Raw genomic sequence first — 54672 nt, forward strand, 5'->3', positions numbered from 1 at the left:
CAGCAAACGAGCAAAGCCTGATAAAAAAGGCGCTCGCGCCGAATTTGGAAGTCCCATTTCTGCACTCGCAACCGTTAGTTTTTCAACAGAATCGGCGGAAACCGGACCTTAGCTGCGCTTTGCGCGGAGGTCTCCTAAGCAGGACTTACTGCCGTTCACTGCGGTGGCGAACAATGTCTGTTTTGATGAGCCGGAGGACTTCGATGAGAATTTTTCATAAGTAATCAAAGTTGCAGGCTGGTGTGGCGTTGGCCAATTTTTTGCGCCTATTATATACGAAGTGGTTCTCGACTTTAGGAGTAAATTCGTGACGGGAGACAGTTTGGTTCCGACTTTCAAATCGTACCGTGATTATTATCATTTCTAACGCAAGATCTTGAAGTCACGTCGTTATATTAGATCTCCGGAGACGGTAGCTTTTTTGCAAACTGTCGCGGCAACCTGTTCTACACGAGAGAGTATCCTCGATACTGGGCGCTGGATTGAGACGCGCTCAAGTAGCAAATGGCCTGAGACCTATTTATCAGACTATCGACGATGGCGAAGACATCTACATCGATAACGTCGAGTGCGCGGCCAGCAAAGCACGCATGCTGCCTTTGCGCGATCAAGCCTCTGACGGCGCGCGAACTCCCGTGGCATACCCTATCTATATATGGCAACAAACGACGCCACGGCAGTATCGGAAGTCAGGCCCGCGATCGGCGCTTCTGTGACCATTGCCACTATGAAATGTTTGCGCGAATTGAAACTGATTGATTGCAGCGTTCTCCTCGAAAAGCAGTTCAAAATATTTGAACCGCGTTTGGAGCAATTGTGCGAACCAAGAGTGGCGACATGGGTCCAAAGGGTATGCCTTTGATGCGATTTTCAATCTCCCACGACCTTCATTTCATGTCCGTTTGATCAGCGCTGCGTTTGGAATGTTTCTCGGTAACCTGCCGTTAGCTAAGCAATGCACCAAGGTCCGGTTTGGGCCGTTCGCGCCGAAGTCTACTATGCGGGAATTTGTGGTCATTGGCTCCAAATGAGACTTCATTTTCACTGGAGCCAATTTTAGAGCTTTTTAAACAGCCGCTTTCAGATTTTCACGGCGCAATAAATAGAATGAGGCCGCGACTATCAGTAGTGAGCCAAGCCACATTGATCCCGGCGGAACAAACCCGAAAACGGCGATACCGAGACCAACGTTAAGTGGGAGCTTTAGGTGATCGAACGGTTGTAAGTAAGCCGCATCAGATGAGCTGTAAGCCTTTGCCAGCGCATATTGCGCCAGAGCGGTCATCACCCCTGCGGCAATCAAGAGGCCCCAAACGCCGCTCAAATCAGGCGTCAGACCATCGTCTAAAGCAAGAGCTGCATTGATCGGTGTCAGAAGCAGCAGCAGATATACCGTCAAGGATCCCGAGGTATCTGTTTTGGTCAGGTGCTTGGTCATCAGGGATGATATCGCCCACATTGCAGCCGCAGCAATGGCCCATAACGCGTAGGCGGTGAATGTTTCTGACCACGGTGCGAGAATGATCATACCGCCCACAAAGCCGACAAAGACAGCGCACCAACGTTCAAAGCTTGCAGTTTCGCGCAAAAAGATTCTGGCACCAAAAGTCACGAAGAAGGGCGACAGCATAATGAGTGCAATGGCTTGCCAGATCGGGACATGTGCGAGGCTCATAGTCCAAAACTGAACCCCTGCGGCGGCGACGATGACGCGGGCAATATGCATAAATGGACTTAACGTTCTCAACGCTTTGAGACCGTTCGCCATGAGCCATGGCACCGAGAACACGAGCGCGATAGCGTATTGCCAAAATGCGACCTGCGGTGGTGACAGCCCTTCGATCATTGTGCCGTATTGAACAAGTGTGTTCACAACGGCGAATAAAACGCCGGCGATTAACATAAGTGACGCACCAGTAAGTGCTGGCGAAAATGTAGTGTTGAAACGAGTCATGGCGTGGTCCTTTCGTTTACGCTCATAACTCAAGGCAAACAGGACCAAGGCACACGGGCAATGCCCTTGCGCCTCATTTCCCGCTCTCTTTCATCCGGACTATGACCGTCGGCTTTGGAATTGCACCAAATCAGCTGACCCCCGTCAAAGACGGGGCGCTCGCGGGCTTGCAGAAAGATTTGCTTACCGCCGGTGGGGAATTTCGCCCCGCCCTGAGAACGTTGCAGCCACTATTGGCCACATTCAAATTTTTAATGCGCTTATCACTCGGGGACAATGTTTATGTTTGGACTTGGGGACGCATTGGGCACGAAACAGGCCTTTTCTGCCGAGTGAGCTGCTCCCCATTTGTCGTACAGGATCTGGCGTAAATTAAGCTACTCTTTGCACCTGCTGATCGGGTTTGGTCGTTTCAATCTTGTGGATCGCATCATTTAGCGCATCAACGCAAAAGCCAGCCTCCACTCGACCATTGTCCTCGGATCAATGGCGGCCAAGGTCTCGTTTTTCGAGATGCGCCACGCCAGAGGCTTGCGCGTGTGCCTGTCCATGATGGCCACCAGATAAAGGAAGCCACGCCGCATCGGCAGATATGTAATGTCGGCGCACCCACTGCCCGGCAGCACATGTTTACATGTGCGAGAGGAGGACCTGATTGGGCCGATTTACCCGCAATCCACGCAGTAGATAGGGGTAAATCTTGTGACCCTTCGCGGCCTTGATCGTGCTGGGTTTCTGGTCCCCTCTCGTGCATTGCTACGCAATACCCTGCGGGCAGTGGATCGGCATGAGGCCCATCAATCGCATAAGGCGCCGGATGCGCTTTTCGTTCACCAAATGCTGGTCATTGCGCAGGTACCATGTCATCTGACGCACGCCGTAAAACAGGGTCTCAAGGAACTGCTTATCAATGACACGCATCAGATCGAGGCTCATCTCGCTCTCACCTTTGGGCTCATAGTAAAACGACGACAGCGAGATCGACAATAACGCGCATTGCTCGCCAACAGACAGGCCCGAGATATTTGGCTCAACCATTTAGTGCCTCACTTTCCTGTCCACGGCTTGAGCTTTCGTGACAAAAAACATTGGCGACAGCCAACTCTCCGATCTTGGCGTGCAAATCTTTGACCTGTTCCTCGTCAATCTCTGGCGCTTTGCGGTTGCCGCGCTCAAACACACCAGACGCACCCTCTAGTAAAGCCCGCTTCCATTGATGGATCAGTTGGGTGAACCCCAAATCGGGTCGCCAGCCAAGACACCATCCCCTCACCCTTTAGGGCTTCCAGAGCAACTTTGGCTTTAAATTCAGGGGATGTTGTTTCCGTTTCGGCATATCTGATCTCCTTCGTGTTGAAGGTCAGCAGACTACAATTAACAGCTTACGCCAGTGTCCAGTTTTAGGGCGGTAGTTCACATCTTAGCTGAGCCGCAACCCTATCCTAAAAAGCAGGACCACTTCATCCGTTAGAGGTCGGGGAGTAATGCGGCTTTCCCAACTTCTTCTTTCATAATCTTGGCCAACTCACTGAGATATTTTCTTGTGAATCGATTGGAGGGGCCGGAAATTGAAATGCCGGCTTCGACCACACCAAACGGATCGACGATTGGCACCGCCACGCAATTCATTCCCTCGGCCAGTTCTTCAAAATCAAACGCCACCCCAGTGCGCTTCACAACGGTTAACTCTGCACGCATTTTATCTTTGTCGGTGCAAGTTTTGGGCGTGTTTTTTTTCAACTCATTTTCGAAATAGCTGTCGAACACGGTGTCGGGTTGAAACGCCATGATCGCCTTGCCAACGGATGTTGAATGCAGCGCGCCTCGGTTACCAATACTGAAATCGACCGCGACAAGCTGCGTGCCTTTAGCTTTTTGAAGCAGCATCGTCTCAGGACCCATAAGTTCGGAATAGTGACAGGTCTCGCCTGTGCGCTGCGCAATCACATTGAGCAGACGTTCGATTACAAATCGGTCCGTGCCCGCGTTCAAAACCGGTTTTGCCAAGGCGAGCATCCCGCGGCTAATGCGATATGTTTTGGTCTCGGCGTCCATTTCGACATAGCCCGCGTGTTCCATCGTGCGTAGCAACCGATAGGTCGTGACCCGTTCAATGTTTGCCATTTTGGAAATGTCTGGCGCGGTGGCCGGTGACGGCAGGTTTGCGACAGTTTCAAGCACTTGAAAGGCTTTGAGAACCGTTGAGCTTTTGTTTGAGTCGCGCGTCATGAGGCTCCAAACCGTTTGAACAATATGTGTACAAGACTGATACACAGGTTGTATCTGCTTGTCTACGTTAACGTGAAATGAAGGAAAATAGAATTTGTACGCATATAGTACGAAATTTAATTGTTAATATACAAGCATTTAAATAGATTCACTATTCATAGTGTTCATTATTTGTTGACTTAGTTTAAATGTCGAACGAACAAGGGTCGTACAATAATTGAACGACGCAATGGGGACGACAGGGTGAATATGCTAATTTCGGGTGAATGGGTTTCGTCGACTGACGGTGCTGAAATGACAATTCACAATCCATACGACGGGTCTGTTTTGGGTCATGTCCCTGCCGCGACTGTTGCGGATGTGGACCGCGCCGTCGGTGCGGCCGTCGATGCCAAATCTGCGATGGCGCGGATGCCAGCGCATGAGCGTGCGCGCATTCTAGAAGACGTGTCCCGCCGCATCACCGAAAATCGCGAGACGTTGGTCCAGTTGTTGAACGCTGAGAATGGCAAGACATTCAAAGAGATCAACGGATGGGAAATCGACGCCGCAGCACGCATCATCAAAGGCTACGCCGAAGAAGCCAAGCGCCTGCACGGCGACACCATTCCGTTGAACAGCATGAAGGGCTTGGAAAATTCACTCGCTTATACTGTCTATCAACCGCTGGGCGTTGTGGCCGCAATTGTGCCGTTCAATTATCCTGTCGAGCTGTGGTCACACAAACTGGCGGGCGGTTTGGCGGCTGGCAATTGCGTGATCACCAAAGCGCCCGAAGAATGCCCTCTGACGATGCTGGAAATCTCGCGATATTATGAAGAGGCTGGCCTGCCAAAGGGCGCGCATCAAATTCTGACAGGTCACGGCGAAGTCGTCGGCGCGCGTTTGGCTAAAATCGAAGGCGTTGATATGATCTCACTGACAGGCAGCACCCGCGTGGGCAAACTTGTGTCTGCTGCGGCCTCGCAAACCTTGAAAAAGGTCCACTTGGAACTGGGCGGCAGCGACGCGACGATTATTTGTGGTGATGTCGATCCCTTAATCGCAGCACAGGCGATTGTGACGGGGCGGTTTACGTCTGGAAATGGTCAGATTTGTTGCGCGGTCAAGCGTGTGTTCATCGACAAAACCATTCACCAAGCCGTCGTAGATCACGTGCTCACGCTGACACGCGGCCTTGTTGTTGGCGATCATACGGATCCTGCCACAGACGTTGGCCCACTGATTTCAACCCGTGCTGCCGACACCGTTGAACGCCAAATTCAGACCGCTGTATCTGAGGGTGCCACGTTGCTGATGGGGGGTGTGCGGACAAATCAACAGATCACCCCAGCCGTATTTGTCGATGTGGCCGAGGACAATATTTTGTTGCGCGAAGAGGTGTTTGGGCCGGTGCTGCCCTTGGTGCCTTTCGAGACGATCGACGAGGCGGTGACCTTGGCGAACAAAAGTGAATTTGGACTACAAGCCGCCATATTCACAAATGATTTTCGTGCCATAATGAATGCGACCATGAAGCTTGAGGTCGGAACGGTTGTGGTCAATCACCAGTCCGCCATGCGGGTGGAATGCTTGCCATTTGGCGGTCGCAAAAACAGCGGCAATGGCGTGCGCGAAGGGTTTATGGAAACTCTGAAAGACATGAGCGAAGTGAAAACTGTGATCTTTAAAGACGCCTTTGACGTCTTTGATTGCTAGCTGGGGCCTGGTGTGAAGCACATTCGTCTACATAAGATCGCCAAGGCTTTTGGCGCGACTCTGGCTCTCAAAGAGGTAAGCTTTGAGGCGCATCGCGGGCAGGTCGTGGCCATCTGTGGGGAAAATGGCGCGGGCAAATCGACCTTGATGTCGCTTTTGTCTGGTTCTCAACAGCCGACACTTGGCAAGATCGAGATCGATGATCAAAAGACGTTCATTTTGTCGCCGCATAAGGCCTTTGATCTGGGCATTCGCACGGTTTATCAAGAGCTCAGTCTGTTGCCAGAACTGTCAGTCGCGGAAAATCTGTATCTTGGCGAATGGCCGACGAAACGCGTGGCTGGCCTGATTGATTGCATCGATTGGGATAGGCTGTTTGCCGATGCTGAGGCCGATTTAGAGGCCTTGGGGATTAGTGATATCAATGTGCGCAATGCCGTTGGGTCCTATCCCGTGGCCTTGCAGCAGATGATTGAAATCGCCAAGGCCAGCCGTGTGTCGCCTGAGGTTTTGATCCTTGATGAACCCACGGGCGTGTTGACCCAAACCGAAAGCGATGTGTTGTTTCGGCTGATCGAGACGCTCAAAAGCCGCGGCACGATTGTGTTCTATATTTCGCATCGTCTTGAAGAAGTTCTGGACATTGCCGACACGTTTGTTGTGCTCAAAGATGGCGTTTCTGTCGATACGTTTTCACGCGAAGACGCAACCAAAGACCGCCTGATCCGCTCTATGGTTGGGCGTCCGTTGGAAGACATTTTTCCCAAACGCGGCACGGCTGGCACGGAAATCTTGCTCAGCGTTACGGGGCTGAGGGCGGCGCCGAAAGTGGCCGATGTGTCGTTCGAATTGAAACGCGGCGAGATCTTGGGATTTTGCGGTCTTGTCGGGTCTGGGCGTTCCGAAGTGATGCGCGCGATCTTTGGCGCGGACCCTATGGATCATGGCACGATTGTGATCGATGGCGCCGCGTTTGACGCGCCAAGCCCCGCGCGCGCTATGGCCGCAGGCATTGGGTTCGTGACGGAAGAACGCAAAGTCGATGGTCTGGTTTTGGACGCGGATGTCATTGACAATGCGGGCCTTGCCTCGATGGACCAAATCGGGTGGGGGCCGTTTCTAAACCGCCCTGCGCAACGTGATATGGTGTTTCAAAAGGTGCAAGAACTCGACCTGCGCCCTCTCAACCTTGCCTATATTTTGCGCCGCATGAGCGGTGGCAATCAACAAAAAGTGGTTCTGGCCAAATGGTTGCTGATGAAGGGATTGAAAGTTTTGATCCTCGACGAGCCAACACGCGGCGTTGATATCGCGACCAAGGTCGAAATTTACAAACTCATTGCAGACTTGGCCCAGCAAGGGATCGGGATTCTATTGATCAGTTCAGAAATGCCCGAGGTTCTTGGTCTTGCGCACCGCATTAACGTAATGCGCGACGGCAAGATCGTGGCCGAACTTGATCCGGCAACAACCTCCGAGCACGATATTTTCGTGGCCGCGGCAGATGTGGAAAGACCCAAAAATGACCTCTAAGAACACCAGCCCAACGACGCAAAACTGGACCTTCAAACACATGTCCAAATCGGCCAAGACCAATCTCATTTTTTGTGTGGTTCTGGTGCTGCTGATCGTGATGACGGGGCTGACCTCGGATGTGTTTTTGACCGAACGCAATATGGTCAACGTGTCGCGCCAAATGGTGACCACCGGCTTTTTGAGCATCGGGATGTATGTTGTCATTCGCTCTGGCGGCATCGATTTGTCGGTCGGGCCAACGCTGGCGTTTGCCGGTCTTTTGGCCTCTGGCTTGCAAGGTCAGGTGCATATCAGCGTCGCCATATTAGCCGCTTTGACAGTTGGCGTAATCATCGGTTTGATCAACGGCATTTTGGTTGCCTATATGCGCCTGCAACCTTTCATCGTCACCTTGGCTATGATGGGCGTGGTGCGCGGGGCTTTGTATATTTACAGTGAATCGCCAACCTATGCGTCTGATAAATTCTTTTTGAAAACGCTTGGAGCGGGCAAAGTGTTTGGTGTTCTGCCTGTGCCGTTTTTGATTTTCTTGGCCTGTATTCCCATTGTGTGGGTGTTCATGAATCACACCCGTGCAGGTCGCTCGATCATGGCGATTGGCATCAGCCCCGAAACTGTGCGTTTGGCAGGTGTGAACGTCAAAGCCAAAACCACGCTGGCCTATGTGATCTGCGGTTTTTTTGCGGCCCTTGCAGGTGTTCTGCTGGCGGCGCGTCTTGGAATTTCACAACCCAGCGTCGGGGCAGCATACGAGCTTGATGCGATTGCGGCCGTGGTGATCGGCGGCGGCATCTTGGGCGGCGGTGGCGGCTCGGTCGGGGGGATGTTTGGCGGGGTTATCGCGCTGGCGGTGATCGACAACATCCTGAATCTTTTCAATGTCCAGTCTTACTATCAGCAGATCGTAAAGGGCTTGATCATTCTAGTCGCCGTCTTGGTGCGCCGGAAACCATCTTAACAATCCACGACACACTTTTGGGAGGAAACAAAGTGATGAACTTCAAGCAAACCACAGGTCTTTTGACGGCGCTGGTCGCCATGTCAGCAGGGGCGGCGTCAGCAGAGGATAAAACCCTGACCATCGGCATGGCAAACTTGTTATACGGCGCGCCGTATTTCGCAGGAATGGACACAGCCGTACACCGCGAGGCGGACGCCTATAGCAACGTCGATGTGATCTCAACAGATGCTGGATTTGACGCAGCCAAAATGGCGTCAGACATCGAGGATCTTATCGCCAAAGGTATCGACGGTCTAATCGTGAGCGCTGGCCCCACCGAGACCATTCCATCCGCCCTGATCGCAATCGAAGAAGCGGGCATCCCAGTGGTTTTCGTCGATCGTTTGTGGCAAAACACCGACCTGTCCACGCCGTGGAATTGGGTTGGCGCGGAAAATGATGTGATGGGCAACGCGATTGGCGAACATGTCGAAGAACACTTGGGCGGTACGGGCCATGTCTTGGTGATCAAGGGCGGGCCTGCGGACAATTCCATCGGGCTTGCGCGGTCCAACGGCTTTATCGATGCGGTCAGCTCAAGTGCCGATATCGAAGTGACCATTGCACCTGGCTTCGGCAATTGGGGACTTGATGGTGGTTACACACTCATGTCCGACATGCTGGCGTTGCACGACGATCTGAATGCGGTTTTCTGTGAAAATGACGCGATGTGCCTTGGCGCACAAAAGGCGGCCGCCGATGCGGGACGTTCTGCGGATATGGTCTTTGCTGCCTCTGATGCCAGCAAAGAAACTTTGTGGGAAATGCAGCAAGAGGGCACCAACTTTATCGCCACGGCTGTAAACGACAGCGACGAGATTGGTCGCGTGGGCTTCAATCACTTGATGGGTCTGTTGGCTGGAGCGAAATTGCCCAATATCACACCGCTTTATTCTGGTTTGGTTCTCAAAGAAGAAGCGGCGAAACGCTACGATCCAAAGAAAGTCTTCTAAATCCGCTTAGGGTTTGAACGTTCGAAAAGCGGCGCAGGTTTTGCGTCGCTTTTTGCATTTTGTGGCAGCCCTAAAAGAAGGCCTTTCATGGGGCGTCTGAGTCTATTGATCCACGGTAGACGTTTTGCAAAATGCAACCGTTGGAATACTTGCCCCCCCCCCCACAATCGTATGATATCAGAGGGTGTTGTTTTCGCTGGTCATCGCTGTTTTGACGCAAAGATTTCAGCCATTTCAAACGATCTACAACACCGGAATTTTCCCCAATATGGGTTTTACGCACATCGATGCCGATCCGATAACCGTCGTACCAATAGGTTTTATGATTTCGAACAACCCGTGTTGGTGTGCCGCGCAGACTGGAAATAGAAGCGTTCAACAGCGATCTTTGAAGATCGTGGTAAGCTGCGTGTGCCGTTGTCGAATGTCGAATGTCGAATGTCGAATGTCGATTTATCATCGCGATATCCATATTCGTCAAAAAGCAAATGTGTTGAACACGATTTCACATAACAGCGATTTTGAAGGAACATCTAACCTGTACCGCGCAGGCGCATCGTTTGGCCCAAAACGGGCACAGCAACATGAGGATGGGATGATCGTGCCAGCTCATTCTCGATCTGCGCATCACTGATCGTGTTAAAATCGAACATGCCGAAGTGATGCGGCACCAGAATAGGGACGGTACGGGCCAGCGAGGCCGCCTCTGAAAAGGTGAAGTTTCCAGGAATGCCATCATGCAAGCGCTGCGCATCGCGGCCATTCACCGGCAGCAGTGCAATATCTGGCGCAAAAGTTTCGACGCGGCCTTGCAGGCCCTCAAAGGGGATACTGTCGCCCGAATGGTACAGGCTAAACGTGGGGCATTTGATCCCGTATCCCAAATAAAAATGCGCACCTTCAGCATTGCGTTTGAGGTCTTCATGCGCGGCTGGAAAGGTCACGATAGTGAGCTCAGCCAGCGGCGATAACTCTTGATTTGAATCCACCAAGATCAAATTAGCGCGAGGGTTTATTCGCTCCCGCGCGGCATCTTCGCAAGCAGCAGGAACCATGAAGGCAAGATCAGGGAACCGATCATACAGTGGCCCAAGTGTGTCAGGATCCATATGATCAGTATGGGCATGCGTGATCAGAACCAGATCGGGTTTTGGCAGATCCTCAACTGAAATAGGCGCAGGCGCCATCCTGATATGCGGATGCTTTTTGCCCGCATATTTGCGCGCCAGACTGTCAGACAAATATGGATCAATCAAAATCGAATATCTGCCTGTTTCAATCCAAAAGCCTGCCTGACCCAACCAGTATAGGCCTGCTTCGCCCTTTGTCGGAAACCCGTCAACGCAGTCAATGTTCATAGAACAACAAGGCCTCAAGTAGATTTTGAACCGCGCGATCTGTTGATCGCTCAACGGATTCTTTGGTGAAACCACCGATGTGGCTTGTCAAAATCACACGTGGATGTGCCAATAGTTTTGACGGCGCAGGAGGCTCCTCATCAAAAACATCAGTCGCATAGGTGCCAACCTGCCCTGTCTCCAGCGCCGCAAGCAGGGCAACCTTATCGACGAGACCCGCGCGGGCCGTGTTTACAACAACGCCACCGGCAGCAAGGCGGGCAAAATGCGCAGCTTGAATCAAAGGTTGTCCATTTTCAGGCATAGGCGCGTGAAGACTGACGACATCTGCTCCATCGAAAACTACATCCAGATCAACGCGTGTAAAATTGGGATGGTCCAAGGTGTCGCCCGGTGCAAATGGATCATACCCTTTGACATGCGCCCCAAGCCCAAGACAAAACTCAGCGAAGCCCTTTCCGATGGCCCCGAGGCCAAGAACCCCAACCTGCGCGCCTTGCATCTCGCGACCGATTTGGCGGGTCCAATCTCCTGATTTCATGCCTAGATGCGTTGGTACAACCTGTCGCAATCCGGCCAAGGCCATTGTCAAAGCCAGCTCCGCAACACCGCGCGCATTCGTCGCCTGCGCGCGGCACACTGTGATATTCTTGGCTTCAAGCACTGACATAGGCAGATTGTCGACACCTGTCCCGTTTCTCGAAATAACCCGAAGATCAGTGGCCGCGTCGATGGCAGCCTGCGACACCGGCTCGACCCCCGCAATCCATCCGATGCAGCCTGGAAGGAACCGAATCAAATCAGCCTCAGAGGGTGTTTGACCTGGTCTCGGCGCGACAATTTCAAAGCCTGCTTGCGTAAGAGGTGCCAAACTCGGATGGCAGCCCTGAGACAAAGAGCGTGGCGTCACCAAAATACGGGTCATGTCGTGCGTCCTGTGACATCTGCCGCGATGCGTGACAGCGCCTCAAACTTGGGTCCCGAGATTGGGATGTCAACGTCGAATACCTCAGCAATCACTTGGGTCCAACCATGAATGAAATACGTCCAGCCATCCTCAATCTGAAGCGATTTTGTATCGTGTTGCGCATTGGCTTGATCTAAAAAGACCAAGTCTCCTCGGTAGTTTAATTCCCAAACAACTGCATTTTTTGGAAATTGAGCATCAAAGGTCAAAGGCGATCCGGGCGCATCTTTTCCCAGACCCGTCGCGTTGATCACAAGAGACCGCGGTTTGAGCAAGCCCAGCACCGCGTCATTGTCCTCAGGGGTGGGCGCGAGCACATAATCGCAGGGGATATCTGTGTCGAGCTGTTCGTGAATCTGTCGGATATGATCCAAACGGCTTTGCGATCTGTTAGACACGACAATCCGAGACGGACGATTTTGTCCGCGACTTTGCTGCATCAGATGCCATGTGAGCGCGATGGTCGACCCGCCCGCCCCCATTGAAAAGACCTCAGCCCCTGTGGTGGCGAAGTGATTGGGCGGTAAAAAACCGTCAATCGACAAACCAGAAGACACTGGATCTTTAGCATGGCAGATCAATTTGCCATCACGTTTTGACAGACAGCTTGTCTCAGCCATGAGTGCCGCATGGGGATCAATTTCATCAAATAGATCGCGCGCAGCTGCAAACAAATCAAGTTTATGCGTCGTGACCAATGCCCCGCAAGACAAAGGGTCCGTTTTGATAAAATTGACCACATCGCGATAGTTTTGAGACGTGTCATGGGGCGGCATGTCAATGCCCTGCATATGCACATCCCCAAGCCCCAAATGGTCAGCCCATTTGGGAAAAACCGTCATGATCGACGACTGCCCTGTGGTGACGCCGATGAAATAAAAGGTTGGTTTAGTTGCCGGTTTAAGGATCATTTCTGACCTCGAATTTCTGCAACGCGGGCAACGGCCTGCGCGGCGTTGTCGCGAATCCGATCCCAATTTCCGGCAGCAATATCGGCACGTGTTGCTATCCAAGTACCGCCAACGGCGCGCACGTCAGGCAACGCGAGCCAATCCGCCAAGTTATCCAACGTGACACCGCCCGTTGGATTGTACCCCATCCCCGTGTGCGAATAAGGTGCGGCAATGTTTTTCAACATATTTGGCCCCCCCGCAGGCATGGCAGGGAAAAATTTGACCATTTTGCAGCCTGCGCGCAGCGCTATCTGCAGATCACTTGGGGTCATAATGCCCGGAGCAAAGGGCAGCCCGCGCGAAGTGGCATATTGCACAACCTGCCCGTCCACGCCCGGCGCAAGACCAAACCGAGCGCCTGCCTCCAGTGCTGCGTCGACGTGTTCTTCGATGAGCACTGTTCCTGCGCCAACTTGTACATCAGGGCGGTGACGCGCCATGGCCATGATCGCGGCAGCGGCGGCGGGTGTCCGAAAAGTGATCTCGGCCACAGGCAAGCCACCTGCGACAAGCGCATCGGCAAGTGGCAGCGCGTCTTTTGCGTCATCAATCGCAATCACTGGGACAACGCCGTAAGTAGAAAGTGTATCAAAAATGGACATTTGGAAGTCTCCGTGTTCAGTCACAGGTTGCGTAAACGGCTGCGATTTCGTCTTTGGATCGCGCGCGATAAGAAGCGTTTGGAATCGTTTTCCAGCCGGTACCATCCGCCACCACGCGGCAAGCCATGCCGTCAGAGCGGGCGATGATATCGTAGTTTTGGCCTGAATCGCTTGGATAGCAAAAACTCATAACCAACGGCGTCGCGCCAGTGTTCACCGATCTATGAATCCAAAGCGGTGGCACATAGACCATCAAGCGCGGCTGGATTTCGAGAGTGCGTATCTCGCCTTCGGGACTTTCCAACAGCATCACGCCTGTTCCAGATTCGCCGTAATATGTTTCAGGTCTATTGCCGCGCGCATGGATATGGCCGCGCGTCATAAAGAATTCGTCGCCGATGCGGCCCGGTTGCATCCAAGTGGTGCCAAAGATCAAATCTCCGGCGGCTTGCGAAGGGCGTTTTTCATCAACTTGATAAACGACATCCTGCCCATGGGACTTTTCGCGAGCCTCAAAAAGAGCGCTATCCGCATATAATCCCACCAGATCACTAAGCTTCTTTTCATAGCGCCCCGATGCACCAGACATCGCGCCAGACAGCGGGTCTATTGCATGCGCGGTTGGTTCTTCTAGCATCCGAGCCTCCGTTATTTTGTAGTATTAATACATTTACTGATACTCATTATTGCACAAACTACGCAACACCTTTTTTTACACACGGCGGCACCATTGGTTCAGTAAAATGGATATAAATTATAAAAAACAGATGATTAATAAGTTATTATTTGAGTATATCTTGAATATTTATGATCTGGAGTAATAAAACCAACCCTCAATTAAGTAGTTTAACTACATTTTTACTGTTGACTAAAACATCATTTAACCGCACCCTGCGAGTCATATGAGATTTGGGGAGGTCATCAATGACAAGAGATACGCTAAGCAAGCACGCCTTTATGTGGCCGGCATTTCTTATTGTCCTGATCGTGACGCTGTTTCCGTTAATCTACGCGCTGACCGTATCATTCCAAACAGTACGAATCGTGCCACCGATGCCGCCGGAATACGTCGGCCTGCGCAACTATGCTGAAATTCTGGAATCTGGTCGATTTTGGAACGCAATCGGCGTCACAGCGACGATCGTGTTTATCTCTGTGATGTTCCAGTATGTCATTGGCTATGCTCTTGCGTTGACATTGCATCACAACGTGCCGGGCGCGTCTTTATATAGGGTCGCGTTTTTGCTGCCGATGTTCATGGCACCGGTCTGCGTGGCTTTGATTGCTCGGATGTTATTTCATCCTGTGCTGGGGCCCGTGAACGAGTTTTTCACCCTATTTGGGCTGGCCAACATTCCGTTTTTGACTAACCCGACCCTCGCCATTTCCGTTCTTATTGTAATCGAGATCTGGCAATGGACGCCCTTTGTGGTGCTGTTGATGCTGGCAGGCCTTCAGGGGTTGCCGAACGAGGTATTCGAAGCGGCGCGTGTTGATAACATTTCAACATGGCGGCGATTTCGCGACATCACCTTTCCGATGCTGCTGCCCCTCTCAATCGCGGTGATTTTTATCCGCCTAATCGAAGGCTTTAAAGTCATCGATACGATTTTTGTCCTCACGGGCGGGGGACCGGGAACATCGACGGAAACCTTGACGCTTTTTGCCTACAACGAGGGGTTTAAAAAGTTCAACATCGGTATGGCTTCTGCTTTGAGCTTTCTCTTTCTGATCGTGGTGATCCTTTTTGGCACAGTTTATCTGGCTGCGGCCCAACGTCTGACGCGGAGATACCAATAATGGAAAACCAACTTCATAAACGCATCGGCCTTGGGGTCGCATTAACATGGCTATTTATCTGCTTGTTTCCACTGTGGTGGGTGCTGGTCACAGCGTTCAAGCCGCCCCTCGCCGTCAGCCAAGGCGCGACTTATATTCCTTTCCTGGATTTTAAGCCGACATTGCAGGCCTTTCGCGACGCCTTTAGCGGCATACGTGGGGACTTTATGTCGCCAATCTTTAGCTCGCTCGCTGTTTCAACCGTATCCACAGCCTTGTCGGTTTTGCTGGGATCTATGGCGGCCTATGCGCTTGTACGCTTTGAGTTTCGGATCAAACTATTGGCCGGTATCGTCTTCGCAATCATCGCAATCGGCGGCTTTATTTTCACCAAAGAAGCCCTTGGTTGGTCAGTGCCCGCAGCACTTGGGTCGATGATGATCATCGCATTGGTAACTTCCGTGTGGCTCAACGGAAAAAAACTGCCCGGCCCGATCATGAAAAACGACGATGTCACCTTTTGGTTCGTGTCCCAGCGGATGTTCCCGCCTATTGTCTCTGCCTTTGCCCTGTTTTTGCTTTACGCGGAAATGAACAAATCGGGCGTGCGCATGTTGGACAGCTTTGCCGGTTTGGTGCTGGCCTATACTGCCTTTGGGCTGCCCTTTGCAGTGTGGTTGATGCGCGATTTTTTCAGCACGATTCCTGTGGAAGTCGAAGAAGCCGCCATGGTCGATAACATCGGACGGATGCGGATCTTTTTTCAAATCGTGTTGCCAATGTCCAAACCTGGCCTTGTCGCCACATCGATGATTGTTCTGTCTTTTATTTGGAACGAATTTTTGTTCGCACTGCTGCTCACCTCATCAAAATGGCAGACCCTACCCATTCTTTTGGCAGGCCAAAATTCAAGCCGCGGAGATGAATGGTGGGCGATCTCTGTCGCGGCGCTCATTTCGGTCATTCCAATGATCATCGTCGCTATTTTCCTGGGCCGCATGATGCGCTCGGGGTTGCTTGCCGGATCTATCAAATAGAGCGGCGTTTTTCCAGGGAGGAAACAACATGAAGAAACTATTCTTAACCGCAGCGTTGCTGTCGAGTGCATCCATGGCCCATGCGACCTGTGCGCCGGATTACTCGGGCGTGACGTTGACGATATCAACGCAAAACGGCCCGTTTATTGCGTCCCCTTTGCAGACAGCTGCGGAGAGCTGGGAGGCAAAGACCTGTGGCAAAGTTGATTTGGTTGAGTTTCCGTTTTCCGAACTGTACCCCAAATTCCTCACCGCGATGAGCCAAAAAACCGGCGATTTTGACGTGATTGGTTTCATTCCCGCATGGTTGCCTGATTTCTCAACATTCTTGTCATCGATGCCCACTGAAATGCAATCAGGGCCAGCATGGGAAGACATTCACCCTGTTTACCGTGAACGTCTGATGTCATGGGGGGGCGAGGTCAAGTCCGCGACGATGGACGGCGATATGCACATGCTGAACTACCGCGCCGATCTGTTTGAAGATGCAGATAATATGGCCGCGTTCAAAGAAAAATACGGTTACGACTTAGCAGCCCCCGTAACGTGGGACCAGTATTATGACATTGCCGAGTTTTTCACGGCCAGTGATGCGGTCGACTATGGCACGGCTGAGGCCTATCGCCGTGGCGGTCAACAGTTCTGGTACTTCTTCAGCCATGCGGCCAGCTACACCAATCATCCAGATCAACCGGGCTCTATGTTCTTTGATCCTGAGACAATGGATGCGCAAATCAACAACGCAGGGTGGCTTAAAGCGCTGGAAGATTACAAACGCGGGTTGGACTTCAATCCCCCAGGTGCGTTGAACAACGGGTCAGGCGATGTGCGTCCACTTTATGCCGGTGGATCACTTGCGATGAACATCGACTGGGCGGATTCTGGCGTCATGGGGGCCACAGAAGGTACGATCAAAGGCAATGTGCGCACAGCCGTTTTGCCGGGGTCAAACAAAATTTGGAACAGCAAAACCAACCAATGGGATATGTTTGATGATGTTGTTGCCTCGCCGTTCCTTGCCTTTGGTGGCTGGCAGTTGGCCGTACCAGCAGACAGCAAAAACTCAGAAGCCGCATGGTCTTTCGTGCAAGAAGTCACAAGCCCCGAAGTCTCTGGTCAAGCGATTGTCACAGGCAACACCGGCGTGAACCCCTACCGGTTTAGCCACTACGAGAACCTCGAAAACTGGTCCTCTATTTTCACACCTGAAGAAGCTGCAAGCTACCTCGGCGCACAGCGTGCCTCGCTTGATGCACCGAACGTTGCTCTGGATTTGCGTCTGCCTGGGTTCTTCTCTTACACTGAAATCTTAGAGATTGAGCTCAGCAAAGCGCTTTCAGGACAAGTTGAGCCCCAAGTTGCCTTGGATGCTATTGCCGCAGAATGGGATAAGTTGACTGATGATTTCGGTCGCGAAAACCAACTCGCGGCCTACCGCGCCTCCATGGGCCTCCCCGCCTTGAACTAGGGCTTAGCGGTGGCCAAGAATAACCTTGGCCACCGTATCATCTATTTGCACCGATATTATCACTTAGGACACTCCCATGGCCGATCCACATGTCACGCTTCGCTCCATCACCAAATCATTCGGGGCAGTGCAAGTCATTCCGCCACTTGATTTGGAAATTCGCCACGGTGAGTTTATCGTTCTCGTTGGCCCCTCGGGCTGTGGCAAAACGACGACGTTACGCATGCTGGCTGGGCTTGAAACGGTCACAAGCGGCGCGATCACCATTGGCGATGTCGATGTCACAGCCACACCACCCGGCGAACGCGATTGCGCAATGGTGTTTCAAAACTATGCTTTATATCCGCATATGAGCGTGCGCAACAACATCGGTTATGCGATGAAAGTACACGGCGCCACGCCGGATGAAATCAACGAACGTGTATCTGAGGCAGCGGATCTGTTAGGGTTAGAACCCTATTTGGATCGCAAGCCGAAAAATCTGTCTGGTGGTCAACGCCAGCGCGTCGCAATCGGGCGCGCGCTTGTGCGCCATCCGCAGGTCTTTTTGTTTGATGAACCACTATCCAACCTTGATGCAAAGCTGCGGGTAGAGATGCGCACTGAAATTAAGTTGCTGCAAAAACGGCTTGGCACGACAGCGGTCTACGTGACCCATGATCAGATCGAAGCCATGACAATGGCCGACCGCGTGGTCGTGATGCGTGCAGGCATCATTGAACAAGCGGCCGCCCCCATAGAATTATATGAACGCCCAGCAAATAAATTTGTCGCGAATTTCATCGGCTCACCTGCGATGAATTTCTTTGATGCCGAAATCAAGGATGGCGCTGTTTTGATTGCAGGGCAGTCCCTAACCCTGCCCAAAGAACGGTTCGAGACGCTTGGAAATCGATCCAAAGTGATCTTTGGGATACGCCCTGAGCACATGCGGTCCTCGGATCACGCTGTTGATTTAACCTTGGTGCCAGAGGCCTTGGAACCCCTCGGTGCGCACACGTTGGTCTTGGGCCGCTTGGGATCAGACAAAATAACCGCGCAGGTCGACCCAAGGTTTCCCGTCGAGATTGGCCGTCCCTGTACTGTGAAAGTAGACATGAATATGGTGCATTTCTTTGACCCTGAAACGGAAGTTCGTCTGTGATGCTTGATCTTTATCTTGCGGTGGATGTTGGAACAGGTGGACTGCGATCAGCTCTGTTGGACGCGCACGGTAAAATTCTGGCCTATAGTCACAAAGAACACGACCAAATCGTGCCCCAATTCGGCTGGTCCGAACAGCGCCCGATGGATTGGTGGCAGGGTACATTAGACACTATTCACGACGTTTTGGCCAAAGTTGACGATGCCTCGCACCGGATTGCAGCAATCTGTTGCTGTGGTCAAATGCATGGCACCGTATTGATCGACGACGACGGACAGTTGACGCGCGACACCGTGCCCTTGTGGAATGACAAACGCAGCATGCCGCAGGTCGAAGCGATGCGACAAGCGTTAAGCCAAAACGACGCGTTGGAACGCACCGCGAATATCCCCTCGCCCGCTTGGCCTGCCAGCAAGCTTGCATGGATCGCCGCCAATGATCCCGAAGCATTTGCGCGGTCGACCACCGTTTTGATGCCCAAAGACTGGATCAATTTCAAACTCACAGGACGCCGCGCACAAGATACCAGCGAAGCCTCGTTGAGTTTTTTGATGGACCGCCACACGCGCATGTGGTCGCCCGAGATGTGCAAAATCGCTGGTGTGCCTTTTGGCATGATGCCCGACTTGCTTAAACCCGTAGATATTCTTGGCACGTTGCAAGCCGAAGTGGCCGCGCATCTTGGGCTGGACCCGTCCATTCCTGTTCTCGTGGGGGCGGGTGATTACCCTATGGCTTTGACAGGGTCGGGCATTTGTGAGGCGGGCCTTGGATCAGATGTCACGGGCACCTCCACCATCATCACCTTGATGCACGAAACCCCTGTTTTGAACGCCGAAGTGTCGAACCTGTTGTCCGCTAGCGGTATTTGGGGGTCTTTCACGCTTTTGGATGCGGGCGGAGATGCCGTGCGTTGGGCCCGCCGTGTGTTCCATGAAAACGGGCGCAGCTATGAGGATGTCGCGCAAAAAGCCACGGAAGCTTCTGTGGGATCGCAAAATCTGTTTTTCCTGCCCTATCTGTCAGGCGAACGCTTTGGCGCACACAGCAATTCACGCGCGCAATTCTTTGGGCTGACCGCCTCGCATGAACTTGGCGATTTGCACCGCTCTGTTTTAGAAGGCGTGGCCTTTTCAGTGCGGCAGAAACTTGGCTCGCTACAAGGCAGCCATGGCCGGCCAGACCGTATCGTGGCCGCAAGTGGTGGCGCAAAAAGTGAGCTTTGGTTGCAAATCAAGGCTAGCATGTATGACGTGCCCTATTTGGTGCCAACCGAGCTGGAATGCGGACTTGTCGGCGCTGCGATGTTGATGGCCGAGGCCACGGGGGACGTCGCAGGGCCTAAAGAGGCCGCCGCAAAAATGGTCAGCTACTCAAAAGAAATTTTGCCTGACCCACGTTGGGTAGAACACTACAACCGGATGATGCCAATCTATACGCGCCTCTATGAAACATCCAAGGCCTTCTACGACGACCTAGACGCGCTTTGACATATCCCTCTCAATCACACTTTACATCTTATCCGCCTCGGGAGCACACAATGAAAAACGCAATCAAACTCAATGATGGACACAGCCTTCCACGTCTCGGACTTGGTGTCTGGCAAATTCCAAACGACGACACTGCGGGAGTCGTATCAACGGCCATCAACGCTGGCTATCGCCTGATCGATGGCGCGTTCATTTATGGCAATGAAGAGGGCATGGGCAAAGGCATCGTGCAATCCGATGTTGCGCGCGACGCGTTGTTCGTGACCTCAAAAGTGTGGAACAGCGAACAGGGTTACGACAAAGCCCGCCGCGCCATTGAGGACAGTCTCAAACGCATTGGTCTTGAGTATCTCAACATGTGTCTGATCCATTGGCCCTGCCCCGTCAAAGACCAATATGTCGACACATGGAAAGCCCTGATTGCGGCACAAAAAGACGGGCAAATCCGTTCGATTGGGGTGTCAAATTTCAACCCTGATCATCTGGATCGCATTATTGGTGAAACAGGTGTTTCCCCCGTTGTGAACCAAATCGAAGTGAACCCGCGCTTGATCCAAGAAAAGATGCGCGCGGAAAATAAATCGCGCAATATCGTTACGCAATCATGGACACCCATGGGACAACTTGCTTCGTTTGGCGCGCCCGCCATTGTGGATATTTGCAACCGCCTAGAGCGCACACCCGCTCAAGTGATCTTGCGTTGGCATTTGCAACTGGGCGCATCGGTCATTCCACGGTCTACCGAGGTTGCGCATCTGACAGAAAACCTAGCCGCAGCTGACTTTGAGCTGTCGGATAAAGACATGGCAGCCATTTCTGCGCTTGATGAAGGCCAGCGGTGCGGCCCTGATCCTGTGGCGTTCGAAGACGAATAAGAGCGCACTTGCATCGGGGTGACTTGCACGCACCAAAGTCTTAAAGCTCAGGTATAGAAACGGAACTGGTAACGATGTTGGATCAAATATGCTGAATGACGCCCCGAATGTCTTGGAAGTGATTTCCAAAACGATAGACACTTTGCGTAAATCCGACAGAAAAGTCGCAGAGGTCATTTTGGCAAATCCCAGTGCCGCGACCCAGTTCAAGCTGGCCGAGCTTGCGCGTCTGGCAGAAGTGAGCGAGCCAACCGTTGTGCGGTTTTGCAATGCGGTTGGCTGTAGCGGCTATCAAGATTTCAAAATTCGTCTGGCTGGCTCATTGGCCTTTGGCCTGCCCAGCGCCCATGCCGAAATTGGCGAAGACGATACACTGCCCTCTGTGATTTCCAAGCTGTTTGATTTTAACCTGTCCAGCCTTGATTGGGTCAGAAGCAAACTGCAACATGATGCATTGGCAGAGGCTGCGGAGGCTATTCTCACCGCAAAAAGCCTGCATTTTGTGGGGTTTGGGGCCTCGTCTATTGTTGCCATGGATGCACAGCAAAAGTTCCCGTTGTTTGGTGTGCAGTGTCAGGCCACAGTTGACTTTCACCAAATGCTGATCGAAGCCGCGATGATGGGTGAAGGCGATATCCTTGTGGCGATTTCCAACTCTGGAACCACCCGCGAAGTCGCGCAATGCGTGAAACTTGCCCGCGAACAAGGAGCCCTGACCATCGGCTTAACGGGGCAAGAAAGCCCGATTTCGCGCTACTGCGACATCAACATCCTGATTGAAACGCTTGAGAATACAGACCTCTACACCCCAACCATTTCACGGGTCGCAGCCCTTGTGGTGATTGATATTCTATCGACCTATGTTGCGCTGCGACGCTCCCCAGAACACCGAGCGAAAATCGCCGAAATGAAACGGGTGCTCAGCGAGTTTAGATCCTCTGGCATATTGTAACGGGATGATCCGGCGGTTTTGTCCAAAAGGGAATGTGCAAATTTTGCGTTAGGAGCATCACTGTGAAACGCCTGCTGATTATAGATGACGACGCCGAAATCGTGTCTTTACTGCAAGCGTTTTTTGAACGCCAAGGCATCGATGTGTCCACAGGCGCATCAGGCGAAGACATGTGGAGCGTCCTTGAGACGACCGAGATTGATCTGATCATTCTAGATGTTCTCTTGCCTGGGGCTGATGGCATTTCGCTGTGTCGCGAGCTGCGCACGCAATCCGACATTCCGATCATTATGTTGACGGCGCTCGACGGGGAAACCGACCGTGTCGTTGGTTTAGAGGTGGGTGCCGATGACTATCTGGCCAAGCCCTTTAGCCCCCGCGAATTGCTGGCGCGTGTCCGTGCCATCATGCGGCGGATCGATGGCGGTCTGCGAGCCACCCAAAGCAACACCCCAGCGGCTTTCACCTTCAACGGGTTTCGTCTTGATATTCGCCGTCGAGAGCTGCGCACCCCTGACAATGCTGTCGTCCATCTAAGCCGCACAGAGTTTGGGCTGTTGAATATCTTCATGCACCGCCCCTCTGAGGCCATTGATCGCAACACCCTGTCCGAAGAATTGCGGGGCCATGAGTTAGAAGCCTTTGACCGTTCCATCGATCTGCATGTCAGCCGATTGAGAAGCAAAATCGGGCCGCTTTTAGGCGACGAATGCTTTATCAAAACCGTGCGCGGGACGGGGTATATGTTCACCCTTGATGTCGAAAAGGCACTGTGATGCGTCGTAGGGTTTTGACACTTCAATCCTATGTCATGATGGCGTTGGTGTTGTTTTCTTGCGGTGTGGCCTATCTCGCCATTCAATTGACCATTGAACGCCAAGACGCAAAATTCGCGCAGGTGATCGCAGCAGGGTTTGGGCCGGAAATGGCCCAGATTGTTGTTTCCCTCAAAGCGGGAAAAACACCCCCAGCAGATCACGCAGGATTTTCATGGCACATCGTCAACGGGCACAAGCTTGGCGAGGTGACCCCGCGCAACGGATCAGAGACCCTGTTTCGATTGGCCCCATCAGACATCGCACAAGACTCCCCCCTTTTAGTGCGAGTCTTTTTGCAAGCCTCTGCTCTTGATGCCGAAAAAAAACCGCCAGATGCGACCTTGGCAGGTCAACTGTCCTATCTGTCAGCGCGGATCGCGACGCTGAACACTCAAGGTGTGATGCGGGTGCAAATTTCCACATCTGACTGGGTTGAATTTGCCAGCTCAGATACATGGGCAAATCGCCCCACACCCATCATGACGCTAATGACGGGCGGGGCTTGGGGGATCGGTCTTTTCATCTGCATGTATCTGGTGAGCCATGCCATTTCTGCGCCCTTTACCCGCATATCAGGTTATGCCAAATCATTGTTAAAACTGCCACAAACGCCCCAATTGCGCGCACGGTACGGACCAGCGGAGGCCTGTGACATCTCCGATGCGCTCACCCTTGTGAATCGTGATCTGGTCAATAGTATCGAAGAGCGCACACAGTTTTTGACCGCTATTTCACATGATCTTCGCACACCTGCGACGCGTATGCAGTTGCGCGTTGAGCTGATCGACGACCCTGACATTCGCAGCAAAGTGCTGTCCGATCTCAATGAAATCACCGCCATGATCAACGAAGCTGTAGGTTTTTTGCGAGATGCGGTTGAACAAGAACCCGTTGAAGACATTATGATTCTCACATTTATAGAAAGCATCTGCGACGACTATGCCGATATAGGCAAACACGTCACGTTTGAAAAACCCGCCCCCTTGACGGTGAAATCACGCGGCACGATATTTGCCCCGCAGCCGGCGGAATATGACATCGTTTGCACACGCCAAACCACGCTCAGCTGCCAACCCAACAGGCTGAGACGGGCCATCAACAATTTGATTGATAATGCGCTCAAGTACGGTGATTTGGCTCGTGTTCGGGTCATAGCTGACGCCAGTACAATTACGGTGCGGATCAATGATGTGGGGCCAGGATTGACGCGCGAACAAATGGCCCGCGTGTTCGAGCCCTTCTACCGTGCCGAAGGATCGCGCAACCGGTCCAGCGGCGGCATGGGCCTTGGGCTATCCCTTGCGAAATCAGTCGTCACAGCCCACGGGGGTCGTATTTCACTGTTCAATCATGATCGCTGCGGGCTTGAGGTGCGCATCACCTTGCCGCGTCACATTGGGGCGACGGAGATACCCACCGACCCAATATAATCACGGATTTCTCAATCTGCGTCCTAGATGCGATCTTGTGTTTTGGCATCGAATAGGCTGGCCTCAATCATGTTGAAATGCACAACAATTTCGTCGCCTGCGGTGCCTGCATGTTTGGGAGGAAAGCGCGCTGTCACCGCCTTTCCCCCTAGGGAAATCGTAATCAACGTGTCCGCCCCTGTGGGTTCAACCACATCAACTTGGCAAGTGAATATGTCATCTGGCGCAGCAGCCCCGTTTTGAATGTATCGTGAAATATCCTCTGGGCGCAGACCCAAAATCACCTCATGGCCCAAGTATCGGCTCAGATCCGATGTCTCATAGTCTTTCAGGCTCAGGCAAATATCCCCACCGCGCGCGTCTGATTGCTGAATGATCAGACCGTATCCGCCAGCGTCATCCACCGTGACAGTCGCAGGAATAAAGTTCATCGCCGGTGCCCCGATAAAACCCGCCACAAACATATTCGCGGGCTTGGCATAAATCTCTTGTGGGGGGCCATATTGTTGAATCTCGCCCGCCTTCATCACCGCAACTTGCGTAGCAAGCGTCATGGCCTCGACTTGGTCATGGGTCACATAAACAATTGTCGCCCCCAAACGCTGATGCAAGCGCTTGATTTCAGTGCGCATTTCCCCACGCAGTTTGGCGTCCAAATTTGACAGAGGTTCATCGAACAAAAACACATGTGGATCACGCACCAAGGCGCGCCCCATAGCCACTCGCTGACGTTGTCCGCCAGACAGCTGCGCGGGGCGACGGTCCAACAGGTTTTCAATCTGCAACAGGCCCGCGACGTGGCTCAGGGCCTTTTCTTGTTCAGCTTTGGGGATCTTGCGGCGTTGCATGCCAAAGGTGATATTTTTGCCGACAGTCATGTTCGGATAAAGCGCATAGGATTGAAAAACCATCGCGATGTCACGATCTTTAGGATGCACACGATTGACCACACGATCTGCGATCGACACTTCGCCGCTATCGATGCTTTCAAGCCCTGCGATCATGTTGAGCAATGTTGATTTGCCGCAACCCGATGGCCCAAGAAGCACCAAAAAGTCGCCATGTTCCAGATCGATATTGATACCGTTCAAAATGACGTTCGCACCATAGCTTTTACGGATGTCTGAGATGTTAAGCGTAGCCACGGGATTATCCTTTTACTGATCCAGCGGTCAAACCGCGGATGAAATATTTGCCGGCAACGACATACACCAAGATCGTCGGCAAGGCCGCGATGATGGAAGCCGCGAAATCGACGTTGTATTCTTTGACGCCTGTTGTCGTATTCACCATATTGTTGAGCGCCACGATCACAGGCTGCCCATCCCCGTTTGAAAAGGACGCGCCGAACAGAAAATCGTTCCACATATTGGTGAACTGCCAAATGATGTTGACCACGATAATCGGCGGCGACAACGGCACGATGATGTACCAAAGGGTCGAAAAGAAACCCGCGCCATCAATCGTTGCGGCTTTGACCAAATCATCGGGAATGGAAACATAGTAATTGCGGAAAAACAGCGTGCTGAACGGAATGCCATAAAGCGTCAACACAAGCGCCAATCCGAATGGCGTGTTGGAAATGCCGAACACGCCCAATGTCTGCGCCATCGGCAACAAAATCGCTTGGAACGGCACAAAGCAACCCAACAGCATCAAGCCAAAGACAAGATTTGCACCGCGAAATTTCCATTTGGTCAGTGCATATCCGTTTAAAACGCCAAGAATTGTTGTCACCAAAACGCTGGGGATCACGACCTTGAGTGAGATCCAAAAGTGACTGCTCAGGCCGCTGCATTTGGTCCCGATACAGGCCTCACCCCATGCCTTTGTCCACGCATCGAATGTAATTTCACGTGGAAAAGCAATGATTGTCCCGCTTTTGATTTCTGCAAGCGGGCGTACCGAAGTGCTTAACATGATCAAGAACGGCATCATATAAATCACAGCGCAAAAGATCAGGCAGCCATAGATAAAGCCGCGTCCTAAAACATGGCTGAACGACAATCGACCGGCTGAATAATTCACATCAATCATGGGTTTGCTCCCGCAGCTGTGAGTAGAAATAAGGAACCATGATCGCCATAATCGTCACCAACATCATTATGGCACTGGCGGCACCAACTCCCAATTGATTGCGTTGGAATGACATCGCGAACATAAACGTCGCAGGTAAATCAGAGGCCACACCAGGCCCGCCTGCAGTCATCGCGACGACAAGATCGTAGCTCTTGATCGCAAGATGCGCGAGAATGACAATCGCACTCAAAAACACCGGTTTAATCGATGGAATGATGATGGTGGTGTAGATGCGCGGCAGGCTTGCCCCATCCAAATAGGCCGCCTTGATGATCTCTTGATCGACACCACGTAGCGCGGCCAAAAACAACGCCATCACAAACCCTGAGGCCTGCCAAACTGCAGCAATCACCAACGTATAGATCACCATGTCGCGATCAATGATCCAGTCAAAGGTAAAGCTGTCAAACCCGAGATCGCGCACAAACTTTTGCAATCCAAGTCCGGGGTTGAGAATCCATTTCCACGCTGTGCCAGTCACAATAAAAGACAGCGCCATCGGATACAAAAAAATGGTGCGCAACGCGCCTTCCATACGGATACGTTGATCGAGCAAAATGGCCAAAAAGATACCGATAACCAAGCTGCACACAATATACAGGCTGCCAAAAACAAACATGTTCTTCAGCGCAATATGCCAGCGGGTCATCGACCACAGCCGCTCATATTGCGACAATCCCGCAAATTCGTAATTGGGCAACATTCTTGATTCAGAGACAGAAATGTAGCCTGTCCAAAGGATAAAACCGTAGACCACGATCAGGATAGCGAAAAAAGATGGGGCGATCACGATCTGCGAGAGCCGCCCCTGTAACCAGAACATCATATCGCTGCGACGATGCGTGTCGCGCGATCTGTCCTGCGACTGTGTTGCGTGTGACATAGATCCACCTTTTGTGGGCCCGCGACCCTCAGGACGCGGCATTAGAAAAATGTGCCGCCCCGAAATCACAGGGCGGCACAATGGGAGGCGTGAAATTTAGTTTGCCAATTCGATGGCTTCGACGAGACGCTCAACCGCCTCTTCAGAGCTCATATCCGAATTGAAATGCTCGGTGACCACTTCGATAATCGCCCCCCTATTTGCGCTAGACGTCGCGATTTCATGTGCCATTGAGGGCACAAGTTTGCCATTTTCCAAGGTCGCATCGAGATCGGTCATGGATTGCACAGCACAGGCATCAAACTGATCGCGCGCCACACCTAAACGCGCAGGAATAGCGCCCTTGTGCAGGTTGTAGGCAATCTGCACCTCTTCAGTCAGCAACAGATGTGCCATCAATTCACGACCAGCGATTTCGTCTTCAGTAGCATTGGAATCATCAAAGAACGCAAAGCTGTCAGGGTTCATAATATAGCCGCCTTGATTTGGCGCGGCGGCACATAGAAAATCTTCTCCTGGCACAAGATCAGCGGCCATAAATTCTCCTTTGGCCCAATCACCCATGATCTGAATGGCAGCGTCGCCGTTCATCACCATCGTCGTTGCAAGGTTCCAATCGCGACCTGAGAAGTTGTCATCGACATAGCCACGCATCCGGCGCATTTGGTCAAACACGGCAATCATCGTATCGCTGCGCAGAGTGTCTGGATCAACATCCACAAAGGCTTTGCGGAAGAAATCAGACCCGCCAAGTCCGAGAGCCACCACTTCGAAAATCGTCGCGTCTTGCCAAGGTTGACCACCATGGGCCAACGGCGTGATGCCAGCAGCCATAAGTTTATCGGCTAGTGCGTTAAATTCATCCCAAGTAGTTGGCACTGTGCCGTCGACTTTGGCCAAAAGATCAGGGTTGATCCACATCCAATCAATCCGGTGAATGTCAGTCGGAACGGCGGAAAACACCCCGTCCACCTTAACGATTTCGGCCAAAAGCGGTGGTAGAATTTCGTTCCAGTTGTCGCGTTCCGCAACGCCTTCGAGGTTGGCCAGCGCGCCCGCATTGGCCCATTCGGTCACAACAGGACCCTTCAAAATAGTCATCCCAGGAGGATCACCCGCCAAAACACGCGAGCGCAAAACAGTGTTCATCGCATCGCCGCCACCGCCTGATACGGGTTGATCAACCCAAGTGCCGCCAGCCGCTTTAAATGCATCTGCAAAGGTGTTGATCGCAAGCGACTCGCCGCCCGACGTCCAATAGTGCAGAACCTCAATTGACGGGTCCGCCGTGGCCGCACCCGTTGCCATAGCCGAAATCAACGCCGTACTCGCTAGGATATTTCTATAGATCTTCATGGTGTCCCTCCCTAAAATTGTAAAGCGTCTCAACCCGCCTCCTCGCAGGCCTAAACGCTGACCATTAACTTGGCGCAAACCAGTCCGCGCGACAGTTGTAGATTGGTTTCAGGGTTGTAATTTTCTGATACAAACCACCCAACATATCCTCGAAAACGGCATCAAACCGCGTGCTATTGATCGGTTTTATTTGATGATCGGCGTTTTGCTGCGATCAAAGGTGACGGCCACGCCAAACACGATCATCGCGCCCAAAAGCGCCTGTTGGAAATATTGGTCCACACCGACGACGTTCAATCCGTTGTCAAGCAGGCTGAGAAACAAAGCCCCGAACAATACGTTCACAATCCCGCCTGATCCGCCGGTCAAAGCCGTACCGCCGACCACAACTGCTGCGATCGAGTTCAGCACATAGGGCGTGCCGACAACCGGATCGCCACCGTAGCGGATCGATGATATGATAATGCCAACAATGGCCGCGCAGCCACCTGAGATCATGAACGCAATGCAGCGGTTGCGGACGATATCCGTGCCCGACATCCAAGACATGCGGATATTGCTGCCGATATAGTAAATGTTGCGCCCAGTTATGGAAAATCGCAAGAAGGCCCCCAACGTCAAAAAGGTCGCGACGCCAATGTAAAAGCTGTTCGACATACCTAAAATCTTGCCGTCGATCAGTTCAAAATAGCCATAATCGCTTGGCGACGCGCTGATGGATCGAGGCGAGACCAAATAGGCCAGACTGGTGATAATCCCCCCCGTGCCGAGAGTGGCGATGAACGACGGGATTTTTACAATGGTCAAAATCAACCCGTTGATTAGCCCAAACATCACCCCTGCAAACAGGCAAATCGGAAAGGCGAAATACCCGACTTCGCCAACCAACAGCACAAATAAGACAGAGACAAACGAGATGACGCCCCCAACCGAAAGATCAATGCCGCCAATCAAAATCACAAACATCTGACCCAATGCCACGATCATCAAAATCGCGCCAAAGCTCAGGATGGTATTGATGTTATAGGCCGACAAAAATGTACTGTTGGCCAGCGCCAGCACTGTGCCCAAAACAATAATCATGAATATGGTCAAATGCACGGGCTGAAGGCGTACTGGCAGCATGGCGAAGACACGGCGACCAAGGCCCATATGAGTGGTGTTTTTCAAGTTACTTCTCCCTATGATATCACTCAATCGTCGTTAAACGATCAACTTGATAAGGTCTGTTGGTGTGGGTTTATGCTCCGGTGCTGCGTCCAAAACGTCGACGACTTTGCGCTCGCTCATGACCACCATTTTATTGGCCAGCCCTGTGTCTTCTTCCAAGGTGTCGCACATTATGATCATGGCGATCCCCGCTTTGGAAAACTTGCGAATAAGACGGTACACTTCGTCTTTCGCGCCGATATCGATGCCGCGAGTGGGGTGGTCCAAGATCAAAACTTTGACGTTTGAACTGAGCCATTTTGACAGAATGATCTTTTGTTGATTGCCGCCCGATAGACCGGAACAGGCTGCATGAATTGTCGGCGTTTTCACCAGACATTCGGCCACCCATTCATGCGCATGTTCGATTTCTTTGCGCCGATGGATCGCCCCTGCGGTCTTCAGCCGGTCAAGCACGAGATGGTTCATATTGTCCATCACACTCATATTCAAAGCCAGCCCTTCTTCGCGACGCTCAACTGGCACATGTCCGATTCCAGCGCGCACTGCGGCCTGTGGCGACCCTTTGGCGGGCGTGACGCCATCGACCCAAACCGTACCTGTGTCGTGGCTTTTTGTACCGGCGATACAGGCACAAAGCTCTTCTTTGCCGGACCCGATCAAACCCACAAGGCTGACAATTTCGCCCGCACGCAATTCAAAGCTAAGCGGCTCAAAAGCACCTCTTAGGCCCAGATCTTCGACTTTGAACACCACATCGCCGTCAGGCGTATGTTGATCTGTTTCCCTGAACCGATCACCTGAAAATTCGCTGCCCACCAAAAGCCGTTCGATATCGGCCACTTGCATCCCTGCGGCAGGAATTTGAGTGACATTATCGCCGTCTTTCAGCACATGCAGACGATCACAATTTTCCAAAACTTCTTGCAAGCGATGGGAAATAAAGATGATTGACATCCGTTGTTTCAACTCTTGCAGAATTTCAAATAACGTGTCCCGTTCTCCGTCATTCAACACCGTTGTTGGCTCATCCAAAATAACAATCGGGTTTTGTGCTCCATATTGTTCTGCCAGCCAAAGCACCCGCGCAATCTCGATCATTTGTTTGGCCGCAGGCGCAAATTGAGACACAGGTTCCGTGACATCGATATCCAGTTTCATCGTCGCCATCAGCCGCCGCGCCTCTTGAACCATCGCGCGCCGCGAAATCACACCGCGTTGCATGAAATCGCGCTCGTGGCACAGAAACAGATTTTCCATCACCGACAGGTTCGGAAGCAAAGACCCCTCTTGAAACACCCCGCCGATGCCTTTTTTGATGGCATCAACCGGGCCAAGCAATTTGGTCGCTTGGCCATTCAACTGAATTTCACCGTCATCAGGCTGGTGTATCCCGATCATGATTTTGGTCATCACCGATTTGCCCGCGCCGTTTTCACCCAAAAGTCCCAAAATTTCGTTTGGACGTACTTCAAAGTCGATATTTCTCAAGGCGGAAACACCCGGAAAGCGTTTTCCAATACCGATCATTTTCAAAACAGGCTGTGCGCCAAACGTTGTTTGAACAGTCATGCTTGTCCCCTCATTTTATAAATCCGAGCTTTTTACGATCGATCGTCAGAGCCACAGCCACGATCAACACCACCCCATTCACCGCAGTTTGCGCGTAAGGGTTCACCGCCATCAAAACCATTCCGTTGTTCAAAACCGCCAGAATAAGCGCGCCAAGAAAGGCATTTTTCGCGCCGCCAACACCGCCCGTCAGGGCGACCCCACCGACAACAACTGCGGTGATGGTTGGAAACAACAGATTGAGCCCTGCCCGTGACGTGGCCGACCCCATCCGCGTCACCAACAGCAACGCACCAATGCCATACAGACAGCCCGCAAGGGTGAACGCGAGGGTCTTCACCCGATCAACATTTACGCCCAACTGTTTGGCCAAGGCCTCGTCTCCGCCAATGGCATAAAGATGTCGCCCAAAGGGAGTGCGATCTTGTAAAAACTGCACAAAGGTCGTCACGAAAACCGCAATCAACACGACATTTGCAATGCCAAAAGGGGCGGCGTGGATAAAATTTTGAATCCGGTCATCTTGTAGGCTGACGATCTGGGATTTGTTGATGTAGACCGCGACCCCATACAAAACAAAACTCATCCCTAGAGTGGTGATGAACGACGGTATGCGCAGTTTCGTGTGCGTCAGCCCCGTCAATAAACCCGCAAGACCGCCTACCGCAATCGTGATCGGAATGATCCACAGACCAACATCATAAGTTGTATATTTGTTTGCCATCAGCGTACCGGTGAAAACCGCACATAGGGCCACCACGCCTTGCAACGACAGATCAATGCCGCCAATGACGATCGTCATATGCACCCCAATCGCCAGGATCGCGGGGATCGCGGTGAGGCTGAGAATGACTTGGATATTGGACATCGTCAGGCTTTTTCCAGCCGTGCCGATGAAAAAGATCGTCGTAATCAAGGCGAGCGAAATGAGTTGGGTGGCAACGCCTGAGCGGCGTATCCAACGAAGACTTGAGTGTAGGGCCTGCATGGCTTCTTCCTCTTTGAAATAAATGCGCGTGTTGGTTTTGCGCTGCGATTTATGCTCGCAGCCATCGATGAGGCTTGCCCTGCCGCGTTGTGACGGGTTTGTGTCGCGAAAAATACGGATGGCTTTTGAAAGACTATACAAGCGGGCGCCGTCACCGACGCCCGCTCAAAGGTGACTGTCTCTCTGCGCTATTCAGCAGCAGAAACCCATTGTGCATAATAGTCTGTGAGATCGTATTCTGGCATCGTGTTGAACACTTCTTCGACAAAGGTTTCCACATTATCGGCGTTCACCTGAGTGCCCGAAATCATGAAAGCACGGTGCTCAGCTGGCGTAGTAGACGGATCCAGATCGCCATTTTTTGCAGCCAGTGCCATGGTCAGGCCAAGCTGAGATTGATACCGAGAGTCCATGAATTCCGTCGAGGACAGCGTGCCATCAATGATCGCATCAAACGCATCTGGAATACCGTCGGTGCCAGATACTTTCACAGCACCTGCATCGCTAGTTTCTTTGAGCGCAGCAATAGCACCAATCGCCATATTGTCGTTGGCAGTCCAAATACCATCCACATCAGGATGAGCCGCAAGCAACTGTTTGGTCACCTCATAGGCGCGGTTTGTGTCCCAATCCGCAGCTTCCCATTGCAGCAATTCCACACCGGGGTTCTCAGCCAAAGCTTTTTGCAGACCTTTAAAACGACCAATGGCGGCATTGTTCGATAGCATACCTTGCACGGCAATGACGGAGCCCTCATTAGGCGTCTCGAATGTTTTGAACAGCTCGATGGCATTGTAATAACCTTGCTGTTCCGCATCAAAGGTAATGTGTGCAACCCAGTGCGGATAGCTAGAGGGGCTGACTTCGTCTGGCTTGTTCCACCAGTTCACCCAATAAACGCCGGCATCCTCAAGGATCTTGGCAATCGGCACCACATCAGGGCCCTCATTGGGATCAATGTTCACAACCATATTGCCGCCAGTCCGTGCAATTTGCGCGCGCAGATCGGCGAATTGTTTCTGGCTGTTACCTTCGCTGCTCAGCACACTCACCGGCAAGCCAAGACGTTCGCCAAGCGCATGTGCGCCTGCCGCGTAATTGGCGTGATACGGGTTATCAAGACCGCGGATCATAACGACAAGCGTCGTCTCATCATCGGCAAATGCGGGTGTCAACAAAGACACGCAGAGCCCAAGCCCCATCGCGAGACCGACTATAGTTTTCTTGAATTTCATCTTGGATCTCCTCCTTAGAATGACGTCGTGCTAACCGCGTTCTCCTCCCGCAGCAGCTGACACCATATGGTCGCCTAGATCGTCCCAGATCCGCACTAAGTTATTGGTTTCAAATTCGTAAATTAGAGATACATGTCCGAGTTAACGACACGCGACCACCAAACAGGATAGAAAATTTTGTGTTTATAATTAATAGATTACGATCACATCACTGATTTTCTACGCGACAGATAAATGGACATTAATCAACAAAGATTCTGTTAAGCAATTATATTTAAACACAAAACCTTGCACCATAGCGCCATGCAACAACAGCGACGTGCGAATGTATTAAATTGATACAATTGCGTCGCAGGAAAGGTCTGCTTTGAGAACAGCATCAAAACGCAACATAAAAGAATGACCTGAGCCCCAAGTCTCCTCCAGCTTTGCGCGGAGGCCTTGTGGTTAAATCTTTGGCGTTAGGCAGCCATCTTGTCCATCGCTTTTCTCTGCAAAAATTCCATCGGTGTCAGGTTGCCCAATGCTGAATGTGGTCTGCGCCAGTTGTAATCCTCCTGCCATTCTTCAAGCGTTTTGCGGGCATCGCGCAATGTGCCAAACAGCGCTTCGTTGAGACATTCGTCTCGAAGCTTGCCGTTGAAGCGCATCATAAAGCCGTTCTGCTGGGGCTTTCCAGGCGCGATGTAATGCCAATCGATACCCGTTTCCTGAACCCATTTGAGGATCGCCATACTGGTGAACTCAGTGCCCCTCTCGGCAGATTGCTGTGCAATAGCCTGCCGGGCAATGAACGGGCGTCACCATTTTTTTGAATTGATGTCTCTCAGCATGGCGCGCGCCCATTGTCCTCGGACCAATGGCGGACAAGGCCACGCTCCAACATCTGCTCCGCCAACAACTTCTTCAGTTTGCCGTTCTCATCTTCCAAAGCCCGCAACCGCTTCGCATCCGACGGTTCCATGCCGCCATACTTCGATTTATATTTATAGAACGTCGTCGAACTGATCCCTTCTCGGGACATTGCTGCACAATACCCTGCCAGCAGTGCATGCCGCCGACACACATCAACAGTCTTCTCGCCAGCTTCCTGTTCCTTGATCATCGCAATGATCTGTTCGGCCAACAATCGTGCCTTCATGTGTCCGTCCTTTTGTTGGGCGGACTCTACACAAATTTGGAGGAGTTTTTGGGGCGCAGGTCAACGGACATCACCACCAATCCCGCGAAAAACCCTAGGTCATAAACCAAATTTTTCGCGAGACTTGCAATGTTATCCCATCCGTTCGCTGGAAAACGATCCTGGGCTTGCAGGGAAAACAACCGTTTTGTTACCGTTCATAAAGGCGCGTCTATGAGCATGCGCATGGATCGCGCGCGCCAAGACTTGGCTTTCCACATCCCGCCCCAAGGACACGTAATCTGATGCAGATTGGGCATGAGTGACGCGAACAGTATCTTGTTCAATAATAGGTCCTTCATCGAGGTCCGCTGTCACGTAATGCGACGTTGCACCGATCAACTTCACCCCTCGTTCAAACGCTTGTTTATAAGGGTTTGCGCCCTTGAAGGATGGCAAGAACGAGTGGTGGATATTGATAATCCGACCAGACATTTTTTGACACATGTCATCTGACAAAATCTGCATATAGCGCGCCAAAACGATCAAGTCAGCATTCGCGCCTTCCACGACCTTCATGATCGCGGCTTCGGCTTCTGGCTTGTTCTCTTTCGTAACAGGAATGCAGTGGAATGGAATATCGTGATTGACCACAGTTTTTTGATAATCCATGTGGTTTGAAATGACCGCGACAATTTCAACCGGTAGCGCCCCGATGTGAACACGATACAAAAGATCATTCAAACAATGGCCAAACCGCGAGACCATAATTACGACTTTCATTTTCGTGTCTTCATCATGGAATTCAAAGGTCATCCCAAACTTTTCCGCGATTGCAGAAAAGCTTTCTTGCAACTCTTCTAGAGTCGCACCTGTTTCAGCTTCAAAGCTGACCCGCATGAAGAATTGGCCTGTTTCGCCATCGTCATATTGCGAGCTGTCCGTAATGTTACAGCCTTTATCAGCCAAGTAGGCGGAGATCGCAGCGACAACACCGCGCCTTGATTTGCATGTAACAGTAAGGTTGAGTTTGTGCATGTTATCCTCAGATTAAATGCGCAGATTTATGATCTGCTGGATAGGAAATTTAGACCGTTAGGCCTTCTGGTTCAGATAGACCATTGGCGCGCGCGCAGGCGGTGATCGTATTGGCCAAAAGGCAGGCGATTGTCATTGGGCCAACACCACCAGGAACGGGCGTGATCGCGCCAGCAATTTCGCTAACGCTTTTGAAATCAACATCGCCAACCAAGCGGCCTTTAGTGGCACCCTCTTCTGGCGCGATGCGGTTGATCCCCACATCAATTACGACAGCGCCCGGCTTGATCCAATCGGCAGTTACCATTTCGGCCCGCCCAACGGCCGCAACAATGATATCCGCTTGGCAACAGACATCTTGAATGTTTTTCGTGCGTGAATGCGTCATGGTAACAGTGCAACTTTCGCCAAGCAAAAGCTGTGCCATTGGTTTACCAACAATATTTGACCGACCAACGACGACAGCATTCAAGCCAGAAAGATCGCCAAAATGATCACGCAGCATCATCAAGCAGCCAAGCGGCGTGCAAGGCACCATAGATTTTTGCCCTGTGCCCAAAAGGCCGACATTGGAAATATGAAAGCCATCCACATCTTTCGCGGGGTCAATAGCGTTGATGACCTTGTCGCTGTCGATGTGATCCGGCAAAGGAAGCTGAACCAGAATGCCGTGAATTTCTGGATCCACATTCAACGTTTCGATCAAGGCAAGAAGATCCGCCTCAGATGCGTCTTCAGCAAGCATATGCTCGACACTTTTCATGCCCACTTCCACCGTCTGCTTGCCTTTATTGCGCACATAAACCGCAGAGGCAGGATCTTCGCCCACCAAGACGACAGCAAGCCCCGGCACGATGCCATGCTTCTCTTTCAAACGCACAACATGTTCTGCAACTTTTGCACGAATGTCTGCGGCAAACGCTTTCCCGTCAATCAAAGACGCAGTCATTTTGTGTCCCCTAGACGTTGGAGAATTGTTTCAAGTGCATGCCACAAGGTGACGGCCAAAGTACGCATTACGATGACGGTCACATGACGTTCAGACCGCCGCACAAGAAAGATGCTCATGTGATCAAACCCTGTTCGCACAGCTTTGCCAGGCGTAAGATCAATCAGCGGTAAGTTTGCAACGCGGCTTAATACAGCACCGATTTGACCGTCTGTTTCAGCTGTAATGTCAAACGCGACCCAACCATCGGTTTGCTCTGTCAGGCGCGCATCGGGCACTTCGTTTTGCACAGTGGCTGCGAAATCAGTTTCGCCAAGGTTTTCTGCTGTAATCATCCATTGATCAGGCGATGTCCAAAAGGCCGTGTAATCTGCATGTGTTGTGCAGCAGCCAGCGGAAGGCAGGGTCAAGCCAAAAGGCGTTGGCGGTGTAGCACAGCGTGCAATAGCCAAAGACACCAAGGCAAGTGCGCTGTTTTCGCGCAAAGTGTATGCGCCAAAATCTTGGCTACGGGGCGCACTGGCCCCAAGGGCGGTAATGGGCGTTAAATCAGTCACGTAAACGCTCTCCTTTAGGATCAACGAAGTGGGCAGAAACAACACGTACACGCACGCTTTGCCCTTCTAATGGATTGGCGGCGACGATTTCTTCGCCCATACGTTGGTCTCCATTTTGCAGATATCCAAGCCCGATAGAGCTGCCCACATGGGGTGAATATGCAGCAGATGTAATCCAACCTTGATCATGCTCAAGATCAACCGGATCGCCGAGGTTGATCAAATGTGAACCAGTCACAACGGGCTGGTTTGAATCGATGGGTTCAAAGCCAACCAAGCGCAAAGTTTCATTGGCCAATCCTTCGCGGCGGGACATGATAGAGCCGATGGAATCTTTCTTGGCAGATACCATTTTCCCCAAGCCAATCATCGCTGCAGTGGTTTGCCCCGTCAGCTCATTGCCCGTCGAGTGACCCTTTTCAATCCGCAAAACACCCAGCGCCTCGGTACCATAAGGTGTCGCGTTCAGATCTTTGCCGAGATTTAATAAACGTTCCATCAAAGCATTGCCGTATCGTGCAGGCACTGCCAATTCAAAAGCCAATTCGCCCGAGAAGGAAATCCGAAACAACCTAGCCCGCAGACCGCCACAAACTGTCGTCGCGCGGCACGCCATGAAAGGAAACGCTTCGTTTGAGATGTCCATGTCATCCATGACACGCTCTAAAAGCTTGCGTGAATTGGGCCCAGCGATTGCGAACTGCGCCCATGCATCGGTGGTCGAAATCAAAGTGACATCAAGATCGGGCCACAAACATTGACGCGCGAATTCCATGCGCTGAAATACGATGCCAGCGTTGGCTGTGGTCGTGGTCACGACATAGTGGTTTTCGCCTAAACGCGCGCATGTACCGTCATCATAGAGCTTGCCATCTTCGCGCAACATCAGACCATAACGGACCATGCCTTCTTTCAAAGTGCCCATCATGTTGGCATAAACGCGGTGTAGAAATTCGCCCGCGTCTTTGCCTTGAACATCGATCTTACCCAATGTTGTCACATCACAAATGCCGACGCTCGAACGCACTGCAAGAGCTTCACGATCAACCGATTGGCGCCAATGCGTTTCGCCCTCTTGTGGGAAATATTGCGCACGCATCCATTGACCAACTTCGGTGAACACAGCCCCTTGGGATTTGGCAAATGTATCGGTTGGCGTCAAACGGTGGGGTCTGAAATTTGCCCCTGTGTCGCCGCCACCTAAAACGCCCATGCTGACGGGCGTGTAAGGCGGACGGAAAATAGTAGTACCTGTTTCAGGAATGGTTTGGCTCGAGAGTTCTGCCATCACAGCCAAGGCCGTCACATTCGAAGTTTTGCCTTGATCCGTCGCCATGCCCAACGTGGTCCAGCGTTTCAAATGTTCCACTGGGCGCATGTTTTCTTGATGCGCCAGCTTGATATCTTTAACGGTCACATCGTTTTGGAAATCAACCCACGCGCGTTTCTTGGCAGGCACATGCCAGAATGCTTCAATCGCACTTGCCTCTTCACCCGCAACAGGAACCGCAGCGGATACTGGTGTTATACCAAGGGCCATTAGAGCTTGTTTAGCGATTAGCACACCGTCAGCCAAAGCCTCGCGTGTGCTGCCGTTTCCGCGTGCTGCACCTGCGATCAACATGCCTTTCGGTGCATTATTATCGGGCACAAACGTGAGCTTATCTTCATTCCAAACAGGGCGACCGCGATGGTGGGACGCGAGATGGACGTTCGGGTTCCAACCACCCGATACGCCCAGCGCGCCACACTCCAACCATTGCGCAGATCCCTTGCGCGTGACTTCGATTGAACTGAGGCCTTTGCGTCCATGTGAGCCTGTAACCGTCGCATTGGCAAACGTTTCATATTCTCCAAAACTGCTCGCATTGGCACGCGCATCCACCACACCCAACACAGGCACACCTTTTTCGACCAGTGTCATCGCTGTTCTGTGGCCATCATCGTTGTTGGTAAAAATCGCAACAGGGGCTTTATTATCGCGCTGCGGCGTCACAGCCCAACGGTTGGCATAGCTGCGCATCGCGCCCGCCATCATAATCCCCGGACGATCATTGTCAGCAAACGGGATGTGACGTTCGGTGGCACCAGAAGCCAAGATCGTTTGTTTCGCCGTGATCCGCCAGTAGGTCTGACGCACTTTGCCGCCCCCGTCTGCCAAGTGTTCTGAAACACGTTCTACAGCGCCGAAAATCCCATGATCATAGGCCCCAAATACAGTCGTACGCGCCATCAGCTTCACGTTCGTCATGCTGGAAAGCTCGTCGAGAACACAGGCAACCCAATCCAAGGCTGGGGCATCATCAATCATGCCGCCTTCGGACAATAAACGCCCGCCCAATCGGCTATCCTCGTCTGCGATGACGACCTCAGCGCCCGCGCGAGCCGCCGTGAGCGCCGCCATCAGACCTGCTGCACCGCCGCCGATAACCAAGAGATCAGGATGCAAAAAACCACGATCATAGCTGTCTGGATCTGGCAACATTGACAGGCTGCCAAGACCAGCGGCCTTGCGAATAATCGGCTCGTAGACTTTTTCCCAAAACACGCGGGGCCACATGAACGTCTTGTAATAAAACCCCGCCGCGAGGAACGGCGACATCAGATCATTAACCGCAAGCAGATCGCGCTCAAGCGACCCCATATGGTTTTGGCTTTTCGCGCTCAGGCCTTCAAAAAGCTCAACAACAGTGGCGCGTGTATTTGGCTCCAATCGTGCGCCTGTGCCCAATTCGACCAATGCGTTTGGCTCTTCAGAACCGGCAGTATAGATGCCACGCGGACGGTGATATTTAAAACTACGCCCGACCAATTGCACGCCATTTGCCAGCAAAGCAGAGGCAAGCGTATCACCTTCAAAGCCTTGATAAGACGTGCCATTAAAAGTAAAGTTCAGTTTTTTATCGCGGTTGATTAAACCGCCTTGGATACGGGTCATTTGCCCCTCCGCGCCACGTCTGTGGCCAGTTCAACATCAGAAATTTCATGGGTTAGCGTATCGCGAGTGACGACAAGCCAAGACCGGTCACCTTGCTCATGGAACCACAATTCACGGTGTTTTCCTGCAGGGTTGTCGCGCAGAAATACATAGTCACAAAATGCAGCTTCGGCATCAGGCGCAGTAGGATCAGGGCGGTTCAAAAGGTTCGCATCACCAAGGTAAGTGAATTCTTGCGCATCGCGCAGGCCGAGAAGCGGGTGTGGGATCAGCATGTCAAATCCTCAGTGCAAGTTTGGTTGGGCGCCAACGCCCTTTTCATCAACGACATAGCCGCGCGCAAATCGATCAAATCGGAAGGCTGTGGCAACATCATGCGGTGTGTCCGTGGCAAGAAGGTGGGCAAAAACATAGCCGGACGCAGGCGTCGCTTTGAAACCGCCGTAACACCAACCGCCATTGAAATAGAGCCCGTCTGTCTGGGTCTTATCGATGATCGGCGAGCCATCCATCGACATGTCCATAACGCCGCCCCAGCCCCGCAACAGACGTGCGCGGCCAAGCATTGGCATCAAGGCCATGCCGCCTTCGATGACATCCTCGACGACAGGCAGATTGCCCCGCTGCGCATAGGTGTTGTAGCCGTCGATGTCGCCGCCAAATACAAGACCGCCTTTGTCAGATTGGCTGACATAAAAGTGCCCTGCCCCGAACGTAATCACACCTGGCAATGTTGGCTTCAAGCCTTCCGAGACAAACGCCTGCAAGACATGGCTTTCAATTGGCAAACGCATGCCCGCTTTGGACATCACGCGCGAAGAAGACCCCGCGACCGCGACGCCGACTTTCTTGGCTCCGATGTAGCCACGAGACGTCTCAACCCCAAGAACCTTACCGTTTTCCATTTTAAAGCCGGTGACTTCGCAGTTTTGAATGATATCGACACCCAATTTATCTGCGGCACGCGCATAGCCCCATGCCACACCATCGTGGCGGGCGGTCCCAGCGCGTTCTTGGCGAAGGCCACCTTTGATTGGGAAGCGAGCGTTGTCGAAGTTCAGATATGGCGCGATGTCGCGCAACTGATCTTGGGACAACAAAGTGCCGCCTGCCCCTGTGAGATGCATGCTGTTACCACGCCGCCGCGCTGCATCGCGTTGCCCATCCGTGTGGAAAAGATTGATGATACTGCGCTGTGACATCATCGCGTTAAAGTTCAGGTCTTGCTCCATGTTTTCCCATAGCTTCATGGAAAATTCATAAAACGGCTGATTGCCCGATAACATATAGTTGGATCGTACAATCGTTGTGTTACGTCCGATGTTGCCAGACCCAAGCCAGCCTTTTTCAAGCACCGCGATTCGGCTCTTTTTATAAATTTTTGCAAGGTAATAGGCCGTCGCAAGACCATGTCCGCCGCCCCCAACGATGATAAAATCGTAAGACGACTTTGGCTCAGGGTTGCGCCATAGCTGCCCCCAACCTTTATGGCCGGTCAGGGCCTCTTTTATGACCCGAAATCCCGAGAAACGCATTGCATGACTCCATGTTTAATTACCTCCTTGATAAGGAAAACCCTCGGCCATATCTTGTCAAAAAAGGTCAATAATTTTCGAAAAAAGGACACATCAAAATGCAACGTATCGGCTTTTTTCTCATAGAGGGCTACGCCATGATGAGCACTGCCGCTGCGATGGAACCTTTGAGGGCAGCCAATCTTTTCAGTCCAGAACCACTGTATGAAATTACGCTGATTTCTACGAAAGGTGGTACCGTTACATCAACTTTGCCAGGCTTGATGACAACCCAATCATTGGCACAAACTGGGCTGGAATTTGACATCGTGTTTGTGGTTGCAGGTGGCGATCCAATGCAGGTGCGTGATGCCGCTCTTTTAACTTGGCTGCGCAGGCTTGATCATGCTGGTGTTGCCTTGGGCGGCATATCGGGCGGCTCTGCAATTTTGGCAAAAGCTGGGTTGATGGAAAATCGCAGGTTCACCATTCACTGGCATCATCTTGAAGCCCTGAAAGCCCTGTCAGATCATTATCGTTTGGAACGCCGACTTTATGTAATCGACAGAGATCGCTATACCTGCGCAGGTGGGGCTGCGCCATTGGACATGATGCATGCGATGATTTCTGCGGCACATGGTGTTAAATTCGCCCGCAGGATCAGTGACTGGTTTATCCAAACTGAAATTCGTGTCGCAGACGCCCCTCAACAGGCCAGCATCGCTGCACGGTATGGCCCAATCCCACGCGCCGTTGCAGAAGCATTAGATCTGATGGAAAGCCACATAGCAGACCCTTTGAATCTGGCACAACTCGCTGATCTTTCGGAACTTTCCCCCCGACAATTGCAACGCCAATTCACAGAAGCCCTTGGGCTGTCTGTGATGCATGCCTACCGCAATATACGTCTAGATATGGCGCATGATCTTTTAAAGACGACACGCATACCCATTTCAGACATTACGGAAATGACAGGTTTTTCCACGCAATCTACGTTTTCAGTGGCTTACAAAATGCGTTTCCAGACCCCCCCTGGATCAACCAGGTCCGAGGTCACGCTACAATAGGTGCGAGGTGAGAGTTGGTCGCGAACTTTCGGACCAGTCGTTAAGGTGTGTCGCAAGACGCAAGAAGTGATCCAAAATGAAGCAACGAAAGAACTATTCGCCTGAATTCAAAGCCAAAGTGGCGCTTGAAGCAAGCCATGGTGAGATGACGCTTGCTGAGTTATTTAAAAAATACGACGTGCATCCACCCCAAATCGACACATGGAAGCGCGTAGCGATAGAGATCTGGCCCGCTTTCGGGCCGCATCAACGTTTACCTCCGAATTTGGGACGGAGGGACCCCAAAATATTCCGAGAAACAATAAGAGAAATAGGCTCCAGACCTAAATCCCGTCGCCAAGGCGATATCGAGAATGGAAAGGCCGCTGTGCTGCAATAGGTCTTTGGAGCGTTCCAGTCGCTGGACTTTGCTGAACTTAGATGGTGTCATCCCCGTGTATTTGAGGAACATCCGCTCAAGCGTGCGACGACTGGCCCCCACAGTTTCGGCGAGATCGGTTGGTGACAGCGGGTACTCCATATTTTCGTCAAGCAAAATTACAGCGTGTCGTAGACGTTTAGGTGCGGTATCCGGCAGCTTCATCGAACCGCTCGATTGCAAAGTCACTTCGGAGCGCACCCGATCCAATTGCAACTGGTTTATGATTGACGTGACAAGGGATGCGTCATGATCACGCGCAATAATGCACATGATCATATCAAAAGAAGACATGCCACCCGCACAGGTCATGATGCCATTGTCAACTTCATAGATGGCATGCGACACGTGTATATCTGGAAACTCTTCTTTGAAAGCAGGTAAACCTTCCCAATGGATCGTGCACCGAGAATTTCGCAACAATCCGGCGCGCGCCAAAAAGATCGACCCCATGGAAATCGCCCCCAGATACACGCCAGCCGCAGCTCGTCGGTTTAAAAAAGCCGACAGCCTTGTCGGCTGGATCGCTTCAAGGCTCAGCCCTGCGCAAACAAAGGTATAATCGGGAACAAGACCTTCGCCTATGCGTCCGGAACTGGCGAATTTCAGCCCGTTTGAGGCGTGAACTTCCGCGCCATCCTCACTGACGATATCCCAGCAATAACATTCATAACCAGCCATTCGGTTGGCCACACGCAAGGGTTCTATTGCAGATATCACGGAGAGCATGGACACATTGTTCAACAGCGCGAATTCAAACCGGATCGGGGTGTCACGACCCGTCCGATCAGTACCCGTTGCGCGTGGTGTGATGTCAGTCATGCGTTTCCAAATTCCGCGCTCCAGTTGCGATGGATTTATGGTCTGCGGACCTTATTTCTATGGGGTATCGGTGTGTATATAACTGTGCCCGACGATGTACCAGTTCACATCCCGATCTTAATCGCGGTTTTTGGTCGAGTGCAACAGGCAAGAATATAACCTTGGTCCTGCTCTTGTTGCGACAACCCACCTTGGTGGTTCATCTCGACCTCTCCTTCCAAAAGTCGGACGCGACAAGTGCCACATTGCCCTTCGCCACAACCGGTTGGAATGCGCTTTCCCACAGCGGCCAAAGAGGCCGACAAAGGGACATCCGGCGCAACATCGTATGTTTGTGCGCCGATAGAAACCGTGATGCCATCACCTTTGATCGGCGGAATGACATCTTGAGACAGGGCCATCTTGTGACCAAAGCTTTCGGTGAGAAACCGCGCGCGGTCTAACCCTTCGGCGCGCAAAACCTTGCCCATGTGATCCATAAACCCAACTGGACCACAACACAGAGTTAGACGCCGGTGCGCATCCGGCACCATGGCACGAATCATAGCGCGATCAGGGCGGCCACGATAACCGGACCAAGCCTCGCCTTTTTTGGGGGCACTCAGGACGTTGAACAGTTTCAGCGTCGGCATCTGAGTGGCAATCTGGTCCAGTTCCTCTTGAAACAACAGGTCCTGCTTGCTGCGCGCGGCCTGAATGAGCACGACATCCGCTGCTTCGCTGCGCTCAGATAGCCACCGCAGTGTAGACATCATCGGAGTGAACCCACTTCCGCCACCAATCAACAACAGCGGCGTGTTTGGATGAGAAATGATCGAGAACGTGCCAAAAGCCCCGCGACCGGTGATCTCGTCACCCACAGCCAAAGCGTCTTGCATCCACCGCGTCGCATAGCCGTCCGGCGCAGCTTTGATTGTGAGCTCAAACCAATTGGTAAGGTTCGGCGCTGAGGCAACCGTAAAGGTGCGCGTCACCGTGCCCTGCGGCATAGGCAAATCAAGCGAGACCGCCTGCCCCGGATACTGACGCAGCGAACCGTCCACGACATCGAATGCAAAACTCATCGTATCCGGCGTTTCACGGCGCTTTGCTTTGAGCTTAACCGTTAGTCGCTCGACCGGATGACGCGGGATGCCTGCTTTGGGAAACGCCGGGACAATCATATCCGTCGCCACAGCCATCTTTATTCCGCCGCCTGCAATTGTCGGCCCGGATCCACCAGCCAATTCTCCATAGCGCCACGATACCAATCGAGGAAATTGAGGATCATGAATTCAGATACTTCCGAATATGGCCCAGGCTCATAGCCCAGAGATTTCGTACCGCGCTGGTTTTCTTCTGCGAGGCGTTTGTCTTGATCGTTGGTTTCGATCCAGACACGAGACAGATGTTCGATATCATAGTCCCAGCCCTCGACCGCATCCTCGTGAACACACCATGTGGTACGCACTTCGGTTTTGTTCGGACCGAGTGGCAAGACGCGGAAATGAATGGTCATTTCAGAAAGGAAATGGTGCCAATTGTTCGGAATACGAAAGGCGCGCACGGAGCCAAGATCGGGTTCGGTGAGATCGCCCAAAAGCATTTTAGACGCGGGCTTTCCATCCATGGTCATAGAATAGGCCCCGTCACGGAACGGCAGACGGATACAACGGAACTCTGTGCCGCCATCGACAGGTGCATGGGGCAATCCGAGGCTGTCCCAGAGCTTGCCTTTCTCTTCCATGATACGAAATTCGTCGCCAAATCGCGCGTCATTGGGCAAGGCCATTTCGACCAAAGACACCAACAATTCCGGGTGATTGCCCGCACAATGATAACATTCACGGTTGTTCTCAACCACCAGTTTCCAGTTGGCCTCTTCAACGATCACCGATTCATGGACAATCTTAGTGCGCTGTGGCGCATGCGGCTTGATATAGGGTGTCACTGCCGCACGGAATGTGTCGATGTCCGGCGCGGTCTCGGCGAGGCAAATATACACAAGCCCCTCAACCGATGTGACATGCACAGATTTGAGCGGGTATTTATCTTGATCGAAAGCGTCGCCCATATAGCGCGTAGAAACCAATGCCCCAGTGAGCTCATATGTCCATTGGTGGTAAGGGCAAACCAAACGCCCCGTATGGCCGCGCGCTTTATCGCACAAACGCGATCCACGGTGACGACATGAGTTGTGAAAGGCCCGAATGACGCCATCATGATCACGCAGCACGATGATCGGCGTGTCATAGATCGTCAGCGTAACGTAATCGCCCGCATTCGGGAGTTCACATTCCGGCCCAACAAAAAGCCATTCTTTTTGAAAGATGGCCTGCAAATCGGCCATGAATAGAGCGTCGTCATTGTAAAACGCTTGTGGCAAAGAATGGCCGTCCTGACAGTCGTTCAACGCGCCGCGCAGGGCGTTCTTGGTGGCTTCCATGGTGATCCGTGCTCCCGTATCGATCATGATATCTCTTTCGATCAGTTTAAGGGGCGGCCTCGGCACTTGCTTTCGAATTTGCGTCAATAGTCTAAGTAAAATGGCCAATCAGAATCAAATAAATTCACAAATAGCCAATATATTAAGCAATTTAAGTGCATTTCTTTTAAAACACGTAAATCTCAACATGTGGCGCTATTTCAAAAGAAATTGTCGTGTACGTGGGGCTGATGCCCTGCAATTACGCGCAATTCTTAGGAAAGACAGCGACGGGAGTCGCCTTGTAAACGGAGAACCAAATGTCTTTCCCAAAAAACACACCATACCTCATCATCGGCGCAGGTATTCATGGCCTGTCTACGGCTCTACATCTGGCCAAGAAACTCAAAGCCTCCGGCAAGGGCGCGGGCGAAGACATACTCGTGATCGATAAGAGCGGCATCGCAGCAGGGGCCTCCGGCATCGCCTGTGGCGTTGTGCGCAACAACTATTTCCAACCCGCCATGCGCGAGTTGATGGCGCATTCCGTTGGCCATTGGGAAGCCCACGCAAAGGAGTTCCAATACAATCCGGTGGGCTACATGCAAATTTCTTCCGAAAGCATGCATGAAGACGTGGCGCAGATTCACAAAGAACAGCAAGCCATCGGCTATGAGTCTGATTTCATTGAAGGAGAAGCCGCGTGCGACACCTATATGAAAGGCATGTTTGACGACTGGCAGGCTAAAAACATCACCTCCGTTCTGCATGAGAAAAAAGGCGGCTACGCCCACAATACTGCGGCAATCTATGCTCTGGCGAAAATGGCCGAAGAAGAAGGTGTGCGCATCATGAGTGGCGTGACGGTCACCGGCCTCAAGAGTGCCAATGGCGCGAGCGCCGCAATCATCGGTGTGGAAACGGACAAAGGCCACATCGCCTGTGATTATCTCGTGATCGCGGCTGGGCCTTGGGTGCGCGATTTCTGGTCCATGGCGGATCTGCCGGATGCGGTCTCAATCAAAGGCGCAGATGGCGAGATGCATGACGGCGTGCCGATGTGGAAATTTTGGCAGCTCGAAGAAGGCGTTTTGCGCGTCGATCCCGAAAGCTTTAAAACCAATGACGGAAAAATGCCGCCGGTGATCCATGTCGACACCGATGCGCCACTCTTGTCTGATGTGGATGGTTCTGTGATCACCGAAGATATGTGGGGGATTTACTACAAACCCGACTTCAATTTCGGCGGCATTCAAGGGGGAGCAATGCCCTATCTGGTCGACAAACCCGCCAATGATGTCACCCTTGACCCTTACGGCCCGTCGTCGCCGGAATTCATCGCCTCGCCGGAATTCGCCCATATGTGGGTCTCCGCGCTGGCGCATTGTAACGCACGTTTCTCGGGCACTATGCCAAAATACCTCAACGAACCCTCGGGTGGCGTCGGCTGTTTCACCCCGGACAGCTTCCCGGTTTTCGATGTGTTTCGCGAAAACTGCTACGTCATCGCGGACAGCAACCACGGCTATAAAATGATTGGTGTAGGTGAACTTGTGGCGCAGGAAATCACCGCAGAAGCCTCAGCTCTTTTGTCCCCCTTCCGGTTTTCCCGCTACGCCGAAGGCAAGTTGCACCCTGTGTCAAACAGCCCCTATCCTTGGAGCTAAAGTCGAGACGCAGACAGAAATTAGGGAGGCCTTCGGGCCTCTCTTTTGCGTTTGCAGTGCGTTCAAAGCACGTTCATTTAGGGTTTTGCGAAAATCTGGTCTTGCAGCCGAATGAGCGAAGCACCAGTCTCATCCAACCCCATAACAGCCGCGTGGATCGCCTCAAGCTGCGGGCGGGTTGTTGCCTCCCCTGCCAGATCGTAGAATTTTGCGGTGATCTCGGCCTCTGTGTAGGGCGTCTCGGGATCGCCTTTCGCCTGTGTCGCAGGTGTGGTCAAAACCTCGCCCGAAGACAAACGCACGGACAATTTCGCCCAACGCTCCGCCGGAAACAGCGCGTTGAACGCGTCGTTTTCCTTAAACGAAAGACCTTCACACAAAGCGCACAAATCGGGTTCACAAAAGGCGGATTTGGAAATCTCCGCTACCCCCACGCGCCCCCTCAAAAGAGCCGCGGCCACGGGAAACCCAATGGCATATTGCGCCTCTTCGGTGGTTGAAGGCACACCTTTGAACAGACGTGTGCCCTCGTGAAAGGTTTCGATCTCCACGGAGACAATGTCCTCCGCACGCAAAGGGCGAACGCGGGTGAGATCAAGCGCAGCCTGAACAGACGGTTGTGCCCAACGGCAGACCGGGAACCCTTTTATATATTGATTCAGAACCTCCCATTCCGCGCCCAGTGTGCCCCAGATATCGCTCACTTCAGGGGCCAAAACCGTAATGGCCGGGGCACCTGTGAATCCGGCGTCTGCTAGGGCCGCGGCAGAAATGCCAGTCATAGCACCCCAACCCGATCCATCTTTGAGCATGGTTGGGTGGTCGATGACCCGCATCATCTGGCTGCGTGGTCCGTGATATTCTGCAATGCCCAACGCGTGTGCATAGACGTCGGGAGACAAGCCCATAAGTCGCCCAGAAATCGCTGCGACACAGACGGCAATCCAGGCCCCACTTGTGTGATAATCCGAAGCGGTGCGATGTAAGGCGATGCCGGCCCGCGTGCCGATCTCATATCCGGCCGCCAGATACATTAGAAAATCTTCGCCACTCAAAGTAACTTGGCGATCATCTAAAATGGTCAAGAGTGCTGGCAAAACTCCGCAGCCGACATGGCCTTTGGTCAACCTGTGACCATCATGTGCGTCCACAGAGTCGATGGTCATCGCACCAACAAGCGCCGCCCCTTCTGGCGACAGCGTGACGCCCGAAAACAAGACTCGCACATGATCACCAGCAAGGTTGCGAGTAGCATACCGCAAAACAGCCGCATGCAACTCTGTCCCTGTTCCGGCCAATGCCGTCCCCAGCAGATCCAAAAGCAAAAAGCGGACGCGGTTCTGAACTCTTTCCGGCACATCCTCCCAGCGAAGCTCATTCAAAAAATCACTTATATCTGAGGACGGTGACATTTATCACTCCAATAAACTGGGCAATTCGCGCAGCAAAAGCTGAGGCATAAGGGTGCGCACGGTCGGCATTGTTTGCCGCGCGTGGATCACATCCGCATAGGAAATCTCTGCGATCAAAAAGGCTTCGCCTTGTCCGGTATGGGCATAGCGCGTACCATCAGGGCCAAAAATCGTTGAACCACCCCAAAAATGCATATCAAGGTGCGGTCCGGTCCAGTTGCACATGAGAATGGGCAAGCCATAAACCATCGCTGTATGGCGCCCGACCAGATCCCAACCCGCCTCGTTTGAGAACCCTCCGCCGACGCCTTCTTTTGTCGAGGCAATCGGCAGGGCCAAAACCGTACTCTTTCGCATGGCCGACAGGTAAAGCTGGCCTGGATCCCAACTGTCGGCACAGATCATGCCGCCACAAATCCAGTGACGGTCGATCTCAAGCGTCATGGTGCGTTTTCCGGCAGTGAAATATTTGCCCTCGTCGAGGCGGCCATAAGTCGGCAGGTTGATCTTACGGTAGATCTTGAGCACCTCACCTTTGTGCAACCAAGCGATGGAATTGTAAAATTGGCCCCCGCGGCCATGTTCGACGAACCCCACCACAGCATAGCCGTGACGACATTTTTGCGCCAAGGCAAGAAGGCGCGGATCGTCAGCCCATATTGCCGATTTGCGCACGGCATCTCCATCCGCAGGATAGCCTGTCAGAGAAGTTTCGGGAAACACCGTCAGATCGATCTGGCCATCATGGGCTTCTTCTAGAAAGGCCACATGTTTGTGGAACAATGTGTCAGGACTGTCTGGGGTATGTTCGATCTGCGCACAGGCGCAGCGTAGGACTTCGCGGTGGCGCATCATCGTATCCCGTAAACGTGCCGCTTCCCGTTCGGGAAGCGGCAATTTATATTAAATCAGACCTTGGTTCTGTAAAAAGGTTTGCGAAACATCTTCGATGGTCTTCTTATCGACATCGACCATCGCATTCAGCCCGCGCATGACATCGTCGGTCATGATAGCCGCGACGGAATTCAAAAGCTCACCGATTTTGGGTTCGGCCTCAAGAAGTTCGGTGCGGATGTTAGCGGTGAGCGCGTAGCTCGGGAAAAACCCTTTGTCATCCTCAAGCACTTTGAAATCAAACGCTTCGATACGTCCATCAAGCGCAAAAACCAAACCGATGTCCAGGTTCTCGGTTTTCAACGCGTCATAGATCAAGCCAGTTTGCATCGATGCAAGGTTGGGCCGGCTCATGTCAAACCCATAGGTTTCCTCCAAACCTGGCAATCCATCGGGACGTTTTGGAAATTCCGCATTCACACCCATTTTGAGCTTTTCACCTGCATTATAAGCCTCAGCCATGTCGGTGAACGAGGATAAGCCTTTATCGTCTGATTTGCGCACAGCCAGAGCATAGGTGCTGTTGGCGCGGGACGCATCAAGCCATGTAATGCCGAGTTTGGCGTCAAGGTCTTTGACAGTCGCGTATGTCGTGTCGGCATCCATCTTTTCTTCAATTTTGTTGAAGGTGATGAGCGAAGTGCCGGTGTATTCCCAATAGATATCCACTTGGCCATTCTCAAGGGCAGCACGCACCACAGAGGTGCCCATACCTTCGAGCTTGTCGACATCATAACCGTTGGCCTCAAGTAGGTCCGTCGTAATTTGGGTGATCAAAAGCTGTTCAGTAAAGTTTTTACCGCCAACCTTGATGGCCTCCGCCTGTGCTGTATTGGCAAATAAGGTTGTGGCAGCAAGCAGCGCGCTGGCTGCGGTAATTGAAAGTTTCTTCATCATGGGAGTATCTCCGTTGGATAAGTTTTTAGTAGTTCTTTATGGTCTAAGCGGATTGACTCCGCGAGGGATGAGCCAGAATTGCCCTTTTGCAAGCGTGTAGTCTGCTAACATCGAAAGCAGCCCGACTGGGATGACCCCGGCAAGCAGCATCTGCATGTCATTCAGGTCGATGCCGGTAAAAATCAGTTCACCAAGCCCGCCCCCGCCGATCAAAAAGGCCAGAGGTGCTGTGCCGACATTTACAGCAACAGCTGTCCGAATTCCGGCAAACATAACGTAAAGCGCATTTGGGAGTTCCACACTGCGCAGGATGTGTAGAGGCGTCATACCCATGCCCTGTGCTGCTTCTTTGAGATGGGCAGGCACCTCGCGCAGCCCCTGAAACACATTGCGAACTATGGGCAACAAGGTCGCCACCCAAAGCCCGAAAATAGCGGGTTTGAATCCGATACCTAAAAGTGTGATCGACAAAGCAAGGATCGCCAATGTCGGGATCGTCGTTCCGATATTAAAGACCTGCAAAAGGGTTTCGGAATAGCGCCGCATAAAGTCACGGCTGAGTAAAATGCCCGCAGGCAAACCGACCAGAATAGCCAGACCCGAAGAGACCAAAACAAGCACGATATGCTGTTTCGTGAGATAAATGATATCCTCTGAATAAATCCGCCAAATATCACCCAAATACCCCTGTGTCGCCACCGTAAGGGCAGCACCAAGTGCAATACCAATGACAAATACGGCGCGTGTTTTCATAGAGTCAGATGCGTCAGCGCCTAGAATGCCCCTGCTCACGTCAAATCCTCCGCCAGCGTGTCGCGATAGGTTGCGCCCAATTGGTGAGAGATGGCGCGTTGGGTGATAAAACCCTTAAAAAAGCCATCATCATCGACACAAGCCATCCATGTCGTGTCATGACGGAACATCTGCGACACCGCCGTGCGCAAGTCTGCATCAACATTCACCGTGGTCGGCAAAGCCTGATAATGTTCTTCGACCGTGCCGGTGGCCTCCACAACATCGTTGAGATGCAAATAACCGCGCGCACGTCCACGCGGCCCCACCATGACAATGTTTTTATGGCCAGCCTCCTTCATCATATCGCGCGCCTTACCGACGTCTTCTTCGGCGCTCACACGGACACGGCCACTGAGCATGACATCAGACACTTTCAACAGGCTAAGACGTTTGAGCGTGCGGTCAGAGCCTAAAAAGCTTGCGATAAAGTCACTGGCCGGCCGCGCCAAAAGATCGTCAGGGCTGCTGAATTGTTCGAGCTTTCCGTCTTTAAAAATCGCAATCTTGTCGGCCATTTTGATCGCCTCGTCGATATCGTGGCTCACAAAGGCGATGGTTTTGCGCAGTTCCTTTTGCATTTTCAGAAACTCGTCTTGGATGACTGCTCGGTTGATCGGATCAATCGCACCAAAAGGTTCATCCATAAGCAACACGGGCGGGTCTGCTGCCAATGCACGGATCACGCCAACACGTTGTTGTTGGCCACCGGATAGTTCTTTTGGGAAACGTTTGAGAAAAATACTGGGATCAAGGTTCACCAGATCAAGAAGCTCGGCGGCGCGTTTGCGCGCTTTGCTCCGCTCCCAGCCCAGCAGATCGGGAACAATGCAAATATTGTCCTCGATTGTCATGTTCGGAAAAAGACCGATTTGTTGGATCACATAGCCAATCGAACGACGCAATTCGACCGGATCAATCGTGTCCGTATCCCGCCCCGCAACGTGTATTTTACCGCTGGTTTTCGGAATCAACCCGTTGATCATCTTAAGGGTCGTGGTCTTACCGCACCCAGATGGGCCAAGCAAAACACAAATTTCGCCTTCAGGCACTTCAAGCGACACTTTGTCAGCCGCCATGACAGTCCCACCATTGGGGGTTTCAAAAATTTTGGAGAGTTTTTCCAGCTTGATCATAACGTTTCCAGATATTTAATGGCCACCCGCAGTAGCGGAGGAAGAGGCGGGTGTGAGGCGTTTTTGCAGCCAAAGGAGGAAGTAATCGCTGGCGATCGCCAAAAGCGACACCATCAAAGCACCGGTGATGAGCTGCCGAGGGTCAGATTGAGAAATGCCGCGCGAAATAAAGGCGCCCAGTCCACCTGCCCCGATGTAAGTCGCAATTGCCGTGATACCGATATTCATGACAACCGCGATCCGCACACCGGCCATGACTACAGGGATCGCCAATGGGATTTCAACACGGCGCAGGCGCTGTATGGGGGTCATGCCCAACCCCCGCGCGGCTTCGCGCAACGCCGGATCCACATTTGTGATCGCCGTGTAAGTGTTGCGGATGATCGGCAGCTGCGAGTAGAGCAACACGGCAATCACGGCGGGCAAATAACCCACGCCCTGACCAATCAGCGAGAGTACCGGAATCATCAGGCCAAAAAGCGCGATCGACGGGATCGTGATAATGATCGCAGCAATATAGAGCACGATATCCGCTGCTTTTTGGTTGAGCGTGATCAGAATTCCGATAGGAACGCCGGTCACAATGGCCAACCCGATTGCTACAAATACAATCGACATGTGCTGAACGGTTCTCTCGAAAATAAGATCGAGATTTTGGCTGATGAAAACCAACGTCTCCATATAAAAATTCCCCTGATGGCGTGGCGCGGTGTAGGTGCGCTCTGTTGTGCCACAATTGATTGTTGCACACAGGTTCGAGAGCTTTAGTAAAAGCGACACAAACTATCAAATAAGCGACATGTAAAATTTTACATTCAAAAGCAAACACTTAACCAGTTTTCTTTACGGTCAATAAATAGGCATTTCAGAGAACTTAGAGAAAGTGAGTGCTTTTCGTGCAATTTGCACCACTGACATCTGAAGTTACTGGTGACCTGAGCCCCAAGTTCCCTCCAGCTTTGCGCGGAACCCTTGGGGTTAAATCTTTGACGTTAGGCGACCATCTTGTCCATGGTCTTTCTCTGCAAGAATTCCATCGGGGTTAGATTGCCCAGTACGGAATGTGGTCTGCGCCAGTTGTAGTCCTCCTGCCATTCTTCAAGTGTTTTGCGGGCATAGCCTAACGTGCCAAATAACGTTTCATTCAGGTATTCATCTCGCAGCTTACCGTTGAAACTTACGATGAACCCGTTCTGTTGAGGTGGTCTTGCCACGGTTTAGTTCCGGTCTCTTTCGAGCAATGTTTGCTATGAAGGAGATTAAGAATGGCAACGAGATACACACTCGAGTTTCGGCGTGATGCAGTGCGCATTGCGGTTACAAGCGGCCTAACACGACCCCAAGTTGCCTCAGATTTAGGCGTGGGTCTTTCGACTTTGAACAAGTGGGTTCAGAAGCATCAGCATGACGATCTGATGTCGGGTCCTCACGAGGACGTCGAAAAGGAGAATGAACGCCTTCGCAAGGAAGTCCGGCTGCTGCGCGAGGAGAGGGAAGTGTTAAAAAGGCGGCAATCTTCTT

48 protein-coding genes, 6 pseudogenes and 1 riboswitch are annotated in these 54672 nt (G+C 52.2%); of the genes and pseudogenes, 17 read left to right on the forward strand and 37 right to left on the reverse strand.

The window, feature by feature from the left end:
* Positions 1 to 1066: 1066 nt before the first annotated feature.
* From KO503_RS13780 to KO503_RS13795, 5 genes and pseudogenes are all read right to left on the reverse strand, one after another.
* Positions 1067 to 1954, reverse strand: coding sequence for a DMT family transporter (locus KO503_RS13780; protein WP_215992135.1), 888 nt, complete (start codon positions 1952 to 1954; stop codon positions 1067 to 1069).
* A 78-nt stretch (positions 1955 to 2032) separates the two neighbouring features.
* Positions 2033 to 2178, reverse strand: a riboswitch (FMN riboswitch).
* Positions 2179 to 2463: 285 nt separating this feature from the next.
* Positions 2464 to 2794, reverse strand: a pseudogene (locus tag KO503_RS18095) (hypothetical protein); the annotation flags it as partial.
* 6 nt (positions 2795 to 2800) lie between these two features.
* A pseudogene (locus KO503_RS13785) lies at positions 2801 to 2992 on the reverse strand (IS3 family transposase); the annotation flags it as partial.
* The gene (locus tag KO503_RS13790) at positions 2985 to 3194 is read right to left on the reverse strand and encodes a hypothetical protein (RefSeq protein ID WP_215992137.1); all 210 of its coding nucleotides are present in this window, start codon (positions 3192 to 3194) and stop codon (positions 2985 to 2987) included. The gene KO503_RS13790 and the pseudogene KO503_RS13785, both read right to left, overlap by 8 nt.
* Positions 3195 to 3421: 227 nt before the next feature.
* Positions 3422 to 4183 carry an IclR family transcriptional regulator gene (locus KO503_RS13795; protein WP_215992138.1) on the reverse strand — a complete coding sequence of 254 codons (762 nt, stop codon included), beginning with the start codon at positions 4181 to 4183 and terminating at the stop codon, positions 3422 to 3424.
* A 249-nt stretch (positions 4184 to 4432) separates the two neighbouring features.
* Between KO503_RS13795 and KO503_RS13800 the strand changes: the two genes are divergently transcribed.
* From KO503_RS13800 to KO503_RS13815, 4 genes are read left to right on the forward strand one after another with little or no spacing between them, the layout of a single operon-like run.
* The gene (locus tag KO503_RS13800; protein WP_252731100.1) at positions 4433 to 5881 is read left to right on the forward strand and encodes an aldehyde dehydrogenase family protein; all 1449 of its coding nucleotides are present in this window, start codon (positions 4433 to 4435) and stop codon (positions 5879 to 5881) included.
* Positions 5882 to 5893: 12 nt separating this feature from the next.
* Positions 5894 to 7414 carry a sugar ABC transporter ATP-binding protein gene (locus tag KO503_RS13805; protein WP_215992140.1) on the forward strand — a complete coding sequence of 507 codons (1521 nt, stop codon included), beginning with the start codon at positions 5894 to 5896 and terminating at the stop codon, positions 7412 to 7414.
* Entirely contained in the window at positions 7404 to 8375 is a 972-nt protein-coding gene (locus tag KO503_RS13810; RefSeq protein ID WP_215992141.1) for an ABC transporter permease, read from the forward strand. The genes KO503_RS13805 and KO503_RS13810 overlap by 11 nt, the downstream gene beginning before the upstream one ends.
* A 35-nt stretch (positions 8376 to 8410) precedes the next feature.
* Positions 8411 to 9370, forward strand: coding sequence for a substrate-binding domain-containing protein (locus KO503_RS13815; RefSeq protein WP_215992142.1), 960 nt, complete (start codon positions 8411 to 8413; stop codon positions 9368 to 9370).
* An 85-nt stretch (positions 9371 to 9455) separates the two neighbouring features.
* Here the strand turns inward: KO503_RS13815 and KO503_RS13820 are convergent, their stop codons facing one another.
* The 6 genes from KO503_RS13820 to KO503_RS13845 form a co-directional block, all read right to left on the reverse strand.
* The gene (locus KO503_RS13820; protein ID WP_215992143.1) at positions 9456 to 9830 is read right to left on the reverse strand and encodes a hypothetical protein; all 375 of its coding nucleotides are present in this window, start codon (positions 9828 to 9830) and stop codon (positions 9456 to 9458) included.
* A 73-nt stretch (positions 9831 to 9903) separates the two neighbouring features.
* A complete protein-coding gene (locus tag KO503_RS13825) occupies positions 9904 to 10728 on the reverse strand; it encodes an MBL fold metallo-hydrolase (RefSeq protein ID WP_215992144.1) in 825 nt (274 codons plus the stop codon).
* The gene (locus tag KO503_RS13830) at positions 10718 to 11653 is read right to left on the reverse strand and encodes a phosphoglycerate dehydrogenase (protein ID WP_215992145.1); all 936 of its coding nucleotides are present in this window, start codon (positions 11651 to 11653) and stop codon (positions 10718 to 10720) included. The genes KO503_RS13825 and KO503_RS13830 overlap by 11 nt, the downstream gene beginning before the upstream one ends.
* A complete protein-coding gene (locus KO503_RS13835) occupies positions 11650 to 12606 on the reverse strand; it encodes a shikimate dehydrogenase family protein (RefSeq protein ID WP_215992146.1) in 957 nt (318 codons plus the stop codon). Before KO503_RS13835 ends, KO503_RS13830 begins: the two co-directional genes overlap by 4 nt.
* Positions 12603 to 13250 (reverse strand): bifunctional 4-hydroxy-2-oxoglutarate aldolase/2-dehydro-3-deoxy-phosphogluconate aldolase, encoded by a 648-nt coding sequence (gene eda, locus KO503_RS13840; protein ID WP_215992147.1) that lies wholly within the window; start codon positions 13248 to 13250, stop codon positions 12603 to 12605. Before eda ends, KO503_RS13835 begins: the two co-directional genes overlap by 4 nt.
* 16 nt (positions 13251 to 13266) lie before the next feature.
* Positions 13267 to 13887 (reverse strand): glucose-6-phosphate isomerase, encoded by a 621-nt coding sequence (locus tag KO503_RS13845; RefSeq protein ID WP_215992148.1) that lies wholly within the window; start codon positions 13885 to 13887, stop codon positions 13267 to 13269.
* A 287-nt stretch (positions 13888 to 14174) separates the two neighbouring features.
* On the opposite strand from KO503_RS13845, the gene KO503_RS13850 reads away from it, so the two are divergent.
* From KO503_RS13850 to KO503_RS13890, 9 genes are all read left to right on the forward strand, one after another.
* Positions 14175 to 15050 (forward strand): carbohydrate ABC transporter permease, encoded by an 876-nt coding sequence (locus KO503_RS13850; RefSeq protein WP_215992149.1) that lies wholly within the window; start codon positions 14175 to 14177, stop codon positions 15048 to 15050.
* Positions 15050 to 16066: a carbohydrate ABC transporter permease gene (locus tag KO503_RS13855; RefSeq protein WP_215992150.1), complete on the forward strand. Its 1017-nt coding sequence runs from the start codon at positions 15050 to 15052 to the stop codon at positions 16064 to 16066. Before KO503_RS13850 ends, KO503_RS13855 begins: the two co-directional genes overlap by 1 nt.
* Positions 16067 to 16094: 28 nt before the next feature.
* Positions 16095 to 17534 carry an extracellular solute-binding protein gene (locus KO503_RS13860; protein ID WP_215992151.1) on the forward strand — a complete coding sequence of 480 codons (1440 nt, stop codon included), beginning with the start codon at positions 16095 to 16097 and terminating at the stop codon, positions 17532 to 17534.
* A gap of 76 nt (positions 17535 to 17610) precedes the next feature.
* The gene (locus KO503_RS13865) at positions 17611 to 18678 is read left to right on the forward strand and encodes an ABC transporter ATP-binding protein (RefSeq protein WP_215992152.1); all 1068 of its coding nucleotides are present in this window, start codon (positions 17611 to 17613) and stop codon (positions 18676 to 18678) included.
* A complete protein-coding gene (locus tag KO503_RS13870; RefSeq protein ID WP_215992153.1) occupies positions 18678 to 20168 on the forward strand; it encodes a xylulokinase in 1491 nt (496 codons plus the stop codon). Before KO503_RS13865 ends, KO503_RS13870 begins: the two co-directional genes overlap by 1 nt.
* Positions 20169 to 20218: 50 nt before the next feature.
* The gene (locus KO503_RS13875; protein WP_215992154.1) at positions 20219 to 21043 is read left to right on the forward strand and encodes an aldo/keto reductase; all 825 of its coding nucleotides are present in this window, start codon (positions 20219 to 20221) and stop codon (positions 21041 to 21043) included.
* 88 nt (positions 21044 to 21131) lie between these two features.
* The gene (locus tag KO503_RS13880) at positions 21132 to 21995 is read left to right on the forward strand and encodes an SIS domain-containing protein (protein WP_215992155.1); all 864 of its coding nucleotides are present in this window, start codon (positions 21132 to 21134) and stop codon (positions 21993 to 21995) included.
* A gap of 62 nt (positions 21996 to 22057) precedes the next feature.
* The gene (locus KO503_RS13885) at positions 22058 to 22771 is read left to right on the forward strand and encodes a response regulator (protein ID WP_303506948.1); all 714 of its coding nucleotides are present in this window, start codon (positions 22058 to 22060) and stop codon (positions 22769 to 22771) included.
* Positions 22771 to 24243: a sensor histidine kinase gene (locus KO503_RS13890; protein WP_215992157.1), complete on the forward strand. Its 1473-nt coding sequence runs from the start codon at positions 22771 to 22773 to the stop codon at positions 24241 to 24243. The genes KO503_RS13885 and KO503_RS13890 overlap by 1 nt, the downstream gene beginning before the upstream one ends.
* 23 nt (positions 24244 to 24266) lie before the next feature.
* Here the strand turns inward: KO503_RS13890 and KO503_RS13895 are convergent, their stop codons facing one another.
* The 16 genes and pseudogenes from KO503_RS13895 to KO503_RS13970 all read right to left on the reverse strand — a co-directional run bounded on the left by KO503_RS13895 (position 24267) and on the right by KO503_RS13970 (position 41663).
* Complete coding sequence (locus KO503_RS13895; RefSeq protein WP_215992158.1) at positions 24267 to 25388, reverse strand: ABC transporter ATP-binding protein; 1122 nt, start codon at positions 25386 to 25388, stop codon at positions 24267 to 24269.
* A gap of 4 nt (positions 25389 to 25392) precedes the next feature.
* Positions 25393 to 26280, reverse strand: coding sequence for a carbohydrate ABC transporter permease (locus KO503_RS13900; RefSeq protein ID WP_215992159.1), 888 nt, complete (start codon positions 26278 to 26280; stop codon positions 25393 to 25395).
* A complete protein-coding gene (locus KO503_RS13905) occupies positions 26273 to 27148 on the reverse strand; it encodes a carbohydrate ABC transporter permease (protein ID WP_215992181.1) in 876 nt (291 codons plus the stop codon). Before KO503_RS13905 ends, KO503_RS13900 begins: the two co-directional genes overlap by 8 nt.
* 153 nt (positions 27149 to 27301) lie before the next feature.
* The gene (locus KO503_RS13910) at positions 27302 to 28561 is read right to left on the reverse strand and encodes an ABC transporter substrate-binding protein (protein WP_215992160.1); all 1260 of its coding nucleotides are present in this window, start codon (positions 28559 to 28561) and stop codon (positions 27302 to 27304) included.
* A gap of 186 nt (positions 28562 to 28747) precedes the next feature.
* The gene (locus KO503_RS13915; protein WP_215992161.1) at positions 28748 to 29731 is read right to left on the reverse strand and encodes an ABC transporter permease; all 984 of its coding nucleotides are present in this window, start codon (positions 29729 to 29731) and stop codon (positions 28748 to 28750) included.
* A gap of 33 nt (positions 29732 to 29764) precedes the next feature.
* Positions 29765 to 31303 (reverse strand): sugar ABC transporter ATP-binding protein, encoded by a 1539-nt coding sequence (locus KO503_RS13920; RefSeq protein ID WP_215992162.1) that lies wholly within the window; start codon positions 31301 to 31303, stop codon positions 29765 to 29767.
* A gap of 10 nt (positions 31304 to 31313) precedes the next feature.
* Complete coding sequence (locus tag KO503_RS13925) at positions 31314 to 32432, reverse strand: ABC transporter permease (protein WP_215992163.1); 1119 nt, start codon at positions 32430 to 32432, stop codon at positions 31314 to 31316.
* Between the two features lie 47 nt (positions 32433 to 32479).
* On the reverse strand, positions 32480 to 33526 hold the full coding sequence (locus tag KO503_RS13930) for a sugar ABC transporter substrate-binding protein (protein WP_215992164.1): 1047 nt from the start codon (positions 33524 to 33526) through the stop codon (positions 32480 to 32482).
* Positions 33527 to 33999: 473 nt separating this feature from the next.
* Positions 34000 to 34287, reverse strand: a pseudogene (locus KO503_RS13935) (integrase core domain-containing protein); the annotation flags it as partial.
* 101 nt (positions 34288 to 34388) lie between these two features.
* A pseudogene (locus tag KO503_RS13940) lies at positions 34389 to 34667 on the reverse strand (transposase); the annotation flags it as partial.
* Between the two features lie 132 nt (positions 34668 to 34799).
* Positions 34800 to 35684, reverse strand: a complete 885-nt coding sequence (purU, locus tag KO503_RS13945) for a formyltetrahydrofolate deformylase (RefSeq protein ID WP_215992166.1) — start codon at positions 35682 to 35684, stop codon at positions 34800 to 34802.
* A gap of 49 nt (positions 35685 to 35733) precedes the next feature.
* Positions 35734 to 36633: a bifunctional methylenetetrahydrofolate dehydrogenase/methenyltetrahydrofolate cyclohydrolase FolD gene (folD, locus tag KO503_RS13950; RefSeq protein ID WP_215992167.1), complete on the reverse strand. Its 900-nt coding sequence runs from the start codon at positions 36631 to 36633 to the stop codon at positions 35734 to 35736.
* Positions 36630 to 37190 carry a sarcosine oxidase subunit gamma gene (locus KO503_RS13955; RefSeq protein ID WP_215992168.1) on the reverse strand — a complete coding sequence of 187 codons (561 nt, stop codon included), beginning with the start codon at positions 37188 to 37190 and terminating at the stop codon, positions 36630 to 36632. Before KO503_RS13955 ends, folD begins: the two co-directional genes overlap by 4 nt.
* A complete protein-coding gene (locus tag KO503_RS13960) occupies positions 37183 to 40128 on the reverse strand; it encodes a sarcosine oxidase subunit alpha family protein (RefSeq protein WP_215992169.1) in 2946 nt (981 codons plus the stop codon). Before KO503_RS13960 ends, KO503_RS13955 begins: the two co-directional genes overlap by 8 nt.
* Positions 40125 to 40403: a sarcosine oxidase subunit delta gene (locus KO503_RS13965; RefSeq protein WP_215992170.1), complete on the reverse strand. Its 279-nt coding sequence runs from the start codon at positions 40401 to 40403 to the stop codon at positions 40125 to 40127. The genes KO503_RS13960 and KO503_RS13965 overlap by 4 nt, the downstream gene beginning before the upstream one ends.
* 9 nt (positions 40404 to 40412) lie before the next feature.
* Positions 40413 to 41663: a sarcosine oxidase subunit beta family protein gene (locus KO503_RS13970; protein ID WP_215992171.1), complete on the reverse strand. Its 1251-nt coding sequence runs from the start codon at positions 41661 to 41663 to the stop codon at positions 40413 to 40415.
* 98 nt (positions 41664 to 41761) lie between these two features.
* On the opposite strand from KO503_RS13970, the gene KO503_RS13975 reads away from it, so the two are divergent.
* Both KO503_RS13975 and KO503_RS13980 read left to right on the forward strand, forming a co-directional pair.
* Complete coding sequence (locus KO503_RS13975; protein ID WP_252731097.1) at positions 41762 to 42709, forward strand: GlxA family transcriptional regulator; 948 nt, start codon at positions 41762 to 41764, stop codon at positions 42707 to 42709.
* A 76-nt stretch (positions 42710 to 42785) separates the two neighbouring features.
* Positions 42786 to 42932, forward strand: a pseudogene (locus tag KO503_RS13980) (transposase); the annotation flags it as partial.
* 30 nt (positions 42933 to 42962) lie between these two features.
* Here the strand turns inward: KO503_RS13980 and KO503_RS13985 are convergent.
* The 3 genes from KO503_RS13985 to KO503_RS13995 all read right to left on the reverse strand — a co-directional run bounded on the left by KO503_RS13985 (position 42963) and on the right by KO503_RS13995 (position 46401).
* Complete coding sequence (locus KO503_RS13985; protein WP_215992172.1) at positions 42963 to 43949, reverse strand: GlxA family transcriptional regulator; 987 nt, start codon at positions 43947 to 43949, stop codon at positions 42963 to 42965.
* A 104-nt stretch (positions 43950 to 44053) separates the two neighbouring features.
* Positions 44054 to 45112 carry a flavin reductase family protein gene (locus tag KO503_RS13990; protein WP_215992173.1) on the reverse strand — a complete coding sequence of 353 codons (1059 nt, stop codon included), beginning with the start codon at positions 45110 to 45112 and terminating at the stop codon, positions 44054 to 44056.
* A gap of 20 nt (positions 45113 to 45132) precedes the next feature.
* A complete protein-coding gene (locus KO503_RS13995) occupies positions 45133 to 46401 on the reverse strand; it encodes an aromatic ring-hydroxylating oxygenase subunit alpha (RefSeq protein ID WP_252731098.1) in 1269 nt (422 codons plus the stop codon).
* Between the two features lie 272 nt (positions 46402 to 46673).
* On the opposite strand from KO503_RS13995, the gene KO503_RS14000 reads away from it, so the two are divergent.
* Positions 46674 to 48020: an NAD(P)/FAD-dependent oxidoreductase gene (locus tag KO503_RS14000; RefSeq protein WP_215992174.1), complete on the forward strand. Its 1347-nt coding sequence runs from the start codon at positions 46674 to 46676 to the stop codon at positions 48018 to 48020.
* Between the two features lie 77 nt (positions 48021 to 48097).
* Here KO503_RS14000 and KO503_RS14005 read toward each other — a convergent pair whose 3' ends face one another.
* The 7 genes and pseudogenes from KO503_RS14005 to KO503_RS14035 all read right to left on the reverse strand — a co-directional run.
* On the reverse strand, positions 48098 to 49432 hold the full coding sequence (locus KO503_RS14005; RefSeq protein WP_215992175.1) for an MmgE/PrpD family protein: 1335 nt from the start codon (positions 49430 to 49432) through the stop codon (positions 48098 to 48100).
* Between the two features lie 3 nt (positions 49433 to 49435).
* The gene (locus tag KO503_RS14010) at positions 49436 to 50287 is read right to left on the reverse strand and encodes a nitrilase-related carbon-nitrogen hydrolase (protein WP_215992176.1); all 852 of its coding nucleotides are present in this window, start codon (positions 50285 to 50287) and stop codon (positions 49436 to 49438) included.
* A gap of 48 nt (positions 50288 to 50335) precedes the next feature.
* On the reverse strand, positions 50336 to 51223 hold the full coding sequence (locus tag KO503_RS14015; RefSeq protein WP_252731099.1) for a glycine betaine ABC transporter substrate-binding protein: 888 nt from the start codon (positions 51221 to 51223) through the stop codon (positions 50336 to 50338).
* A 36-nt stretch (positions 51224 to 51259) separates the two neighbouring features.
* Positions 51260 to 52015 carry an ABC transporter permease gene (locus KO503_RS14020; RefSeq protein WP_354667592.1) on the reverse strand — a complete coding sequence of 252 codons (756 nt, stop codon included), beginning with the start codon at positions 52013 to 52015 and terminating at the stop codon, positions 51260 to 51262.
* Positions 52012 to 53151 carry an ABC transporter ATP-binding protein gene (locus KO503_RS14025; RefSeq protein ID WP_215992177.1) on the reverse strand — a complete coding sequence of 380 codons (1140 nt, stop codon included), beginning with the start codon at positions 53149 to 53151 and terminating at the stop codon, positions 52012 to 52014. Before KO503_RS14025 ends, KO503_RS14020 begins: the two co-directional genes overlap by 4 nt.
* Positions 53152 to 53166: 15 nt before the next feature.
* Entirely contained in the window at positions 53167 to 53832 is a 666-nt protein-coding gene (locus KO503_RS14030) for an ABC transporter permease (RefSeq protein WP_215992178.1), read from the reverse strand.
* A 347-nt stretch (positions 53833 to 54179) separates the two neighbouring features.
* Positions 54180 to 54353 (reverse strand): annotated as a pseudogene (locus KO503_RS14035) (integrase core domain-containing protein); the annotation flags it as partial.
* A 63-nt stretch (positions 54354 to 54416) separates the two neighbouring features.
* Between KO503_RS14035 and KO503_RS14040 the strand changes: the two are divergent.
* A partial coding sequence (locus KO503_RS14040; protein ID WP_215992180.1) for a transposase occupies positions 54417 to 54672 on the forward strand: 256 nt, incomplete at its 3' end.

Origin of the sequence: Pacificibacter marinus (genome assembly GCF_018860505.1) — a bacterium.
Lineage (GTDB): Bacteria > Pseudomonadota > Alphaproteobacteria > Rhodobacterales > Rhodobacteraceae > Celeribacter > Celeribacter marinus_B.

Coding starts and splice junctions, on each gene's coding strand:
- KO503_RS13810 (WP_215992141.1), top strand. CDS start 7,404: ATGACCTCTAAGAACACCAGCCCAACGACGCAAAACTGGACCTTCAAA.
- KO503_RS13975 (WP_252731097.1), top strand. CDS start 41,762: ATGCAACGTATCGGCTTTTTTCTCATAGAGGGCTACGCCATGATGAGC.
- KO503_RS13795 (WP_215992138.1), bottom strand. CDS start 4,183: ATGACGCGCGACTCAAACAAAAGCTCAACGGTTCTCAAAGCCTTTCAA.
- KO503_RS14015 (WP_252731099.1), bottom strand. CDS start 51,223: ATGATGAAGAAACTTTCAATTACCGCAGCCAGCGCGCTGCTTGCTGCC.
- KO503_RS13780 (WP_215992135.1), bottom strand. CDS start 1,954: ATGACTCGTTTCAACACTACATTTTCGCCAGCACTTACTGGTGCGTCA.
- KO503_RS13850 (WP_215992149.1), top strand. CDS start 14,175: ATGACAAGAGATACGCTAAGCAAGCACGCCTTTATGTGGCCGGCATTT.
- KO503_RS13890 (WP_215992157.1), top strand. CDS start 22,771: ATGCGTCGTAGGGTTTTGACACTTCAATCCTATGTCATGATGGCGTTG.
- KO503_RS13970 (WP_215992171.1), bottom strand. CDS start 41,663: ATGCGTTTCTCGGGATTTCGGGTCATAAAAGAGGCCCTGACCGGCCAT.
- KO503_RS13930 (WP_215992164.1), bottom strand. CDS start 33,526: ATGAAATTCAAGAAAACTATAGTCGGTCTCGCGATGGGGCTTGGGCTC.
- KO503_RS13870 (WP_215992153.1), top strand. CDS start 18,678: ATGCTTGATCTTTATCTTGCGGTGGATGTTGGAACAGGTGGACTGCGA.
- KO503_RS13910 (WP_215992160.1), bottom strand. CDS start 28,561: ATGAAGATCTATAGAAATATCCTAGCGAGTACGGCGTTGATTTCGGCT.
- KO503_RS14025 (WP_215992177.1), bottom strand. CDS start 53,151: ATGATCAAGCTGGAAAAACTCTCCAAAATTTTTGAAACCCCCAATGGT.
- KO503_RS13995 (WP_252731098.1), bottom strand. CDS start 46,401: ATGATCGATACGGGAGCACGGATCACCATGGAAGCCACCAAGAACGCC.
- eda (WP_215992147.1), bottom strand. CDS start 13,250: ATGTCCATTTTTGATACACTTTCTACTTACGGCGTTGTCCCAGTGATT.
- KO503_RS13820 (WP_215992143.1), bottom strand. CDS start 9,830: ATGATAAATCGACATTCGACATTCGACATTCGACATTCGACAACGGCA.
- purU (WP_215992166.1), bottom strand. CDS start 35,684: ATGCACAAACTCAACCTTACTGTTACATGCAAATCAAGGCGCGGTGTT.
- KO503_RS13985 (WP_215992172.1), bottom strand. CDS start 43,949: ATGACTGACATCACACCACGCGCAACGGGTACTGATCGGACGGGTCGT.
- KO503_RS13960 (WP_215992169.1), bottom strand. CDS start 40,128: ATGACCCGTATCCAAGGCGGTTTAATCAACCGCGATAAAAAACTGAAC.
- KO503_RS13875 (WP_215992154.1), top strand. CDS start 20,219: ATGAAAAACGCAATCAAACTCAATGATGGACACAGCCTTCCACGTCTC.
- KO503_RS13860 (WP_215992151.1), top strand. CDS start 16,095: ATGAAGAAACTATTCTTAACCGCAGCGTTGCTGTCGAGTGCATCCATG.
- KO503_RS13990 (WP_215992173.1), bottom strand. CDS start 45,112: ATGATTGTCCCGGCGTTTCCCAAAGCAGGCATCCCGCGTCATCCGGTC.
- KO503_RS13865 (WP_215992152.1), top strand. CDS start 17,611: ATGGCCGATCCACATGTCACGCTTCGCTCCATCACCAAATCATTCGGG.
- KO503_RS14010 (WP_215992176.1), bottom strand. CDS start 50,287: ATGATGCGCCACCGCGAAGTCCTACGCTGCGCCTGTGCGCAGATCGAA.
- KO503_RS14005 (WP_215992175.1), bottom strand. CDS start 49,432: ATGTCACCGTCCTCAGATATAAGTGATTTTTTGAATGAGCTTCGCTGG.
- KO503_RS13835 (WP_215992146.1), bottom strand. CDS start 12,606: ATGATCCTTAAACCGGCAACTAAACCAACCTTTTATTTCATCGGCGTC.
- KO503_RS13965 (WP_215992170.1), bottom strand. CDS start 40,403: ATGCTGATCCCACACCCGCTTCTCGGCCTGCGCGATGCGCAAGAATTC.
- KO503_RS13845 (WP_215992148.1), bottom strand. CDS start 13,887: ATGCTAGAAGAACCAACCGCGCATGCAATAGACCCGCTGTCTGGCGCG.
- KO503_RS13830 (WP_215992145.1), bottom strand. CDS start 11,653: ATGACCCGTATTTTGGTGACGCCACGCTCTTTGTCTCAGGGCTGCCAT.
- KO503_RS13800 (WP_252731100.1), top strand. CDS start 4,433: ATGCTAATTTCGGGTGAATGGGTTTCGTCGACTGACGGTGCTGAAATG.
- KO503_RS14000 (WP_215992174.1), top strand. CDS start 46,674: ATGTCTTTCCCAAAAAACACACCATACCTCATCATCGGCGCAGGTATT.
- KO503_RS13825 (WP_215992144.1), bottom strand. CDS start 10,728: ATGAACATTGACTGCGTTGACGGGTTTCCGACAAAGGGCGAAGCAGGC.
- KO503_RS13905 (WP_215992181.1), bottom strand. CDS start 27,148: ATGATGTTCTGGTTACAGGGGCGGCTCTCGCAGATCGTGATCGCCCCA.
- folD (WP_215992167.1), bottom strand. CDS start 36,633: ATGACTGCGTCTTTGATTGACGGGAAAGCGTTTGCCGCAGACATTCGT.
- KO503_RS13815 (WP_215992142.1), top strand. CDS start 8,411: ATGAACTTCAAGCAAACCACAGGTCTTTTGACGGCGCTGGTCGCCATG.
- KO503_RS14030 (WP_215992178.1), bottom strand. CDS start 53,832: ATGGAGACGTTGGTTTTCATCAGCCAAAATCTCGATCTTATTTTCGAG.
- KO503_RS13920 (WP_215992162.1), bottom strand. CDS start 31,303: ATGACTGTTCAAACAACGTTTGGCGCACAGCCTGTTTTGAAAATGATC.
- KO503_RS13900 (WP_215992159.1), bottom strand. CDS start 26,280: ATGATTGATGTGAATTATTCAGCCGGTCGATTGTCGTTCAGCCATGTT.
- KO503_RS13880 (WP_215992155.1), top strand. CDS start 21,132: ATGCTGAATGACGCCCCGAATGTCTTGGAAGTGATTTCCAAAACGATA.
- KO503_RS13855 (WP_215992150.1), top strand. CDS start 15,050: ATGGAAAACCAACTTCATAAACGCATCGGCCTTGGGGTCGCATTAACA.